Source organism: Desulfogranum marinum, assembly GCF_963675105.2.
Classification (GTDB): domain Bacteria; phylum Desulfobacterota; class Desulfobulbia; order Desulfobulbales; family Desulfobulbaceae; genus Desulfogranum; species Desulfogranum marinum.
Genome location: NZ_CAXXRO010000005.1, coordinates 1 through 57,671, shown reverse-complemented (window position 1 = coordinate 57,671; position 57,671 = coordinate 1). Strand labels below are relative to the sequence as shown.

The 57,671-nt window shown below is 48.2% G+C and carries 49 protein-coding genes, 1 pseudogene and 2 riboswitches (1 of these 52 running past the window's edge); of the genes and pseudogenes, 39 read left to right on the top strand and 11 right to left on the bottom strand.

The genetic code is table 11. The features are described from left to right. Both ACHZCY_RS20795 and ACHZCY_RS20790 read left to right on the top strand, forming a co-directional pair. Positions 1–1,659 carry the 3' portion of an efflux RND transporter permease subunit gene (locus ACHZCY_RS20795; RefSeq protein ID WP_319550626.1) on the top strand. 789 nt of this gene lie to the left of the window's left edge, so only the last 1,659 of its 2,448 coding nucleotides appear in the window; the start codon falls outside the window, past its left edge; it ends in the stop codon at positions 1,657–1,659. 58 nt (positions 1,660–1,717) lie between these two features. Beyond that, positions 1,718–3,217 (top strand): sensor domain-containing diguanylate cyclase, encoded by a 1,500-nt coding sequence (locus ACHZCY_RS20790; RefSeq protein ID WP_319550264.1) that lies wholly within the window; start codon positions 1,718–1,720, stop codon positions 3,215–3,217. 32 nt (positions 3,218–3,249) lie between these two features. Here the strand turns inward: ACHZCY_RS20790 and ACHZCY_RS20785 are convergent, their stop codons facing one another. Beyond that, entirely contained in the window at positions 3,250–5,709 is a 2,460-nt protein-coding gene (locus ACHZCY_RS20785; RefSeq protein WP_319550263.1) for a cache domain-containing protein, read from the bottom strand. A 365-nt stretch (positions 5,710–6,074) separates the two neighbouring features. On the opposite strand from ACHZCY_RS20785, the gene ACHZCY_RS20780 reads away from it, so the two are divergent. After that, entirely contained in the window at positions 6,075–7,499 is a 1,425-nt protein-coding gene (locus ACHZCY_RS20780) for an NAD-dependent succinate-semialdehyde dehydrogenase (protein WP_319550262.1), read from the top strand. 55 nt (positions 7,500–7,554) lie between these two features. On the opposite strand, the gene ACHZCY_RS20775 is transcribed toward ACHZCY_RS20780, so the two are convergent. From ACHZCY_RS20775 to ACHZCY_RS20760, 4 genes are read right to left on the bottom strand one after another with little or no spacing between them, the layout of a single operon-like run. Beyond that, the gene (locus tag ACHZCY_RS20775; protein WP_319550261.1) at positions 7,555–7,755 is read right to left on the bottom strand and encodes a hypothetical protein; all 201 of its coding nucleotides are present in this window, start codon (positions 7,753–7,755) and stop codon (positions 7,555–7,557) included. 30 nt (positions 7,756–7,785) lie between these two features. After that, positions 7,786–8,754, bottom strand: a complete 969-nt coding sequence (gene cbiB, locus ACHZCY_RS20770; protein ID WP_205223559.1) for an adenosylcobinamide-phosphate synthase CbiB — start codon at positions 8,752–8,754, stop codon at positions 7,786–7,788. 7 nt (positions 8,755–8,761) lie between these two features. Then, entirely contained in the window at positions 8,762–9,838 is a 1,077-nt protein-coding gene (locus tag ACHZCY_RS20765; protein WP_319550260.1) for a pyridoxal phosphate-dependent aminotransferase, read from the bottom strand. Continuing rightward, positions 9,835–11,349 (bottom strand): cobyric acid synthase, encoded by a 1,515-nt coding sequence (locus ACHZCY_RS20760; protein WP_319550259.1) that lies wholly within the window; start codon positions 11,347–11,349, stop codon positions 9,835–9,837. Before ACHZCY_RS20760 ends, ACHZCY_RS20765 begins: the two co-directional genes overlap by 4 nt. Before the next feature lie 357 nt (positions 11,350–11,706). Then, positions 11,707–11,891, top strand: a riboswitch (cobalamin riboswitch). A gap of 458 nt (positions 11,892–12,349) precedes the next feature. On the opposite strand from ACHZCY_RS20760, the gene ACHZCY_RS20755 reads away from it, so the two are divergent. The 32 genes and pseudogenes from ACHZCY_RS20755 to ACHZCY_RS20600 form a co-directional block, all read left to right on the top strand. Then, positions 12,350–13,252, top strand: a complete 903-nt coding sequence (locus ACHZCY_RS20755) for a sirohydrochlorin cobaltochelatase (protein ID WP_205223556.1) — start codon at positions 12,350–12,352, stop codon at positions 13,250–13,252. A gap of 1 nt (position 13,253) precedes the next feature. Then, on the top strand, positions 13,254–14,294 hold the full coding sequence (locus tag ACHZCY_RS20750) for a FecCD family ABC transporter permease (protein ID WP_205223555.1): 1,041 nt from the start codon (positions 13,254–13,256) through the stop codon (positions 14,292–14,294). Continuing rightward, the gene (locus ACHZCY_RS20745; RefSeq protein ID WP_205223554.1) at positions 14,275–15,105 is read left to right on the top strand and encodes an ABC transporter ATP-binding protein; all 831 of its coding nucleotides are present in this window, start codon (positions 14,275–14,277) and stop codon (positions 15,103–15,105) included. The genes ACHZCY_RS20750 and ACHZCY_RS20745 overlap by 20 nt, the downstream gene beginning before the upstream one ends. After that, positions 15,099–16,040, top strand: a complete 942-nt coding sequence (locus tag ACHZCY_RS20740; protein WP_319550258.1) for an ABC transporter substrate-binding protein — start codon at positions 15,099–15,101, stop codon at positions 16,038–16,040. Before ACHZCY_RS20745 ends, ACHZCY_RS20740 begins: the two co-directional genes overlap by 7 nt. After that, positions 16,037–17,407: a cobyrinate a,c-diamide synthase gene (locus ACHZCY_RS20735; protein WP_319550257.1), complete on the top strand. Its 1,371-nt coding sequence runs from the start codon at positions 16,037–16,039 to the stop codon at positions 17,405–17,407. Before ACHZCY_RS20740 ends, ACHZCY_RS20735 begins: the two co-directional genes overlap by 4 nt. Beyond that, positions 17,401–18,030 carry a precorrin-8X methylmutase gene (locus ACHZCY_RS20730; RefSeq protein ID WP_205223551.1) on the top strand — a complete coding sequence of 210 codons (630 nt, stop codon included), beginning with the start codon at positions 17,401–17,403 and terminating at the stop codon, positions 18,028–18,030. Before ACHZCY_RS20735 ends, ACHZCY_RS20730 begins: the two co-directional genes overlap by 7 nt. Before the next feature lie 5 nt (positions 18,031–18,035). Further along, the gene (locus ACHZCY_RS20725; protein ID WP_205223550.1) at positions 18,036–19,130 is read left to right on the top strand and encodes a cobalt-precorrin-5B (C(1))-methyltransferase; all 1,095 of its coding nucleotides are present in this window, start codon (positions 18,036–18,038) and stop codon (positions 19,128–19,130) included. Then, the gene (gene cbiE, locus ACHZCY_RS20720; RefSeq protein ID WP_319550256.1) at positions 19,117–20,328 is read left to right on the top strand and encodes a precorrin-6y C5,15-methyltransferase (decarboxylating) subunit CbiE; all 1,212 of its coding nucleotides are present in this window, start codon (positions 19,117–19,119) and stop codon (positions 20,326–20,328) included. The genes ACHZCY_RS20725 and cbiE overlap by 14 nt, the downstream gene beginning before the upstream one ends. Next, entirely contained in the window at positions 20,325–21,089 is a 765-nt protein-coding gene (gene cobI, locus ACHZCY_RS20715) for a precorrin-2 C(20)-methyltransferase (RefSeq protein WP_319550255.1), read from the top strand. The genes cbiE and cobI overlap by 4 nt, the downstream gene beginning before the upstream one ends. Further along, on the top strand, positions 21,086–21,868 hold the full coding sequence (gene cobM, locus ACHZCY_RS20710; RefSeq protein ID WP_205223547.1) for a precorrin-4 C(11)-methyltransferase: 783 nt from the start codon (positions 21,086–21,088) through the stop codon (positions 21,866–21,868). Before cobI ends, cobM begins: the two co-directional genes overlap by 4 nt. Positions 21,869–21,886: 18 nt before the next feature. Next, complete coding sequence (locus tag ACHZCY_RS20705) at positions 21,887–22,867, top strand: cobalt-precorrin 5A hydrolase (protein WP_205223546.1); 981 nt, start codon at positions 21,887–21,889, stop codon at positions 22,865–22,867. 20 nt (positions 22,868–22,887) lie between these two features. Beyond that, positions 22,888–23,658, top strand: a complete 771-nt coding sequence (gene cobJ, locus ACHZCY_RS20700; RefSeq protein ID WP_205223545.1) for a precorrin-3B C(17)-methyltransferase — start codon at positions 22,888–22,890, stop codon at positions 23,656–23,658. A 6-nt stretch (positions 23,659–23,664) separates the two neighbouring features. Then, positions 23,665–24,249 carry a class I SAM-dependent methyltransferase gene (locus ACHZCY_RS20695; RefSeq protein ID WP_205223544.1) on the top strand — a complete coding sequence of 195 codons (585 nt, stop codon included), beginning with the start codon at positions 23,665–23,667 and terminating at the stop codon, positions 24,247–24,249. Between the two features lie 173 nt (positions 24,250–24,422). Further along, positions 24,423–24,496: riboswitch (cyclic di-GMP riboswitch) on the top strand. A gap of 70 nt (positions 24,497–24,566) precedes the next feature. Continuing rightward, a complete protein-coding gene (locus tag ACHZCY_RS20690; protein ID WP_319550254.1) occupies positions 24,567–25,499 on the top strand; it encodes an MBL fold metallo-hydrolase in 933 nt (310 codons plus the stop codon). An 87-nt stretch (positions 25,500–25,586) separates the two neighbouring features. Beyond that, positions 25,587–26,036, top strand: a complete 450-nt coding sequence (locus ACHZCY_RS20685) for a NifB/NifX family molybdenum-iron cluster-binding protein (RefSeq protein ID WP_205223542.1) — start codon at positions 25,587–25,589, stop codon at positions 26,034–26,036. A 275-nt stretch (positions 26,037–26,311) separates the two neighbouring features. Next, positions 26,312–27,349 carry an Mrp/NBP35 family ATP-binding protein gene (locus ACHZCY_RS20680; protein ID WP_319550253.1) on the top strand — a complete coding sequence of 346 codons (1,038 nt, stop codon included), beginning with the start codon at positions 26,312–26,314 and terminating at the stop codon, positions 27,347–27,349. Between the two features lie 40 nt (positions 27,350–27,389). Then, positions 27,390–28,382: a putative manganese transporter gene (locus ACHZCY_RS20675; protein WP_269755870.1), complete on the top strand. Its 993-nt coding sequence runs from the start codon at positions 27,390–27,392 to the stop codon at positions 28,380–28,382. A 128-nt stretch (positions 28,383–28,510) separates the two neighbouring features. Then, complete coding sequence (locus ACHZCY_RS20670; protein ID WP_319550252.1) at positions 28,511–28,783, top strand: hypothetical protein; 273 nt, start codon at positions 28,511–28,513, stop codon at positions 28,781–28,783. 145 nt (positions 28,784–28,928) lie between these two features. Next, complete coding sequence (locus ACHZCY_RS20665) at positions 28,929–29,246, top strand: hypothetical protein (protein WP_319550251.1); 318 nt, start codon at positions 28,929–28,931, stop codon at positions 29,244–29,246. Positions 29,247–29,288: 42 nt separating this feature from the next. Next, positions 29,289–30,365 carry a V-type ATPase subunit gene (locus ACHZCY_RS20660; RefSeq protein WP_319550250.1) on the top strand — a complete coding sequence of 359 codons (1,077 nt, stop codon included), beginning with the start codon at positions 29,289–29,291 and terminating at the stop codon, positions 30,363–30,365. Further along, a complete protein-coding gene (locus ACHZCY_RS20655; RefSeq protein WP_319550249.1) occupies positions 30,349–32,355 on the top strand; it encodes a V-type ATP synthase subunit I in 2,007 nt (668 codons plus the stop codon). The genes ACHZCY_RS20660 and ACHZCY_RS20655 overlap by 17 nt, the downstream gene beginning before the upstream one ends. 114 nt (positions 32,356–32,469) lie before the next feature. Then, positions 32,470–32,790 carry an ATP synthase subunit C gene (locus tag ACHZCY_RS20650; RefSeq protein WP_205223535.1) on the top strand — a complete coding sequence of 107 codons (321 nt, stop codon included), beginning with the start codon at positions 32,470–32,472 and terminating at the stop codon, positions 32,788–32,790. Positions 32,791–32,803: 13 nt separating this feature from the next. Further along, entirely contained in the window at positions 32,804–33,112 is a 309-nt protein-coding gene (locus ACHZCY_RS20645) for a V-type ATP synthase subunit F (RefSeq protein WP_205223534.1), read from the top strand. 6 nt (positions 33,113–33,118) lie between these two features. Next, positions 33,119–33,736 (top strand): V-type ATP synthase subunit E, encoded by a 618-nt coding sequence (locus tag ACHZCY_RS20640; protein WP_319550248.1) that lies wholly within the window; start codon positions 33,119–33,121, stop codon positions 33,734–33,736. Then, positions 33,733–35,547 (top strand): V-type ATP synthase subunit A, encoded by a 1,815-nt coding sequence (locus ACHZCY_RS20635; protein ID WP_205223532.1) that lies wholly within the window; start codon positions 33,733–33,735, stop codon positions 35,545–35,547. Before ACHZCY_RS20640 ends, ACHZCY_RS20635 begins: the two co-directional genes overlap by 4 nt. Positions 35,548–35,600: 53 nt before the next feature. Continuing rightward, positions 35,601–37,040 carry a V-type ATP synthase subunit B gene (locus tag ACHZCY_RS20630; protein WP_319550247.1) on the top strand — a complete coding sequence of 480 codons (1,440 nt, stop codon included), beginning with the start codon at positions 35,601–35,603 and terminating at the stop codon, positions 37,038–37,040. A gap of 117 nt (positions 37,041–37,157) precedes the next feature. Next, positions 37,158–37,775: a V-type ATP synthase subunit D gene (locus ACHZCY_RS20625; RefSeq protein WP_205223531.1), complete on the top strand. Its 618-nt coding sequence runs from the start codon at positions 37,158–37,160 to the stop codon at positions 37,773–37,775. Positions 37,776–37,959: 184 nt separating this feature from the next. Next, a complete protein-coding gene (locus tag ACHZCY_RS20620; protein WP_205223530.1) occupies positions 37,960–38,421 on the top strand; it encodes a universal stress protein in 462 nt (153 codons plus the stop codon). A gap of 201 nt (positions 38,422–38,622) precedes the next feature. Next, the gene (locus ACHZCY_RS20615) at positions 38,623–40,626 is read left to right on the top strand and encodes an ABC transporter ATP-binding protein/permease (protein ID WP_319550246.1); all 2,004 of its coding nucleotides are present in this window, start codon (positions 38,623–38,625) and stop codon (positions 40,624–40,626) included. Between the two features lie 326 nt (positions 40,627–40,952). Beyond that, complete coding sequence (locus tag ACHZCY_RS20610) at positions 40,953–41,198, top strand: hypothetical protein (protein ID WP_319550245.1); 246 nt, start codon at positions 40,953–40,955, stop codon at positions 41,196–41,198. A 276-nt stretch (positions 41,199–41,474) separates the two neighbouring features. Continuing rightward, positions 41,475–41,654 (top strand): hypothetical protein, encoded by a 180-nt coding sequence (locus ACHZCY_RS20605; protein WP_205223528.1) that lies wholly within the window; start codon positions 41,475–41,477, stop codon positions 41,652–41,654. 624 nt (positions 41,655–42,278) lie between these two features. Beyond that, positions 42,279–42,551 (top strand): annotated as a pseudogene (locus ACHZCY_RS20600) (VOC family protein); the annotation flags it as partial. 160 nt (positions 42,552–42,711) lie between these two features. Here the strand turns inward: ACHZCY_RS20600 and ACHZCY_RS20595 are convergent. From ACHZCY_RS20595 to ACHZCY_RS20585, 3 genes are read right to left on the bottom strand one after another with little or no spacing between them, the layout of a single operon-like run. Next, entirely contained in the window at positions 42,712–43,887 is a 1,176-nt protein-coding gene (locus tag ACHZCY_RS20595) for a lipocalin-like domain-containing protein (protein ID WP_319550244.1), read from the bottom strand. 50 nt (positions 43,888–43,937) lie between these two features. Beyond that, complete coding sequence (locus ACHZCY_RS20590; protein ID WP_319550243.1) at positions 43,938–46,493, bottom strand: FtsX-like permease family protein; 2,556 nt, start codon at positions 46,491–46,493, stop codon at positions 43,938–43,940. 4 nt (positions 46,494–46,497) lie between these two features. Beyond that, positions 46,498–47,229 (bottom strand): ABC transporter ATP-binding protein, encoded by a 732-nt coding sequence (locus ACHZCY_RS20585; protein ID WP_319550242.1) that lies wholly within the window; start codon positions 47,227–47,229, stop codon positions 46,498–46,500. Positions 47,230–47,504: 275 nt separating this feature from the next. Here ACHZCY_RS20585 and ACHZCY_RS20580 point away from each other — a divergent pair, with 275 nt between their 5' ends. From ACHZCY_RS20580 to ACHZCY_RS20565, 4 genes are all read left to right on the top strand, one after another. Continuing rightward, complete coding sequence (locus tag ACHZCY_RS20580) at positions 47,505–47,825, top strand: hypothetical protein (RefSeq protein WP_319550241.1); 321 nt, start codon at positions 47,505–47,507, stop codon at positions 47,823–47,825. 83 nt (positions 47,826–47,908) lie between these two features. Continuing rightward, positions 47,909–48,754: a cytidylate kinase-like family protein gene (locus ACHZCY_RS20575; RefSeq protein WP_319550240.1), complete on the top strand. Its 846-nt coding sequence runs from the start codon at positions 47,909–47,911 to the stop codon at positions 48,752–48,754. A gap of 109 nt (positions 48,755–48,863) precedes the next feature. Next, positions 48,864–50,201 carry a Trk system potassium transporter TrkA gene (trkA, locus tag ACHZCY_RS20570; RefSeq protein WP_205224447.1) on the top strand — a complete coding sequence of 446 codons (1,338 nt, stop codon included), beginning with the start codon at positions 48,864–48,866 and terminating at the stop codon, positions 50,199–50,201. After that, positions 50,198–51,649: a TrkH family potassium uptake protein gene (locus ACHZCY_RS20565; protein ID WP_319550239.1), complete on the top strand. Its 1,452-nt coding sequence runs from the start codon at positions 50,198–50,200 to the stop codon at positions 51,647–51,649. The genes trkA and ACHZCY_RS20565 overlap by 4 nt, the downstream gene beginning before the upstream one ends. Before the next feature lie 250 nt (positions 51,650–51,899). Here ACHZCY_RS20565 and ACHZCY_RS20560 read toward each other — a convergent pair whose 3' ends face one another. The 3 genes from ACHZCY_RS20560 to ACHZCY_RS20550 form a co-directional block, all read right to left on the bottom strand. Beyond that, positions 51,900–52,775, bottom strand: coding sequence for a transglutaminase family protein (locus ACHZCY_RS20560; RefSeq protein ID WP_205224449.1), 876 nt, complete (start codon positions 52,773–52,775; stop codon positions 51,900–51,902). After that, positions 52,772–55,300 carry a circularly permuted type 2 ATP-grasp protein gene (locus ACHZCY_RS20555; RefSeq protein WP_319550238.1) on the bottom strand — a complete coding sequence of 843 codons (2,529 nt, stop codon included), beginning with the start codon at positions 55,298–55,300 and terminating at the stop codon, positions 52,772–52,774. Before ACHZCY_RS20555 ends, ACHZCY_RS20560 begins: the two co-directional genes overlap by 4 nt. 69 nt (positions 55,301–55,369) lie before the next feature. After that, a partial coding sequence (locus ACHZCY_RS20550) for a transglutaminase family protein (RefSeq protein ID WP_319550237.1) occupies positions 55,370–57,671 on the bottom strand: 2,302 nt, incomplete at its 5' end.

Genomic DNA, 57,671 nt, shown 5'->3' with positions numbered 1-57,671 from the left:
TATCGTAACAGGGGAGTGAGTCAAAAAAACAAACTACAGCGTTCCGTTGTTGGCCCATGGCTTGCGGCTTGGATCATGCGTTTTTCCAATCTGTGCATGAAAAATGTTTTTACCCGGATCACCTCGGTGGTGGCATTTACAGCGATGTCCATAGTGCTGATAATAAGCCTGCTGCCCAGTGCTGAATATCTTCCCCTGGGAAACAGAAATCTGATCCTTAACATTTTGATCCCGCCACCGGGCTATTCTGTAGCGAAACAAAAAGAACTGGGCCGTTATATATACAATGAAGCAGCCCCTTACTTTAAAGAGGACGGCAAAGACGGTGTTCCACAGATAAAACAGATGTTTTACGTAGGTGCTGACCGCATCAACCTTTTTGGCGGGATCAGCGAGCATGAGACCAGGGCCAGTGAAATGATGCCGCTTTTCAATCGAATTATGCAATCTATACCCGGCATCTTTGGCGTGAGTATCCAGGCAGGAATCTTTGAATCCGGCATAGGCAAAGGCCGTACAGTAGAGGTCAATATCGCGGGCAATGACATCGACGCTATTATTGACGCGGCTCGAACTGTCTACGGCATGACCAGCCAGAATATTAAAGGGGCACAAATCAGACCGGTTCCATCGCTTGAAACGAGTTATCCCGAGGTCAAAATCATACCCGACAAAGAAAAGTTACGCGCCAACGGTTTAACCGAATCAGATCTCGGCGTGTATGTGGATATCCTCATGGATGGTCGAAAAATAGACGAATATCGTCCTGAAGGTACCAAACAAGTCGACTTGGTTATCAAAGGGGACGAAGCACTCTTTCTCACTCCGGAAGACATTCTTAACGCAACCATTGTCTCGGGTTTGGGTGATCTGATTCGTATTGGAGACGTGGCGGAATTATTCTATACCCAGGGAATGCCGCAAATCAACCACCTGGAAAGAAATCGGACCATCACCCTCCAGGTCACGCCCCCTCCTGAGGTTGCCCTGCAGGCGGCCATGGAAATCATTGAAAAGGACATCGTGGGTTCCCTGGCAAAGGCAGGCAAACTGAACAATGTTACGGTTTCCATTGGCGGCAATGCCGACAAACTCACCGAGACCCGTAAGGCACTGCAATGGAACATGCTACTGGCTCTGGTTATCACCTACCTCTTGATGGCCGCGCTTTTTGAAAACTTTCTCTACCCCTTGATCATCCTCTTTACCGTCCCCCTTGCCGCGGCCGGAGGGCTCATAGGGCTCCGTGCTGTTAACGCTCTGGTTGCACCCCAGGCACTGGATGTGCTCAGCATGCTTGGATTCATTATCCTTATCGGCACCGTGGTTAACAATGCGATCCTCATTGTGCACCAGTCGTTGAACAATATACGTTACAAAAACATGGCTGGGACGACAGCCATCTCAGATGCAGTCAAAACCAGAATACGACCCATTTTCATGAGTGCCACCACCAGTGTACTCGCCATGTCGCCCCTGGTTATCGCCACAGGATCAGGGAGTGAACTGTATAGGGGATTGGGCTCTATCCTACTGGGGGGATTAGGTATATCAACCATGTTCACGTTATTTGTTATTCCTTCGCTGCTGAGTTTTTTTATTGTTTTTGAAAAGCCCAAAATCCAAACAGATTCTGCAAATGCAAAAGATGCCCTATAGAGCATGGATATTCCGGCAATTGCTCAACACGACTTTTTTCCTAAGGAAAGACTACTAGATGACGGATTTGCAAGAGTTTATAAACCAGACGACCCGATTACCTACACCCCCTGCAATTGCACTGAAAATTCTTGAGGCGGTTCGCAGTGATGAGATAAATTTTGAAGAACTGGCAGATATCGTCATGGCCGATCCGGTACTCACGGCTCAAGTCCTGAAAATTGCCAACTCTTCGCTTTACAGCTTGCCCAAGCAAGTCACCTCCCTGTCCCAGGCCACAGGACTGCTAGGCACCCAAACGCTCAAAAACATTGCCCTTTCGTTTGTCATTGTCGACAGCTTTAAAGACATCCCACAGGGGGGATTTGATCTCGACCTTTTCTGGAAAAGATCCATTTCGACAGCGGTTTCTGCAAAAACACTGGCAAAAAAAACAGGCATTGCCGACGAAGATATATTCATCACGGCTCTACTCCAGGATATAGGTATACTAATCTTCTTTCTGGTAGATGCACCCGCCTTCACAGAAATGCTTGATAAAAACCGCATCACCGGGAAACGCTTTTACGAGGCAGAAAAAGATCAATTCGGATTTGACCATACAGAACTTGGGTCCCACCTGCTCAAATCCTGGAACCTGCCGGAAACAATTTACAATCCTATTAGGTACCATCACACCAGCGAAACCTTTGACAACCAACATGGGCCTGCCCAGCTACTCAACATATCCGACAAGATCTCTTCAATATACCATAGTTCACAATCAAACAAAAAATTTGCAGAAGTCCATAACTCGCTGGCAAAAAATTTTGGGGTGGAGCATGAACAGATAGATGAGTTGATTGATTCCATTGGTGAAAAAGCAAGAGAAGTAATGGGTCTATTTGCCGTGGATCCAGGAGAGATGAAACCCTTTTCTCAGCTGATGCAGGAAGCCAACGATGAGCTACGACGACTTAATTTCTCTTATGAACAAGTTGTACTGGAGCTGAAACAGGCCAAGCAGACTGCAGAACAACTGGCTCTCAATCTGAAAGAAGCCAATGACAAATTGCGAAAACTCGCCTTTCGTGATGATCTAACCGGACTCTACAATCACAGATATTTTCAGGAAATCCTTGAAGCAGAAATTCAGAGGTCAATCCGATACAAACATTCTGTCTCTCTTTTACTACTGGATGTCGATTTTTTCAAACGAGTGAATGACACCTACGGCCATCCTGCCGGCGACCATGTACTCCGCCAGGTCAGTCTGAAAATGGCTAAATTGGTTCGCCACTGCGACATAGTTGCCAGATATGGCGGAGAAGAATTTGCCATTATACTCCCCGAGATAAAGAAAAGCGGTGCCAAGGTTCTTGCCCAGCGTATCCGCCGTGGCATAGAACAACTGGAGCTCACCATCAACAGCCAGCAACTTAAAATTACAGTCAGTGTCGGTGTTAGCAGCACCGATGATATAGAGGGAGTTAAAGACGCTAGACCAGCACTCATCAGCAACGCTGATCAAGCTCTGTATACTGCCAAAAGAAATGGTAGAAACAGAGTCGAAATTTAAATAAAATGGCAGGCCCTATGACCCACCAGTTGTCACCGCCTCGGCTCGGCTAAAACCCGCTTGATTGTCAAACCTATTTTTTCAACGGTATATGGCTTTTTCAGATACTGCCCCACGCCAAGCATCATGGCCGCTTTCACCCTTGCGGTTTCAGCATATCCGCTGGCTATAATCGCCTTTTGCCCCGGGTAGAGCTGCACAATTCTTTTGTAGGTCTCCAGTCCGTCCATATAGGGATCAGCCAAAATCATATCCAATACCACCAGGTCAACTCTCTGCCGCTGAAGATAGGCCAATGCCTCTTCGCCGCTGCTAACCGCATCGGCCTGATACCCGAGTTGGGTAAGAATAGCCACCGCCAGGTCACGCTGCTCCACTACATCATCAACGACCAGAAGCCGTTCCCCGTGACCGCGAACATCATTTTGGTTCTGCAATCGCACTTCCTGTGCAATATCTTCACGGGTTGCTCGAAAAAAGAGTTCAAAAGTAGTCCCTTTTCTCTCCTCGCTGGTAACATTAACAAACCCCTCGTGATCCTGAAGAGTTGCCCACACAACGGCGAGCCCGAGCCCGGTCCCACTCTTTCCCAACCGTTTTTTTGAAAAAAAAGGTTCAAAAACATGCCCGATATCCTCCTGGGCTATCCCATCGCCCTGATCGACGACCCTCAGCACCACATATTCCCCTTCCTTAACCTGCTGGAAGCCATCAAGAAAATGGTCAACATATTTATTTTCAGTGGTAATGAGAACATGCCCTCCTTGGGGCTGAACCTCGATGGCATTATTAACAAGATTGAGGATCGTTTTTTCCAGATGTAATGGCGCTCCCTTCATTTTCATCAACTCAGATTCCAGCTCTACATCCACCACTACTTCAGGATGCTGCTCCAACATTTTTGTATACTCGGAGGACCCAAGGTACTTTTCTATCAGGTTATTTAAATTAAGCACCATCCGCTGCTCAACTCCCCTCCGGGCAAGGGTCAGTAAATCTTCAACTACATTGGCAGCTTGCAGGCCGGCCTCCTTAATTATAGTAATAGGCTTACTTTGCGGACTATCAGGCGGCAGACTGTTCATAATAAGGTCAGGATAGCCGATCATTGATGAAAGAATGTTATTAAGATCATGGGCAACACCGCTTGCGAGGAGCCCCAGAGCCTCCATTTTTTGACTTTTTACAAGCTGCTCCTGCACATTTTTCAAATCTTCTGCAGCTTTTTCCTGCCTGTCCACCATCCTGTTAGCTGCTCGGACGAGCCCTTGAAACTCTTTGAAATGAACATCTTGGGCCTCTATTTTCCTTACATCTTGTAATGATTGTTCTAAAAAATCGGTAAACAGGACAATATTATTACCAATACCTCGGGTCAAATAACGAGATAACAAAATAATCGGCACCATGCTGACAAGTAATATAAACAAGAAAATAACAGCATGATTTTGTATCTTTTCTATCAGCGCCCTTCGTTTTAAAGCGAGGGTTTGGTTAATTGCATCCACATACAGCCCGGACCCAACCATCCACTGCCAGCCATCCACACCTCGCGAATACCCTACCTTTGGAGCAGGCAATCCGGTACTCGGTCTGATAGTCCCCACATATTCCAGAAACCCACTTCCCTCGTTACGGGCCATACGGATAAATTCCTGCAGCACCGCCGTTCCGTTAGAATCCATAAATGTCCAGCGATTCACTCCGATATTTTCAGGTTTATAGTGGGCCAGGGTCGTTCCCTCGTAATCATAGACAAAAATATACCCTTCCTCGCCATATCGAACCTGATTTATCCAGCCCAGTGTTCTCTGCTGAATTATTTGCGTATAATTTTCAAGATAAGTGCCTGTCCCAATGTACCATCCAAGAGGCTCAAAAGATTTGATGAAGCCTAGCTTTTCCTTCATCTTTGCCGACTTATCGGGTTCATACCAATACCAATTTAAAAATCCCTCCCCTTTGGTTTTGATCAACTCAATTCCTCGCCTGACCGTATACCCCCCTTTGCTGTCCTTTAAATCAATCATGTTGGTCCCTTCCAGCTCAGGTGAAAAGGGGAGCAGTATGTTATTGCCGTCCAGGTCATAAATAAAAAAATAACCGGCTCCACCATCAAAGCGAACATTGCGCAGTGCCTCGGTAATAAGCAGCTTTACCTCCTGCTCACTTTTTGAGCCTGCAAAGCCGGCATACAGAGTCTGCGCAATATTGATAGCCTCCTCAACCCTGGCTCGCAGAGTGACTTTCAACTCCCTTTCGGTTTGCCTTCGCTGGTAGTTGATAAAATCAACGATCCTGTCGACTTCCATACGGGCAACAGCTTTGTGTTCTTGGACATACGCCTCTTTCCGGGCTTTGGCTTCGGCATCAAACTTTATAAATTGATCGGCAACCCAGAGCGCGCCGACAGAAAAATAAACAAGCATTATGATCAAGATTATGCTGGCAGTTATTGTTCCCTGAAAGCTCAAGCGTCGCAGCCACTGCATAAATATCCCCGATTCTTTAAGAAAGGACTGATAATACAGCCCATATAATGCACACAAAAAGATATGAGTGTGTAGCTCACCTGTCCGGCCTAGCACAAACACTAACTAAAAAAGGGCTATGCGATTTCCACCCTTGACCGTTACACTATATGATAGGTATAAAATTGTTGTCAACAAGCCAGTCATCAGGCCCTTTGTACAAAGCCCTCTGCATAAAAAACATATATTTGCAGCCTAACCCGAATTTCTCATCAGTTCAGACGGTGCCGGGTTAAATGCTCATGAAAAATTCCGGCTGAACGTTTCGGCTGCCTGTGTAACAATCGAGTCTCATACCAAGGAATTCGACTCTCAAGGAGACGTACATGTTTATCAACGGACAATGGATACAAACAAAGGCAACCTTTGCGGTTATCAATCCAGCTACCGGGAATACCATTGCCAGGGTGGCCGATGGTGGGATTGAAGAGACCCGTTTGGCCATAGCAGCCGCCGAAAATGCGTATTCTTCCTGGTCAGCAACAACCGCCTACGAACGCTCAGCATACCTGTACCGTGCTCATCAAATAATGCTCCAGGAAAAACAAGCGCTTGCCGAAATGATGACCATGGAGCAAGGAAAACCTCTCAAAGCAGCCACCACTGAGGTGCAATATGGAGCCGATTTCCTCCTCTGGTTTGCAGAAGAAGCAAAACGGATTTACGGCGAGACCATCCCCTCATCGCGCAGTAACCAGCGTTTTCTGGTTCAGAGGCAACCGGTGGGTATTGTTGGTGCCATCACGCCGTGGAATTACCCTGTTTCCATGATTACCCGTAAAATTGCCCCGGCTCTTGCTGCAGGATGTACGGTGATACTTAAACCGGCAGAGGCAACACCGTTATGCGCCATAGCCTTGTTTAAAATTTTTGAAAAAGCAGGCATTCCCACAGGAGTAGTGAATCTGGTAACCGCAGCTGATCCCGTCCCTGTGGGGCATGAGCTGTGCACCAACCAATCTATACGCAAAATCACCTTTACCGGCTCCACCAGGGTAGGCAGACTACTTGCCACAGAGGCTGCGCCACAACTCAAGCGTGTTTCCATGGAACTGGGTGGGCATGCGCCCTTTATAGTCTTTGCTGATGCCAACCCTGTTCATGCTGCCAAAGGTGCTGCCCTGGTCAAGTTTCTCAATACCGGCCAGGCATGTATTTGTCCAAACCGCATTTATGTCCACCGGCGTATCCTCACTCCCTTTCTTGAGACCCTAAGTGAACGTATCACAGCTATGCAAGCTGGAAATGGGTTGAAAAAAGGCATTACCATCGGCCCCCTGGTCAACCAAACGGCACTGGACAAAGTGGCCAACCAAGTAGAAGATGCACGCGCAAAGGGTGCCGAACTCCTTGTTGGAGGCAGAAGAATATTGAAACAAGGACTGGAGAATGGATTTTTCTATGCCCCCACCCTGCTCAGTGAAGTAACGCCGGAGATGCTGATTTACCGTGAAGAGACCTTCGGCCCGGTAGCAGCGGTGATACCTTTTGACGATAACGATGACATTATCGGCATGGCTAACGACACTGATTACGGGTTGGCAGCATATATCTACACCAACGATATTAACCGGGCAATACGCACCTTTGAACAACTCAAATTCGGTATGGTCGGCATTAATGATATAAACCCTACCAGTGCGGCAGCGCCCTTTGGCGGTATCAAACAAAGCGGATTGGGGAGGGAAGGCGCCAGAGCAGGGCTTGAGGAATACCTTGATACAAAACTTGCGGGTATTGCGCTCTCCTGATCAGGTACTTTAAAAGAAATGTCACCTGATAGGTGTGGGTGTGGGAGGAGTTAACCTAGTCGGTTTTCTCCCATACCTCTCGTACCACCTGCTTTTTATCTTCCGGGCTCATGACCCGGCAGCCGATAACCCCTTCTTTAAAGGTTCCATAAAGAGAATAAGCAGGGATTCTCAGCGTTCCGTCATCTTCAAGTGGCACCATTGCCACGACGTCACCACCATTTCCCAGGGTCAGCTCACAGGGTATTTTTTTCATCCGTGTTTTCCTCAATATCGTTTTTCATCGTTACAAAACACTTTGCAAAAGCACGCCCAATCCCCATGCAAGCAGACATCCTATCTCCGAGGACCGTAACATGAGCCGGCAGGCTATCTTAATATGCTCCACACCAGGGGGATCAAAGCGCATACCAATAAATGGCTTTTCAACAAGCCGGCCACCGTAATAATTAGGTCCATTCAGTCTGATGCCCATAGCTCCGGCAAAAGCGGCCTCTGGGTGGCCTGCATTAGGACTGCTGTGATTTCGCCCTTCTTTTCGTGCTACAGCAAGTGCACGACAGCCACTTTTCAATACAGAAAATTGTGCGGCAAGCCCAATAACATAGATGGAAAGTCGGGCTGGAATAAAATTGGCGACATCATCTATCCTGGCAGCAGCCCTGCCAAAATAAAGATACCGTTCATTCTTATAACCAACCATGGAATCCAGGGTATTGACCATCTTATAAGTAAGGGCCAGGGGACCGCCTCCAATAACCGCAAACAAGAGGGGAGACAGGAAACCATCAACAAAATTCTCGGCCACTGTTTCCACAGTTGCCCTGGCAATATCGTCTGCCTGGTACGACTGGACATCCCTGCCAACAATCATTGCCACTGCGTTGCGAGCCTGGTCAACCTGACCACTCGCCAACAACTTGTGTATGTCCAACCCAGCCTGGGCAAGTGACTTGGACGAAAAACAATAAAAAACCATAACTACTTCAGTGACAAACCCAACAGCAGGATGGATCCACTGCATGGCCATGAGCAGAAGAAAACAAAGCAACCAGCAACCGCTGATCAGAATCAAAGCGAATAAGGTTCCTGCTATTTTTTCATTTTTAAAAAGGTTTCGAAAAAAAGGTTCACAGCTGGTGATGGCGTTGCCCATCCACCGGATAGGATGTGGCAGGGAGGGAGGGTCACCTATTAACCTGTCCAGAGCAAAGGCTGTCGGCAGTACCAGCAGGTGTAACCACAAAAAAGACATAGCAGCCTCACCTCCCGATAGCAGCAACAAAAAGCCGAGCTGCCATTCGGTTGATCTCTGCTTTTTTCAAGGATATCCGAACATATCCACTATCAAGCCCATGAAAATTACTGCAATTCCTGATCAAAAGCCGATCATCTACCAACCGTTCGCAAACCTCCTCAGCCGTATGGCCACGAGGTAACCCGATCAACTGATATGGGGTTACACTGGGATAGAGCGTGGCACCACACCCTGCCAGTTGGCTGCGAAAGGTCGCCATTTCTTCGGCCAAATACATTTTGGTCTTGCTGACAAAATCTTCAAGTATCTGCTTATTTGCTGCCAGGTAACCAATTGCCTCCTGGGCCAGACTGTTTGCGCACCAAGGCTGCATATAGCGCCTGAACTGCTCGACTACACCTGCACTGCCAATCAGAAAACCAGCCCGCAATCCGGGAATACCATAAATCTTGGAAAGTGACCAAAGAACAATCACATTCTCACATGCACAGCTGGTCATACTCTGGTCAACCTGCTGTGGTGCAAACGGCAGATATGACTCATCAATGATAAACTTCGTCTGCGGGAGACGTTTACAGAGTGCAAGCAACTCCTGATGGGGAATCAAGGCCCCTGTAGGGTTATTAGGGTTGCAGATGAAAACGGTATCAAACTCGCTAGCCTTTTCAGCCAGTTGTTCACAGTTTACCTGAAAATCTCCCCCTGGTTGTGCCAAAAAATAGTCAGGGACTATACCATGCATCCGGCAACTGGAGGTGTAATCAGCATAGGTCGGCCCAACGATTAACACCTTTTTTGCGCCAAGGGCAGGGCTAGCAGTATAGATAAATTGAGTTGAGCCTGTTCCCATCAGTACCCGTCCTGCATCAATCCCCAGAATATCGGCAATACCGGCAACCGCTGCTCCGGCATCAACCTCAGGCAGTGACATGACGGTGTCCAGTCGCTGGTGCAAATGCTCAAGCAAACCAGGCACAACCCCCAGCGGATTGATATTACTGCTCATGTCAACAATTTCATCAGGCTTGCACCCTAATCGGGCTGCCACTGAGGCAACATTTCCGCCATGTCCCTGGATCATGCTTGTTCTCCACTCGTGGTTGTGTCAATCAATTCAAGAATGGCCTCAATGTCGAGATGTTGCGCTGCATGTTCGGCAAGCTGGTCATATGCTTTGTCGCGGCCTGCAGGACCGTGCAACTGCTCCTCAGGCTGCAGCCAGTCAAGACCGATCAAGCGCAACCAATGACGGGTGACCGAAGGGCTATCAAAAAAGCCATGTACATAGGTACCAATGACATTTCCATTATCATTGACACAGCCATCTCTATCCTGACACTGCTCCTGATTTCTGGACAGCACATCCACCAGTGGTTGCCCACCGGCGAGATGGGTCTGTCCCATGTGAATCTCGTAGCCGCATCCTTGCTGCCCAGCCCAGGAAAAATCGGTAAGAGTGGTTGTTTTAGGGGCCTTTAAGGTCGTTTCCACCGGGAGCAAACCTATTCCCTCGGTGGACCCGGGCCTTCCTTCGATACCGTCTGGATCATGTACCCAGGTTCCCAGCATCTGATAGCCACCGCACACTCCCAACACATGACCACCGTTTTCGGCAAACACTGTGATATGATCCAGCCAGCCACTGGCCCGCAGCCAGTCAAGATCGCTACAAGTACTTTTTGATCCAGGCAAAATCACAGCCTTAAAGGCAGACAAATCCTGTGGCTGCTGCAAGTACGCTAAATGAAGCCCCGGTATATGCATCAGTGGATCAAAATCGTTAAAATTGGAGATATGAGGCAACTTGATGACAGCAACGGCAGTGTCTCCAGCGGCTGCAGGGACATACGAAGGCGCATTCTCAATAACCACCGCATCTTCTGCCTCAATATGAAAATGTTTGTACCAGGGCAGTACCCCATAGACACGTTTGCCGGTTTTTTGTTCTATCCAGTCAATACCGTCTTGAAACAACTTGATATCGCCGCGAAAACGGTTGACCACAAATCCTTTTATCTGTTCCTGCTGGGCTGCATCCAGGCAGGCTAGAGTACCGACAATCTGGGCAAACACCCCACCTCTATCAATATCAGCAACAAGGATAACCGGGGCGTCTGCATAAGCTGCGCAACGTAAATTAACGATATCATTGGCCATGAGGTTAACTTCTGCGCACGATCCGGCACCTTCCATAACAATCACATCGTATTGGTCGCGCAAACGATCAAGGGCGGCACAGCTCTCAGCAAACAGATAGTCTTTTTTTTCATAATAAGAGACCGAAGAAGCCTCCATCCAAGCCTTACCGTTAAGCACAACCTGGGAGCCGACATCGCTGGTGGGTTTTAGCAGCACCGGGTTCATATCCACATGTGGCGCTATCCTGGCTGCCTCTGCCTGTACAATCTGAGCCCGACCCATTTCCAGCCCGTCAGCAGTAACCCCTGAATTATTAGACATATTTTGCGCCTTAAAGGGTGCTACTCGATACCCCTTGTTCACCAAAATACGGCAAAGGGCGGAGGTAACAATGGATTTGCCCACGTCGGATCCCGTTCCCAATACAGCTATGCACACCGCTTTGTTAGCCATGTTTCCCCACTATATTTCATGTAATTGTTTATCCAGAACAATGTATATGCAGCACAACACCACTCGCCGGCAGAGTGGACACAAAGCTGACAACATAATACGAATCAACCACATGAGCCACCCCTTTCCATTCAACTCTGCAGGTCAGCCTGAAAAATGAGTTTTTTCTTTCAAGCGTGAGACATGCGAAAAAAAACAATTCTGCAGGGTAGCCTGGGACAGGAGCCCATTGATCAGCTCTCTATATCTTTTTGAAAAAACACGTTCAAGAGAGGAACCATAGACTCACTCGAAAGAGGGATTTCACTAGACTAGCGGGTATTACCTGCTTGACTATCCAGAGACCTGCAGGTAAGTTAGCTCAAAAATTTTGTAGGTTTCTACTGAAATAGAAAAAGGGAATCCGGTTACAATCCGGAACGGGCCCGCCGCTGTAACCGGGAACAAATCTCACAAAAAACCACTGTTTGTTTAGCAAATGGGAAGGTGTGAGAGGAGAATGATCCGGGAGTCAGAAAACCTGCCTGCAAAAAATGACCATACTTCCGGCAAAAAGTTGGTCCTCCGACTCAGGGATTAAAGGGATAACCTGAATCAACACTCTAGTTGATTCAGGTTTTTTTTTTGACAAATTGACAGTGAAGACCAGCCCGGATTTCTCATCAATAAAGTTTTTCGCAGGGCAAGGCACAAACCACGCAGTAGGTAAGCGAAGACTCCGGGTAAGCGAAGACTCCGGGTAAGCGAAGACTCCGATAGTAAACTACCGCAAGTGGTTTGTAACGTAGATCCTGCGGAAAAATCTATTGACCCGAAGGGAGAACTTTTTGATTTAAAACGAAAAACAGACTGTTAATTGTACAATTAGCCTTTAAGCAATAATATCAATTAATTGAGTTTGAAATCAAAAAGGTCATGAGAAATTCGGGCTAGGACCTTGTGCTCGTCTGACTCCCTATACCTTTTCCCATAAGCGCAGAGGTTACAAAGGCAAAATAGTATGGCCCCAAAAAATGCAATAGTACTTGCCATGTTCGGTACAACCGAGGAGTCGGCCCTGCCCGGCCTGCTGAAAGTTCACGAATGTTTCCGGCAAGCCTACCCCCTCACACAGGTTCGCCTGGCCTTTACGTCTAACATCATTCGCAATGTCTGGCGGAAACGTGCTCATGATACCGAGTACAGACTAAAAAATACGTTTATTCCCGAAGAAATTTTCACCGTGCAGGGCCAGCTGGCTGCCATTGCCAATCTCCAGGATCAGGGATACAGATCCATAGTAGTCCAGGCGATCCAAATGGCACCTGCCGAGGAATTCCATGACCTGGCGAGCTATGTCAAGTCACTGGCAGGAATTCGGACCATGAAACCCCGATGGCAGCCGTTTGAAAAACTTGTTATCGGGCGACCGATTCTTGGCACCTATAGCCCGACGCACCCCTACGGCAATGATATTCTGGAGCTTGCCAAAGCCCTGGAAGAGGATGTCAAACAAGCAGCAAAACACGGCGCTGCTCTGGTCTATATGGGACACGGCAACCCTTTTTTTCCATCCGGCGGTCTCTATCTTGAACTCGAATCGAGAATGCGGACCATGTATCCGCAAATACCAATACATATAGGCACCGTCGAAGGGTATCCGTCTCTGGATGAGGTCCTTGCCGGGCTTGCAACACAAGGTGCACAAAAGGTATTGCTCAAGCCGCTGCTGATTGTTGCAGGCAGCCATGCTCTTAAGGATATGGTCAGCCAACAACCTGCTTCGTGGCAATCACGGCTGGCCACAGCAGGACACCAGGTTATCCCCATGATCAAAGGGTTAGGAGAACAAACACCGGTCGCCCGATTATTTGTTCAACACGCTGCCCAGGCAGCAGAAAATGCCGGTATCGAGTTGCAGTAAAATGAATATCGTTACCAAAGAATTATATCCCATTCTTTTTCTGACCACGGCACTTTTTCTTTTAATTGCCGTTTCCGCCACCATGGGATTTTTATCGGTTTCGGTGATGGATGTGGTCCGAATCATAAGTGCAAAACTGTTACAGCAACCGCTGCCGGACATTGATCCGGTGGCAGTGACGGTGGTCACCGATGTCCGGATGCCACGCATTGTTGCGGCAGTGCTGGTGGGCGGCATGCTGGGGGTCAGCGGGACGGTTTTCCAAGCCATCCTTCTCAACCCACTGGCTGATTCCTACACCCTCGGCATCTCCACAGGTGCTGCTTTCGGAGCCTCCCTAGTCATCGTGCTGCAAATTTTCGGTCTAGCTCTGCCTCCCGCTGTATCGGTTCCTATTTTTGCCTTTGCCGGCGGCATTGGCACCCTGCTGTTGGTTCTCTTTCTGGCCTCCGGAGACCGTCGCCTGTCATCAACCAATCTCATTCTCGCCGGAGTTATAGTCGCGGCTATACTTTCTGCTGCCATCGGCTTTCTTAAATTTTTGGCTGATGAACAGGTGGGCATCATCATCTTCTGGCTCATGGGCAGCCTTTCCGGTGTATCCTGGTACAACATTCTTCTCCTTCTCCCCTTTGCCTTGATCGGCACAGGCCTGGCTTTTTTTTACGGCAGAGACCTTAATATCATGGCAACCGGCGACAGAACCTCTGTTTCGTTGGGTGTGAATACTGTCCGCCTCAGAATTTTCCTTTTAGTCTGCTGTACGCTCATGACGGCGCTTTCGGTTGCGGTTGCCGGCATCATTGGCTTTATAGGCCTTATAGTTCCCCACCTGCTGCGCCACCTCACAGGCCCCGATAACCGACGGTTGATCCCTTTTTCCTTTTTTGCAGGTGGAATGCTGCTGCTGGTTGCTGATACCATTACCCGTGCAGTGCTGCCGGCAGAGGTTCCTATTGGTGTCCTCACAGCTCTTCTCGGAGGGCCATTTTTCTGCATCATCTTCAAGAAGAGGCAACAGGATGGTAACGCGGGATTTTAAAACAGACACATCCTCTCCCCTGTGGTCACTTTCCGGTATCCGGTTCAGCTACGGCAAGACAGAAGTACTACAAGATATCAACCTCAAACTTTTCCCGGGTCATTGCTACGGTATTCTCGGCCCCAACGGCAGCGGCAAGACCACCTTGCTTGATATCCTGGCGGGTGTATTAAAGCCCATCGCCGGCACGGCAACTTTCCAGGGAAAACCACTCAACCAGTGGCCCAAAAAACAGTTGGCAAGAGTGCTTGGCCTCGTGCCCCAGGATTTTATGGTTCGTTTTGGTTTTACCGTCCGTGAAGCGGTGGAAATGGGACTCCACCCCCACATGCACCGTTTTGCAACGCCCAGCGAGCTGGACCTTGCCTTAATTGACAAAGCCCTGCAAGAAACCGGCATCAGTGCAATGGCTGATCGTCCAATCACGCAACTATCAGGCGGTGAAAAACAACGGGTGGCCCTTGCCAGAACTTTAGCGCAAAATCCGGATGTGCTCCTCCTTGACGAGGCCACATCCAATCTCGACATTCACCACAGCCTGGAAATTCTCCGCCTCATCAGGCAGCGCTATGAAAATAATGACATCCATGTGGTGGCGGTTATGCATGATCTCAACCTGGCCAGTTTTTTCTGCGACGAACTGATCTTCATTAAACATGGCAAGATCGTATACCAGGGAACGACCGACAGTATTCTGACACCCGATGTGATTGCCGATGTGTACGAAGTAGAATCCGAGGTTGTGTACAACCAGTTCACCAGCTGTCGCCAAGTGAGCTTCCGCCTGCCGTTGGAGGAAAAAAAATGCTAGCCGGACAACGTCTTTCTCTTCTTTTAATCGCCTGGTCCCTTGTTTTCATTTCGAGCTTTACGTCTCCTTCCATGGCCGAAGTTACAGTTATCACAGACAGCGATAAACGTACCCTGGTCTTTGAAAAACCATTTACACGCATCATATCGCTCTACCCTGCCCATACCAGAAACCTGATGGACCTGGGAGCAACAGACGCTATTATTGCCACCGGCAGAAGCGACGATCAGCTGCCGAATCTGGCAAAAGTACATTTCCGTGATGACCCGGAACGTCTTATCGCCCTCCGACCTGACCTGGTACTTATCCGCCCAATGATCAGCAGGAGCTATCCGCAGTTGATAAAACGGCTTCAACAGGTCAACATCCAGGTAGTTTCCCTGCAGCCTTCCGGGATTGATGAATTATTGAGCTACTGGACGACCCTGGGCAAGCTGACCGGCAAAGAGCAGGAAAGCATGGGACTGATCAGCCTGTTCAGTCAGCGACGACACGATCTTCAGCAGCAGCTTGCAGCGGTTCCTGAGACTCAGCGCAAGCGAGTCTATTTCGAAGCCATTCATAAACGCATGAAAACCTTTGCCCCCCAATCCATGGCCATGTTTGTTCTGGAGACGGCCGGAGGCATCAATATGGCAGCAGACGCACCACAGGTCCGCTCCACCAATATTGCGGCATACAGCAAAGAACGAATTTTGGCCAAGGCAGACCAGATCGATGTCTTTCTTGCCCAGCAAGGACGCATGAATCCAGTGACCATTGAAGAGATTCGTAATGAAGCCGGGTTTGCCATGATCAAAGCAGTTCGCGAAAACCAAATTTTTCTCATCGACGAAAAATTGGTTTCTCGGCCAACCATGAGCCTGTTGGATGCTGCCGCCATAATAATGGAAATACTGTATCCAGAGGCTACCGACCGAGGAGCATCGACATGAAAGACCACCCAGCCGTACTGATTGCCGGGACGCATTCCGGTTGCGGCAAGACCACTGTCACCTTAGGGGTTATGGCTGCCCTTCGAAAACGGGGCATGCAGGTTCAGCCATTTAAATGCGGACCTGACTTTATCGACCCCACCCTGCACCAAATGGTCACAGGGCGGATCTCCAGGAACCTTGATGCCCGCATGTGCGGTCCTGAGTTTACCCAAGCCACCTACCGCCGCCACGCTGCTGACGGAGACTGCTCGGTTGTTGAAGGTGTCATGGGACTCTTTGACGGCGGCGATGGTTCTGCTGCTGCGCTGGCTGCCCTGCTCAACTTGCCGGTTATCCTGGTGGTTGATGTTCGATCTGCTGCGGAATCGGTCGCTGCCATCATCAAAGGGTTTGCCACCCTGGATGAAAATGTCCGATTGGCAGGGGTTATCTGCAACCGGGTCGGCTCAGATAAACACCGCCAAATGATCAGCGACGCCGTAGAGCAATACTGCCAGGTACCGATTATCGGCTTTCTTCCCCGCAATGAGGAAATATCGATTCCTTCACGCCATCTCGGACTGCACATGGGGGAAGAGAACCCGCTGCAGCAGGGAGGTATGGAGCAGCTGATTGAACTTATTGAAACCCATATTGATCTGGATCACCTCCTCATGTTGGCCAAGCAGGAGGATTCAACGCCAACTGGCAAAAATCAGGCTCTCTTCAAGCCGCAGAATCCCACCGCCCCTGTCCGAATTGGAATAGCGCGTGACAGCGCCTTTTGTTTTTATTATGAAGACAATCTCGACATGCTCGCCGAGGCCGGCGCGGAACTGGTCGAGTTCAGCCCTCTTACAGACAACACCTTGCCGGAAAATCTCCAGGGCCTCTACCTGGGCGGCGGGTATCCTGAACTCTATGCAGAGCAGTTGAGCAACAATCACACCATGCGAGCAGCCGTGAAAGCATTTTGTTCGCGTGGTTACCCGGTCTATGCTGAGTGCGGTGGTTTTATGTATCTGACCCGCTCCATAACCGATAAGGAAGGCATCACTCTTCCAATGGCCGGTGTTTTTGAGTTTGACACAATCATGCAACCAAGATTGAGACGCTTGGGTTACAGGCAGCCCCGACTGGTGAAGGACTCTATCCTTGCCCTTCAAGATACGGTTCTTCATGGACATGAATTTCATTATTCAGCAATCACCAACAATACCACTACCGCCGGCGCCTACATCCTTGATGATGGCAGAGCGGAAGGTTACACCTATAAAAATACCTTGGCAGGCTACGTTCATCTGCACTGGGGGCGAACCCCTCAAGTGGCAGAGCACTTTGTACAAACCTGCCGGAACCTATTGACCACACATACATCATGGTAGAAATTCTTCAGATCGCCCCTCAGGATATTGAAGCCGAAAGCTTTCGCATTATCAGCAGCGAACTCGGCCCAACATCGTTTACAGCGGAAGAGTTTGCCGTTGTGCAACGTACCATCCACGCAACCGGTGATTTCAGTTTTGCCGACAATCTGCGTTTCCATAATAATGCCATTGAAGCAGGGCTTACGGCCATTCGTTCCGGGAAAAATATCCTGGTGGATGTGAATATGGCTGCAAGTGGCGTGTCCAAAGCAATGCTGGCACACTTCGGTGGCAAGGTTATCTGCCACATTAATGAACCCGAAACAGCAGCGATGGCAGCAGAAAACGGGACCACCAGATCAGATGCAGCCATTGTCAGAGCAGTAGAAGAAAATATAGGTATTGTTGCCGTAGGCAATGCACCCACTGCGTTGCTCAAAGCAATGGAGCTCGTCGAGGCAGGAACCTTTACTCCAGACTTGATCATTGGTGCACCGGTTGGATTCGTGAATGCTGCCGAGTCCAAGGAGCTGTTGGCGCAAAAGCCATATGCCCATATTGTTGCCCTGGGCAGGAAGGGTGGTACGCCGGTGGCGGTAGCTTCGGTCAATGCCCTTATTCGCCTTGCCAAAGCCTCCTAAGAGCTGTGAACAAAAAAAATAGAAAATTACGTTCGGGATACACCACCGGTGCCTGCGCAGCAGCCGCGGCCAAGGCAGCTGTGCTCAAGCTTATAACCGGCAGTGCGCCGGAAGAAGTTGAGATTCCCTTTCCCGATAAATCAAGACATCGCTTTTCTTTATGCCGATGCCTGGCTACAGGCAAAGGGGTTTTGGCCTCAGTGGTTAAGGATGCCGGCGATGACCCGGACGTGACCAATGGTGCGGAAATAGGGGCAGAAGTTGCGTTTACCGGGAAAGACAGCCCGCACAAGGAACAAATCCACCTGATAAACGGTGAAGGTGTCGGCGTCGTAACCAAACCTGGTTTAGCGGTTTCGGTCGGCGAACCCGCCATTAATCCTGTTCCACGAGAGATGATACACACAGCAGTGGCCGAATCTCTTGCAGAAACAGGACATCAAGAGCAGCGACTCACAGTCTCCATCTTTATCCGTGACGGAGAGGAGCTTGCTAAAAAGACGCTGAACCATCGACTAGGGGTCGTCGGAGGTCTCTCCATTTTAGGAACAACCGGCATTGTACGTCCTATTTCAGCAAAAGCATGGACCGATACCATTGAGGCATCAATGAGTGTCGGAAGAGCAGCGGGCCTGGAGACGGTCATACTCTCCACCGGCCGCACTTCGGAAAAAGCTGTACAGCAATTGCTGCATCTTCCGGAAGAATCGCAGGTAATGATGGGCGACTACCTGCTGTATGCGCTGGAAGCAGCGAAGCGCCAAGGGTTTTCAGCTATTATATTGTCAACCATGTGGGCCAAGCTGCTCAAAGCAGCGCTAGCGGTCCCCCATACTCATGTGCGCAATGGTGCCTTGGAACCTGTCCAGGCTGCAGAGCTACTGGAAAAATTAGGTCTGGAAAATGAAAAGGCGCAGGCCATGGCCAACGCCAATACCGCCCGGGAAATTTACGACCGACTCATGGCAGCCGGGCGTAAAGACATGGTAGACGCGGTCTGCAAAAAAGCGCAGCAACAGGCTGAAGAGTGGTCGGAGCTACCGGTTTCCATCTACCTGGTTACCTCGGAAAATGGAGTTGTACATCATGTCCCGCATTGAACTTATAGGCATAGCCGGTCCGGTTCTCGACCAGCAGCAACAAGTACTCATCTCCGGGTGCTGTGCTGTTGTAGCTTCAGCCCGGCATCAAAAAATGCTGAGTGAACTTACCCAGCCGATCATTCCCATCGCACCGATCCAGCAAATGGTGGACGAGGTCACGCAACAATTACACCTAGGTAGTGTCGCGATCCTAGCCAGTGGCGACCCCCTTTTTTACGGGATAGGAAAAACCCTGCTCAGCCATTTCGATCCCTCTCAGCTGCGTATTCACCCCGCACTTTCCGCTCTCCAGCTTGCCTGCGCGCGATTCAAGATCTCTTGGGATGACCTAACCCTGATCAGTCTCCACGGCCGAGCTGCGGGAGACATCGCGGGAAAGATTCTCGGCCATGCTAAGGCCATTCTTTTCACCGATAACACCAACACCCCGGCATTCATTGCACAACAACTGCTACTGGCATTGGAGGCAACACAGGACCAGAAACGGATTGATGGATTACGGATGCGAGTGGCGGAAAACCTTGGGCTTCCAGACGAGGCCCTCTACGAAGGGGACCTTGAGTCTATCAGCAGGAAAAAATTCAGCCCTTTGAATATGGTACTGGTTGAGCAAAAGAATATTCCATCGCAAACAAGCTGTTTTGGACTCAATGAAGGCGACATTCACCATTCGCGAGGGTTGATAACCAAAAATGAGGTCAGAGCAGCATCGTTGCATAAACTCTGCCTACCGCAGCAAGGCGTTTTTTGGGACATTGGCGGCGGTTCGGGCAGCATTTCCCTGGAAGCAGCCAGACTGAACCCGGATCTGACCGTCTATACCATTGAGAAAAAGCCGGAAGAACAGGAAAACATTCGGCGCAACATCAAGGAATTCAACACCTACAACATGCACCTTGTTTGCGGAGAAGCTCCGCAAGCCCTGCTAGAACTCCCCTCGCCTGACCGCATATTTATTGGCGGCAGTGGCAGTCATCTGGAGCCCATCATTGCTCATTCTGCACCAAAGCTAGCCAAGGGCGGAAAAATTGTTGTGAATGCAGTCCTTCAAAAAACAGCTGAACAAGCGCCTGACTGTCTCCAGCGACATGGGCTCCTGGTTGAAACAGCTACAATTGCGGTGACAAGAAAAGAAAAAAACGAACGACAACCAACCATTTTTAATCCTATCACTATAATCACAGGCAGCTCATGAGCACGGAAAACACAAAGCCGATTGGCCGACTCTACCTTGTCGGCATCGGTCCAGGCGACCCTGAATTGATCACCTATAAAGCAGGCCGTATCTTGGAAGATACTGCAATATGGGCCGTCCCTAAATCAAAGAACACCAACGGCTCTAGTGCTCTGCAGATTGCCGGCGGCCTCATAGATGCTTCGGGTAAAAAAATTCTTGACCTGGATTTTGCCATGAAGAAGGTTTTTATGGGAGAGACGCTCGACCCGCGCCTCCTTGATGCCTGGCGCGTCTCCGCTGCTGAAGTCATAAAGTATCTTGACCTGGGAGAAGATGTCGTTTTTCCCACCTTGGGCGATCCAACACTCTATTCCACCGCTTTTTATCTGCTGCCGATGATCCAGGAAAAGCGCCCTGACGTGCAGGTTACTGTCGTCCCGGGGATCACAGCCATGGCCGCCTGTGCCGCGGGCCTGTCGTCCCCGCTGGCACTTGGTAACGACGTACTCACTGTAGTCCCGGCAGCCTTTGACGATGACAGGCTCAGAGACATCCTGACCACCCTTGATGCCATAGTGCTCATGAAGGTGCATCGTAAAATGGATGCCCTGGTTGCCTTGCTCACCGAGCTGGACATGGTTGACAATGCAGTGCTGTTTGAACGCTTTGGTCTTCCCGGCCAAACAGTCTACACCGATATCCGCACCGCCGTGGGCAAAGATCTGCATTATTTTTCCACCATGGTTATAAGAAAAAAGCACATACAGGTAGAACAATGACAGTACAGGACTCTACAATATCCCAGCCCCCTTCTCACCCCGTTGTTTTCCTTGGTGCCGGTCCGGGAGATCCGGAGCTGATCACCCTTAAGGGACGTCGCCTGCTTGACCAGGCAGACCTGATTATTTACGCAGGCAGCCTGGTAAACAAGGAACTGCTGACCGGCGTACAAGGTGAATGTTTTGACAGTGCGGGTATGGATCTTGAGCAAATCCTGAAGCACATCATAGCAGGCTACCGCAAAGGACAAAAGGTTGTCCGCCTCCACACCGGCGATCCTGCCATTTACGGTGCTATTCGTGAACAGATGCAATGGCTTGACAAGGAAGAGATACCTTACGAGGTTGTCCCCGGGGTCAGCTCAGCCTTTGCCACCGCCGCCACCCTCAAAAAAGAACTGACCGTGCCTGAGGTAACCCAAACAGTCATTCTCACTCGGCAGGCAGGCCGTACCCCGGTACCGGAGAGGGAATCTCTCCGTAATCTTGCAGCCGCACAGGCTACCATGTGCATTTTCCTCAGTGTCTCCATGATGGACAAAGTTGCTGCCGACCTCATTGACGGAGGCTATACGCCGGAAACTCCGGTGGCTGTGGTTGAAAAGGCAAGCTGGCCCGAAGAAAAAAAGCTGACCGGCACCCTGGCAAACATTGATGAAAAAATTAAAGCATCCGGCATAAAAAAAACAGCCATGATCATTGTCGGCCCGGCCCTGGACATGGAGAGCACCATTGCCTCAAAGCTCTACGACACCAAGTTCAAACACGAATACCGATAGCATTCGCCAACCCTTGCTATGAAATATGCCATATTAGCCATTACCAAAGGTGCGACCCTGCTCGGCGAGCAGCTTGCAGGACAACTGGAAGCCGACTTTTTTCCATGCAAAGGCAAACTGCGCACCACACTGGAAACGGTCTGGACCAGGTACGAAGGCATTATCTGCATCATGGCTACCGGTATTGTCGTCCGTACCGTTGCCCCGCTGCTCAAGGATAAAAGCAAGGATCCGGCAGTGGTGGTCTGTGACGAGCAGGGCAAATTTGCGGTTTCGCTCCTTTCCGGTCACTTAGGCGGGGCAAATGCTCTGGCTGAGAGGGTAGCAGACGCGACAGGCGGTCAGGCAGTGATAACCACGGCTTCTGATGTCCTTGGCCAAACAGCCCTTGACCTCTGGTGCAGGGAGCTTGACCTGGTGATCGGCAACAAAACACGCTTTACCCAAAAAATGGGAAAACTTGTTGATACAGGCTCACTGCAGGTGTATAGCCGGTATCCATTACCCCCGCTCCCTCCGGATCTGATTCAAACAGAGACAGTGGAGTCAGCAGACCTCATCATAACCAGCCTTGCCGAAATACAGACTGACGCGGCGCTCCTTCATCCGAAAACATTAGTATTCGGTATCGGTTGTAAACGCGGAACCCCTGCGGCCCTCATTGAGCAATGTATAGAGGCTACCTGCAAAAAACACAATCTCGCCCCGCAATCCATTGCTCTCATCGCCTCCATCACCCTAAAGCAGGACGAACAAGGGCTTCTTACAGCTGCCGCCGGCAAACAGCTGAACCTTCGTTTTTTCACCAGCGAGGAACTCAACACCGTACCTGGAATCACAGCTTCGCCGACCGTCCTGCGCGTAACCGGTGCAAAAGCGGTTGCTGAACCAGCGGCAATGCTTGCAGCAGGTGCAACTTCGCTACTTGTCGGCAAGATGAAATGGCAAGGAGCAACCACGGCAGTGGCAGAAATACCCACCCCTTTTACAACACAATAACAAGGAAATAACGACACAACATGGCGCACTCAACACCAGAAAACCAACCAACTCTCTTTGTTGTCGGCATTGGCCCAGGAGCTCATGACCTGATGGCCCCCAGAGCTGAAAAGGCTATAACCACCGCTGATGTCGTCATCGGCTATCGTACCTACCTGGATCTGGTAAAAGATTGTATCCCAGCAAAAGCAGAAGTCATTTCCTCTTCGATGATGCAGGAAATCGACCGCTGCCGTAAGGCGTTGGAGCTTGCAGAAACAGGGAAAAATGTGGCGCTGGTCTGCGGTGGAGATCCTGGCATTTATGCTCTTGCTGGTCTGGCCTTTGAGCTAGCCAAGGCAGTAGATTCTCCAGTCAATATCGAGGTCATTCCTGGCATAGCAGCGCTCAACGGCTGCGCAGCCATTTTAGGTGCGCCGCTCATGCATGACTTTGCAGCCATCAGCCTCTCTGACCTGATGACGCCGTGGGAGGTCATTGAAAAACGCCTCCAGGCAGCGGCCTCTGCAGATTTTGTGGTGGCGATCTATAATCCTAAATCCAAAAAAAGGACCAATCAAATTGTGCGTGCCCAGGAAATTTTTATGGAATATCGAGATCCCAACACCCCGGTGGGGATTGTCCAGGGCGCTTCAAGGGATAACGAATCAGTGGTGCTGACCACCCTTGAAGATATGCTGAAAAAAGAAATCGGGATGCAGACCACGATTATCATCGGTAACTCGCAGACCTTTCTCTGGAATGACAAAATGATTACTCCTCGGGGATACAGCAAAAAATATGGCTTATAATGCATCATGAATACAGGAAAAAAATTCAACCCAAAAAAAATTCAGAAGCTGACTGATCCGGGCAGGAAGGTCTTCCAGAATCCTGACCTGATATGGGATACGCTGAACCTGAGCGCCCCTGAGATTTTAGTCGACATTGGTGCTGGTGCGGGTTTCTTTGCCATGCCGTTGAGCGACAAGGTTCCAAAAGCGACCGTCTATGCGTGTGACACCGCTCCGGAATTAATAGAATGGATGGAGACCAATATACCGACCCGCTATGCAGGACGAATTCGCGTTATCCGTTCAGAAGAAAACAGTATTCCCCTTGCCGACGGTATAGCCGACCTTGTCTACATGATTAACCTGCACCACGAGCTTGATTCACCCCTGACCATGCTCAAGGAAAGCCGGCGTCTCCTCAAGCCCGGGGGAGCTATCCTGGTTATTGACTGGAAAAAAGAGGAAACTCCCATGGGGCCACCTGTGTCGATACGGATCAGTCCCAAGACGGTAAGCGAACAACTGCAACAGGCAGATTTCCACCTGGTCACTGAACACGATCTCCTGGAATACCATTATTTTGTTACAGCTAAAAAACCTGGTGCCTGATCTCATCCTTTATTGACCATACCCTTTAATAAAGTCGGTCGACCAACCGACTTTATTCATCCATTGCATCTCTTTTCCCATCTCCCGGCTTTACAGTGGCTAATTTATTGTTTTTTCTCAAACAAATACCACTTTGTTCCCTTGAAAAGTACACATTGATTCATATGGTTGGAAGAAGATAAAGCCAAACCTGCCGGAAGACAGGGACGGAAAGCTACGGGTCTTCAGAGATAGCCGAGTTACCAGAACATTAGGTAGCTCGGCTTTTTTTATGCCCGGTTTTTTTCTCTTTAAATTGAGATGGGATCATACATTCAATGAATGAATCCATTGAAATTATCGGCACTGAATCTTTAGGGGTTCGAGGCCTAAGTTGTTTTATCACAACCAAAAACCGCAAGATTCTCATCGATCCCGGTGTGGCATTGGGCTATATCCGCCACGCTCTTCTTCCTCACCCCATCCAGGTAGCAGCAGGCGAACGGGTACGAAGACGCATTATTGAAAATCTGGTCGAAGCAACGGATGTTGTATTCAGTCATTTTCATGGCGACCATATCCCTTTCAAGGAGGCCAATTGCTATCAGTTGGCATTACAGGATCTTCCTGAAAATGTTCAGAAGCTCCGCTGCTGGAGTAAATCAATTGACTCACCCCCTGGAAAAATAGAACGGCGCGGTCAAGATCTGCAATTTTTTTTTGGCAAGAATTTTCATGTGGCCGAGTCACTTACAGATGGTCCCTTGACCTTTTCTCAAGCTGTTCCCCATGGTGTTGAAAAGAGCAAACAGGGGAGGGTTATGATGACACGGATTGATTTAGGTCACAGCGTTTTTGTCCATGGCTCAGATATTCAGTTGCTGGATCCCGACACTATTGATTGCATCATAGGCTGGCAAGCAGACGTAATTTTAGCTGCAGGGCCACCTCTCTACCTTGAAAAACTCTCTGGAGAGCTGCGCCAAATTGCCTGGAGAAATGCACTCCATTTAGCCAAAAATTCAAAAATGCTCATTCTTGACCATCACCTCATGCGTGATCAACAGGGGCCTCAATGGCTTGAAGCACTCTCTGCAAAAACAGGGAAGCATATTTATTGTGCTGCTGATTTTATGGGTAAAAAACCTCAACTGCTGGAAGCCGATAGGACTCAATTATACGAGACATTTCCAGTACGCCCCCACTGGCATGAAGAGTATGAACGGGGAAGAGCCTACACGAACTCGTATCTGGCTGAAGATGTTGAATAAAAAGCAAGGAAATGGATATGTAATATTGCAAAATCGCTTGTTGCACTATCCACCAATCCACTCTTTTAAGAATGAATGGAGGAAGATATGAAGCTTTGCATAACAGCAGCAGGAAAAGAACTTGAAGCAAGAGTAGACGCTAGATTTGGGCGTGCCCCCTGGTTTTTGATTGTTGATACAGACACCGGTACGTTTGAGGCAGTTGAAAACACTGCTGCCAACCAGGGACAAGGAGCAGGAATTAGCGCTGCTCAGCTGGTGACAGATAAAAGTGTTGACGCTGTACTTACCGGCCGTGTGGGCCCCAACTCCATGAGTGTGCTCCAAAAAACAAATATCAAATTATTCGAGGGCGTGTCTTCTCAAGATACAGTGAGTCAGGCTCTGGTCAAATTCAAAAATGGCACATACAGTGAAACTTCTTCAGCAGCAGGTGCTTCTCCCCGTATGCAGGGAGGAGGAGGAAGAGGTATGGGCCGTGGTATGGGCGGTGGAGGAGGACAAGGGATGGGAGGTGGCGGGAGAAGACGCCGTTAACATTTTGAAAATCCAAATTGAAAAGACATCGTAAACGGCAGAGTATCTTAAATTATCAGCAATTGAGTTCGCAGGCAGGTAAGCAATGACGCCGAGGCATGCGATAATTTTTGCCACAGGCATCTACTTACTATCGGCGTCAACGCTACTACCGAGCATAAAATCAGCATAGCGAGGTACGCCCAAGACTCCGGGTGATCAGTATAAATGGTAATTATTCAAGATAGCCGACTATTTCCATGGCCCCCTCCCTGGAAAAGAAAGGAGTGAAAGTGATGGATGAACAACACATTGTAGAATCCTTACGCCCTGTTCTACATCCAAAATTTAAAAAAAGCCTTGTTGACCTTGGCTTGATACGCAACGTTTCAATACAGGATGGGATCGTTAGTCTTACCCTGGCCCTAAAAAGTGATACTTCTCCTTTGAAAAATATACTCATGGGGGAAATTAAGAAGGTAGTAGGTGCATTGCCCGAGGTCTCTTCTGTCCTGGTAAAGGTCGTTGCTCTCAGCAAAGAAGAATCTGCCCGATTATTTCCCAAGGCCCCATTAAAAGGCATTGAAAAAGTAAAGCACTTCCTTGCTGTGGCAAGCGGCAAGGGTGGAGTCGGTAAAACCACCATTGCCGTCAACGTGGCGCTGGCACTTGTTGAGAAAGGGTACAAAGTCGGTTTATTGGATGCTGACGTCTATGGGCCAAGTGTCCCCTTGATGCTTGATATTAGAGAAGCGGTAGATCAGGAAAACAACATGATCATTCCCATAGACAAATATGGGATGCGTATCATGTCGCTGGGGATGACTGCCGGACAAAACGATGCATTCATCTGGCGAGGACCACTTGTAACAAAAATACTCCATCAGATGCTTGATCAAGTAAAATGGGGCGAACTTGATTACCTGGTCATAGACCTTCCCCCCGGAACCGGAGACCCATCAATCACCATTGCCAAGGCTCTTCCCAAATGTTCAATCTTAATGATAACCACACCCCAGGAAGTCGCCTTGGCTGATGTTCGCCGATCCATTTCTCTGTTTAACAAAACCGGTCATTCCATTGTCGGCCTGGTTGAGAACATGTCTTATTTTCTCTGCGGTCACACAGAACAGCCAATTGAAATTTTTGGAAAAGGAGGTGGGAAACGGCTGAGCGAGGAAGCCAATATCCCACTGATAGGTACAATTCCGCTTGATTTAGCCCTGGGACAAGGTGGTGATAGCGGGGTACCCTTGATGGTATCAGCACCACATTCCACAACAGGTGTTGTTTTCCAAAAAATTGCCAAAAATATTGCAGTTCATCAACAGTAACGTGATAACTTCGTTGCAACACATAACCACACACGCCCTTATGATAAGCGGTTTTGTGTTCATGATGATGTTGATCATTGAGTACCTGAACGTCTTATCACAGGGTGTCTGGCAGCAATGGCTGCGAGGCGGTCGCTGGCGCCAATACTTGCTTGCATCCTTGTTGGGAGCAACGCCGGGATGCCTGGGGGCCTTTACGGTTGTTTCGTTGTACCTGCATAAGGAGATAAGCCTGGGAGCACTGGTTGTGGCAATGGTTGCCACAAGTGGTGATGAATCATTTATTATGCTGTCCATGATTCCGCACCAGGCGCCTTTTGTTTTTATCCTCCTTTTTTTTATAGGTATTGCTGCCGGCTATGTAACAGATCTTTTTTTGGACGGAAAAATATCACAAAACGCCATCTGTCATACTGAATTTCACGTTCACGAGGAAGAAGCCTGCTGCTGTTTCCCTCGGGGTCACATCATAGAGCAATGGACCCGGTGTTCTTCTTCCCGAGGAATTCTGACAGGTACGTTACTGATGTTTCTTTTTGCGGTGGTGACGGGTCAATTGGGCCCTGCAAGCTGGAACTGGATACGAATCACCCTGCTCCTTCTTACTTCTATCGCGCTGTTCATTGTCTCAACCGTTCCTGATCATTTCCTTGAAGAGCACCTTTGGGACCATGTTGTGAAAGCCCATCTGCCAAAAGTGTTTATGTGGACTTTTGCGGCTCTGCTGCTCATGCATATTTTGGTGAACCATCTCCACCTTGAAGGCTGGATGCAGGAGCACCAGCTGGTAGTCTTGCTAATAGCCTGTCTTGTTGGGCTTATTCCGGAATCAGGCCCCCACCTCCTGTTTCTCACCCTTTTTGTTGAGGGTGCCATTCCATTTAGTATTTTTTTAGCAAGTTCCGTTGTCCAGGATGGTCATGGCATGTTGCCTTTACTTGCCGAATCACGTTGGGATTTCGGAAAAGTGAAGACAATCAACTTCGTGGTCGGACTTTTGTCTGGACTGGTGGGATATTTATCGGGATGGTGAACTATAAAAAAAAAATCAATGATCTTAATCATTATGATATAATTTAGAGTGAGTGAAGAAACTTTTATCTAACAGATAACATTCTGGACCTACATGTGCTGTTACACCTTTGACTTGAGGAGAAAACGATGAGCGCAAATACTACAGCAGCCGGTAAAAAGGTTTTCAAAGATTTTGAAAAAACAGGGAAGCAAATTCGTAAACAGGCGAAGAAACAAGGCATGCTCGTTATCAGTAATCGTGCTCGCTTGTTTATTGACGGCCGTCCAAAAAGACGATGGTGGTTTGCCGATGCTACATCCGGAATACTGGTTTCTGAAGAACACGGCCTGTGTGATGATGAGGCGCTGGCAAAACTTGCTCGTTGCAACAAGCAACCACAAGACAGCGAATTATCTTAGCCCGAATTTCTCATGAACTTTATTGATGAAAAATCTGGGTTAGGCCGCTCAGGCAAGGAAATGCAAATACGTTATTACTGCCATATCAATGGCAGGTACTTGGGTTCCACCCATGCCCATTGGTTGACCAGCAATCTAAGCTATTATGAATTTTGTGATTGAGCAGATACTTTCTGCCGATGAAGCGGCAAGAAGAAACGTTGAACGTGCTGAACAAAAAGCTACCAAGCGTATACATGAGGCCAAGCAGGAGGCACAAAATATACTCACTGAGCTTAAGGAGCACATTCGTGCAACGGAGGAGCGTGAAATTGTACCTATCATTACCACTGGGCATAATCAAGCACAACTCACAGTAGAGGATACACAGCGATATATCGAGACACTTCGGCAAACGATCGAAACGAAAAGGAAAAATATCATCGAAACTTTCATCAACAATATACTCAACACTGAGAAGTGATGTAATCAAGACCTTTATGATTCCTGAAAACAAGGAGGGAGCATGTTGCCGGCGGCAGCAAAATATGGGTATCTCAATGCGAAAGTAAGAGCTCTGCGCAGCAGAAAGCTTACTCAGGAAGATCACCATTTTCTCCTTGCCGCAAAAGACCTGCCGGCCTGTCTCTCCTACCTGGCAACAACCTCCTATAGCTCCTGCCTTCCTGAGTTTGAACAGGAGGCGCCGGAACTCCGCTTCCTTGAACGGCAGCTTGCCCGTCCGTTACTCACTGATTATGCCAAGGTTATCCGCTCATTGCGTGGAGCAAAGCAGCAAGAGGTAATACTAGCCCTGTTCAGACGTTTTGAAGCGGAAAACCTGAAAATTCTCCTCAGAGCTCAGTTCGCTCATTTAACCAGAGAGGCTGTCTCTCATTTATTGTATCCAATTGCTCATATAAGTCGGCTACCGTGGGACACACTCTGGGCATGTACATCCATTCAGCAGTGCATAGACCACCTTCCACCGGATATCTTTGGCCGATCATTGCAAAACGCCCTCCCCCAATTTGACGCGCAGGGAAGACTTTTTCCACTGGAAATGGCCCTTGATTTTTCCTGTTTTCATCTATTATGGGAAGCGATTTACGGCCTTGGCAAGAGCTATAATCGAACTGTTTCAAAAAACATTATCGCTCTCTACATTGATATTCTTAATACACTATGGGTGATACGGTTAAAAATCGAGTACCAGCTGCCTGCTGAAGAAATTGTCAACTACACTATCCCAGGGGGCAACATTATTTCCCTGACCTGCCTGAACAGTTTGGCAAGGGTTCAAGATATCACAACGTTTATCAACCTTCTTCCCCACTCTTTTCACCAACAACTCTCCGAAATCAAAGACTGGGGAAATATTGACCGGAGCCTTGAAGCATATTTTTTACACTACCTGGCCCGTGTATTTTCCGGTCAGCCATTTCATATAGGTATTGCCGTGGCGTATCTTTTGGAAAAAGAGATTGAACTTTCCAATCTGATCACCCTGCTGCAGATGAAGGCCCTTAACTTTACGATAAAAGAATCACGTGCCAGGCTGTCCTGGCAGCTACAGGAAAACGGTTATGTTCCGGCCAGTTAAACTCACTAGAGTTACTATCCAAACACCTGAAGAGCATATAGCAGAAGTGATGGCCATCATGGGGGACTTGCGCTTAATGCACTTAATTCGGGTGGAGGATACGCCTCTTGGCCATATGGGATATGTTGCCCATGTGAACACTGAGCTCCTGGGTCGTTATGACGCCTTACTCATCCGAGTCAACAATCTACTGGAAGCACTGCAGGTTTCGAGTCAGCCCCCTGTGATAAGCCAAACACCTCGCCCGGATAAACTCATTTTTCGCTTGGAAGAAGAATGCACCACCATTGAAAAAGATTCTCTCGAAACTCTTGAAAAAAAGCAACACCTGCACAGCATTTTGGGGGCACATCAAGCCCTGATTGCCCGCCTCCAGTTATTAGCACCCCTTGAAATAGAAATCGAACGATTATTTGCTTTACGCTACACCACCTTTCAGGTCGGCCTTATTCCTGAAGAAAACTTCCAACGTCTCCAGACCAGTCTTGACGGAATACAACATAGCCTGATCCCTGTGAACAACAAGGAGGGAAGGATTATTTTGTTGGCAATGGCACTCAAAGAAGATGAAGCGATATTACTGCGAGCCTTAAAAAGTGCTTTCTGGGATCCCTTGGAATTAAGCACATCGTTGCAGGGTACTATTCCCTCTATTCTTGCAAAGCTAAGCACCGAAAAACAAGAAGAAGAGAAGGGATTGGCAGACCTGGAGGCTCAATGCAAGAAGCTGGCTGTTCAATTTGGGGGAAAACTGCTGCTGTTGCGGGAAGAACTCCTGCTAGCTCGACAACTCCTCCTTGCACAGGAAAAATTTGGTCAGATTGATCACACATATCTTTTGTCAGGATGGCTGCCGAAAACGCTTTTTAAGGAGTTGCAGCAGCGAGTGATGGCTGCTTGTGCCGGAGAGGCAATTATAGAGCAAGTCGATCCGGAACATGTCAAAGAGGTCCGTTCCGGTATCCTTTCCATCCCCATCCTGTTCAATAATCCTGCTTTGATCAGACCCTTTGAACGGTTAACGACTCTTTACGGCACCCCAACCTATGAAGAAGTAGAGCCGACCGGTTTTCTGGCAATAACATTTCTGCTTCTGTTCGGCATGATGTTTGGTGACGTCGGTCACGGTGCGGTGCTCTGCGTACTTGGCTATATCATCTTCAAAAAAATCTATCGTTACATCGACTATGGCATCATCCTGATGGAGTGCGGTCTTTCGGCCTCGGTTTTTGGCCTACTGTATGGCAGTATCTTCGGCCTTGAAAACATTATTCCTGCCCTATGGATGCACCCCATGGAGAACATAAACTATTTTATGACAGTGGCTGCAGCAATTGGGGTGGCCATGATCAGCACTGGACTTATTCTCAATCTAATCAATATAGTCCGTCAGCATCGTTACCAAGAACTCTTCTCTGCTTCAGGACTCGCCGGTGCTCTTTTGTACTGGCTGCTGGCGGCCCTTGGCGTACGCTATTTCCTCGTCGGCCCGCCCACACCATTTGAAATAGCCGTTGCCAAAGTGAGCAGTGGCCTGCTCTTCACGCTGATGATTCTCCAACGCCCGGTCAGACTGCTCTTAACCAGGCGGAGCCAACACAAAAAAGGCCCCCTTTTGCTGCAGGGCATGGGGATCACATTTCTTGAATCGCTCATCGATGTCCTGGACGAGCTCCTGCGCTACCTTGCCAACACGGTCTCTTTTGTGAGGATTGCGGCATTTGCACTTGCCCATGCCGGCCTTTTTTTAGCTGTTTTTACACTTGCAGATATGATCCAACATGCCCATGGTCATGGCTTTTTTTACTGGCTGACTCTCTTGATCGGCAACGTGATTATTATCGGATTGGAAGGGTTGGTCGTTTCCATTCAAACCGTACGATTGGAGTACTATGAATTTTTCAGTAAATTTTTCAGGGGTGGCGGCAAACCTTTTCAGCCTCTGTTTGAAAAAAAAAGAACACCGGAAAGTACCCATAATCATAATTGATGGCGTCGTAAAAAGTCCGATCTACGATGTTGCACGTAGCCATCTTTAGTTTGTGATGGACTTTTTACGAGTCCATCATAATTAGGAGTCTGTTGGAAAAAAAGGAGAAAAACTATGCAATGGAAAAAGTACTGGATGTGGCTGATCAGCCTCTTCTATGTTCTCGTACCAACATTAAGCTTAGCCCAGGAAACCGTGACCGCTGCTCCCCTTTCACCGGAAGCGATCAAGTGGGGATTTATAGCAGCAGCCATAGCTGTCGGCGCGTCTTCTCTTGGCGCAGGAATCGCCGTTGCCCTGGTAGGATCATCTGCCATGGGAGCATTGAGCGAAAAACCGGAGTTGGCAGGTCGAGCTTTAATTTTCCTTGGTTTAGCTGAAGGAATTGCCATTTACGGCCTTATTGTTGCGATAATGATCTTAGGTAAAATCTAAATATCAACGAATAATGCAGATAATTGTTATTGGCGACCCAACCACATGCCTGGCCTTTTCCCTGGGTGGTATAACAACTCGCGCTGTAAAGGGAAGGGAAATGATCTTGGAAGCCCTGAAATTTGCAGTCGACAACCAGATGATCGGCCTTGTTTTAATAACTGAAAAAAATGCAGCTCTTGTTCGTTCAGAGGTGGATACAATTATCTATACAATGCATAGGCCCTTAATCGTTGAAATTCCAGACACTACGGGTTCTTCTCCGGAACGTCCTTCTGCCGGGGAATTAATACTTTCCCTTATGGGAACCATCAAGAGGTGAGCAAAAGTGACAATACCTGACCGGGATGCTCTTCTTTGCCGGGCAATCCGCCAAAAAGGGCAAACAGAAGCTCAAAAAATTCTCACTCAAGCTGAGAAACAGGCGCAGGGTATTGTTCAGGATGCACAACAGCAGGTTAACAGTGAATTTGAACAGCATCTTGCCAAGCTCAAACAAGATGCTTTTCAGCAAGCCAAAAAGCTTAAGGACGGAGCGACATTAAAAGCCCGCCAAATGCTGCTGCATGCAAAAGAAGATATAATGCAACAGCTTTTACAGGAAACCCGACAGCAGCTTGACCGGATAAGTAAAGAAAAACACTATCCGGAGCTTTTGCAATCGATCGTTTTACAGGCAATCAGGGAACTCCCTGGAAACGAGTTCTGGATTCAGGTAAGGCAATGTGATCAGCCCCTTATAAACGAATCATTTCGTCAGTATATCTCAGAGCAGAGCAATAAAAACGTCCACCTCCTCCCGGAGCCAAAATCGATTACCGGGGGCTGCCTGGCATATAGTTATGATAAAAGACTGCTTGTCGACTTCTCTTTTTCCGCCCTGCTCACCCGGTCACAACCTCACCTTAGAGAATTACTTGCCCGGGAAATGGTGAAGCAGCCATGAACAACTCACCTACCGCAACACAGCTTGCGCCCACAGAATCGCTGCCTGTTGTCACCATGATCAGTGGGCCGGTACTCAAAATATGCCCGGCCTCTGCACTGTCCATGAATGAACTGGTTGAAGTCGGCAAGGAGCGTTTGCTGGGAGAAGTCATAAGTCTTGACCATGATGTGGCAACTGTGCAGGTTTTTGAGAACACCTCCGGTATAAGGCCGGGTACCAAGGTACAGGGGCTGGGACTTCCTCTCTATGTTGAATTAGGTCCTGGGCTTATCGGTACTATTTTTGATGGCGTACAACGTCCCCTGCAATATCTCCAACATCAGTGGGGAGATTTTATTCAACGGGGAAAAATAGGTCATCCTCTTGACCGGGAACGTGTTTGGACCTTTTCTCCTTTGTTGTCTGCAGGTGATCAGGTTACCGCCGGCTCTATCCTTGGCGAGGTAGCAGAGTCATCAATCGTTACCCATCGAGTGCTGATTCCGCCGGGCAAAGAAGGAAAATTGGAACTGATAGTTCCCGCCGGAAAATATACCCTTGATGATGTGATCGCCAACGTGAAAACACCTGATGGGACCATTCACGGATTAAAACTCTTTCATCGCTGGCCGGTACGAAAAACTCGTCCCTATGCAAAACGGCTCATTCCCGCTGAACCTCTGATAACCGGTCAACGGGTTATCGACACGTTTTTCCCCCTTGTAAAAGGAGGCACTGCAGCAATTCCAGGAGGGTTTGGTACGGGAAAAACTATAACTCAGCACCAACTCACCAAATGGACTGATGCAGATATTATTGTCTACATCGGCTGCGGCGAACGAGGCAACGAAATGACAGGCGTGCTGGTAGACCTGCCGCAACTCCTTGACCCACGAAGTCAACACCCGCTCATCGAAAGAACTATTCTGATTGCCAACACCTCCGACATGCCGGTCGCCGCGCGCGAGGCAAGTATTTACACAGGAATTACTATTGCCGAATATTACCGTGATATGGGCTACGATGTCGCGTTGATGGCCGATTCAACCTCCAGATGGGCCGAAGCCTTGCGCGAGATATCCGGCCGGCTGGAAGAAATGCCTGCTGAAGAGGGGTTCCCTGCCTATCTTGCCAGTCGGCTTGCTGCTTTTTATGAACGAGCCGGTCAGGTGGAAACCTTGAGCAACAAAAAGGGATCAGTCACCCTCATCGGCGCAGTCTCTCCCCCGGGTGGAGATTTTTCCGAACCGGTGACCATGCACACCAAGCGTTTTGTGCAGTGTTTTTGGGCGTTGGACAAGGAAATGGCCAGTGCCCGTTATTTTCCCGCCATCAACTACCTGCAGAGTTATTCCGGCTACAGCCGCAAGGTCGAGCCATGGTGGAGCGAACAGGTTGCCTCTGGATGGCTTGAACTCACGGAAAAAGCCATGCAAATACTCCAGGAAGACGCCAAGCTGCAAAATACGGTCAAGCTTTTAGGCGAAGAGGCCCTTCCCGACGATCAAAAACGCATCATCGAAGGAGCAAAATTATTGAAAAACGATTTTCTTCAGCAAAGTGCCTTTGATGCTGTTGATACCTATGCCAGCCCTCAAAAACAATTCCTGCTTCTGGATATTATCCTGTATTTTTTTGATCGCCTGGCTGAAATCGTGGCCGTCCGGATTCCTTTGTTCAGGGCATTGGAGCTCCCGGTGGTGGTGGAGATTCATCGGCTTAAATTTACCCAAAAAGGTGATGAATCTGCCCCTTTTCTTGCCATTAGGCAACAGATTGATCAAGAAATAGAAACGCTTCTACAGCAGCATCATGAAAACTCATTTTAAAAGAGTGTTGTTTTTTCAGAAAACAAATAACTGCGGCTGACACGGAGGACTTTTTGAAAAATCCTGATCACATCACAGGTCCTGCAGGTCCGATTTTGGAGTATATAGGCCTTGAACGTATCAACGGTCCACTGCTGGTCGTACAAGGGGTCAAAGGAGCAGGTTTTGACGAACAGGTAGAGATCGTCACTCCTGATGACAAAGTTCGTCTAGGCAGGGTGCTCTCTATCAGTGAAGATGTAGCGGTCATTGAGGTATTCGAAGGAACAACAGGGCTCAACCAGCTTACCGCCAGAGTCCGCTTTCTTGGTCATCCTTTTGAAATAGCAGTGTCCCGTGAAGAATTGCTCGGCAGAGTCTTTGACGGCCTGGGAACCCCCCTTGACGGTGGTCCGACTTTCAGTGAAGGATCACCCCGCGATGTCAACGGACTGCCTATCAATCCTGTAGCCCGCGCTTATCCTGAAGAATTCATTCAAACCGGGATTTCCGCCATTGATGGTATGAACACATTGGTCCGCGGCCAAAAATTACCCATTTTTTCCGGAAGCGGTCTTAGTCACAATGATCTCGCGGCACAAATTGTTCGCCAGGCCAGGCTTCTAGCCGATGATGAAGGCTTTGCCGTTATCTTTGCCGCCATGGGAGTGCGTCACGACGAAGCTGAAGGATTTCGGCAGAGTTTTGAGGAAAGTGGTGTTCTCAAGAATGTAGCGATGTTCCTTAATCTTGCTGATGATCCCGCAGTCGAAAGGCTGATTACGCCGCGAATTGCACTCACGGCAGCAGAATATCTCGCTTTTGAGCAAGGAATGCATGTTCTGGTAATACTCACCGACATGACAAACTACTGTGAAGCGCTAAGAGAGGTGGCAACCTCCAAAGGAGAAATCCCCAGTAGAAAAGGCTATCCAGGCTACCTGTACAGTGACCTTGCTTCTCTCTATGAGCGTGCCGGTCGCCTGCAAAACCGGCCAGGTTCAGTTACCCAGATTCCAATTCTGACCATGCCGGATGATGACATCACCCACCCCATCCCAGACTTAACCGGCTATATCACAGAAGGACAAATTGTTCTTGACCGCACCCTGGCCCGCAAGGCTATCTACCCTCCTATTAATGTGCTGCCATCTCTTTCACGGCTCATGAGTGATGGTATCGGCCCGGGAAGAACACGGGAGGATCATCAAAATATTGCCAATCAATTGTACGCAGCCTATGCAAAAGCCAGGCAAATCGAGCGATTGGCATCTATCATTGGTGAAGAAGATATTTCTGCCACCGACAAACTCTATCTCAGCTTTGCCAAAGCATTTGAACAACAATTCCTGAAACAAAATGACGATGAAAACCGAACCATCAATGAGACGCTCGATCTAGCCTGGCAACTGGTGGCGCTTCTCCCGGAACACGAACTGACCAGGCTAAAGCCGAAAGAAATAAAGACGTACGGTACAAAAAAGGGATCTGCAAGTGAAGATGCTATTGATTAAAAGGCTAGGCATCGGATTCTGCGTGGATGCGCTGCGCTTATCCACCCTACGCACTATACGGTTCGCTGGCGAAAATGGGGTAGCGGTGAACGATTACAAATAAACGACTAAGCAACTATGGAACGTATCGAAATCCCGGCAACCAAAAGCAACCTTATTCGCCTAAAAGATGAATTGGTCTTTGCCGAGGATAGTCTCGATCTTCTCGACCAAAAAAAAGAGATCCTGGTTCGTCAAATTTCTTCTCTTGCGGTCCGGGCGGAAAAAGTTCGAGAAGAGATGAATCAGCGCCTGATTGTCGCCTATGAGCGGTTGCAGGAAGCCGTGATCCAGTATGGAGAAGCAACCGTGGCATCGGTCGGTTTAGGACTTCAGGCAGGAGAACAGCTTCGGGTGCGAGAAAAAAGCCTGATGGGGGTCGTCCTCCCTCAAGTACATATTGATATTCCACCGCTCAAACCAGGGTACGGTTTCTATGCGACCGGGAAAGGCATAGACTCCACAACCGTCGCCATTCATCGAGCAATGGAGCTGGCCGGAGAACTGGCCGAAGTGGAAGTCGGCATGGAACGGCTTATCGTAGAACTAAAAAAAACGTTGAAGCGCATCAATGTGCTTTCCCATATCTATATCCCAAAATACCAGGCAACAATAAAAGCAATAGATATAAGCCTTGAAGAAAAAGAAAGAGAAGATTCGTTCAGGCTCAGGCGAATCAGAAATAAGGGAATGTAACGAAATAATTGTATCAATATCGAGCTGATTTTTCCGTTATTTTCAAGGCGCGAGAAGATTCGCGGAGTATTGCCAATGTGGTTTTTTCGCGGCGCAGAAAAGAAGCGAAAAGACAAACAAGATGTCACAGTTATTTTGGCACAGCCCCCCCAGTGAAGCACAATCACAAAAGAGGACAAAAGAGATGAAGGAGACGCATACACTGTTCGCCAAAATTCTGGTCCCCGTTGATGGATCAAAATTCAGCCTCCATGCGGTCAACCTTGCCGGACGATTGGCACTTTACCATAATTCTTCTTTGCTTTTGATGCATGTCCTGGATGTAGCAATAGTCAAGCAATTGCAGCGTTTAGGCAACAAAAGTCATGACGAGGTAGTGGTCGAGATGGAGAAAAATGCCAGAGGATTTTTAAAAAGTATGGGCTTGGAAATTAAGGGACAACACACACCCGTTGCGATGACCATCAAGGAAGGCGTACCACACGAGGCCATTCTAGAGGAAGCTGAACGTTGGCAGGCAGATTTAATCGTTATGGGAAAACTTGGTAAACGTGGAATAGGGAGAATCCTACTCGGTTCCGTTGCTGAACGGGTCATAGAGTTTTCCAAGCTGCCGGTTATGCTGGCAACGGGAAATCAACCTTAGCGGTAACGATTCAGCGAAAATCTACAAACTGACAATCTACCCCGAACTGTAACCTTTTTTTGTTTATCTAATTGTTGTGTTCCAGCGGTCCGGAAGGGTATCCTGAAGAGATATTTTATCCATATGTAGTTACCAGCTTGCTTCTCTTTAGTTGGGGAAACAGCCGGCTATGAAAGTATTATTGAAGAGGTTACAGGCAGTATGACACATAACAATGATCACTCTGAAATGTCAGGGCTTTCACGGCTTGATTTTAAATTATGGAAGGAATACCTGGATATTGCACAGGAATTCTGGCTGCCACCCGGCCTGAAAAGCAAGACCCGTTTTCTGATCTTACTTTGTCTCTTGATGGCTTTTGTAGCCTCGTTGCTCTTTTTCTTCATTGCCGCGACGGTAATGGTTACCCATGCATTTGTACCGGATTTTGTCGCAGGAAATGCCCCGGGGTTATTGCCATGGATCAGCGGACTGTTGCATTCCTGGATTTTGTATCTGATGGTTGCCGGTTTTGTCGGGCCGGTGCTGGTGTTCGGCATATATTCGAAAAAACTGAGCGTTTTTCTCAAGCCTTGGGCCGTGCTGGGGATGCTGCTGCTCCTTTCTTTTACTGTCAGCGGCTTGAACGTAGTGATTAGTTATGTGGGCCGGTTTTTTCAGACTGCGCTGGCGCAAAAGGATGCCCCTACCTTCTGGCGCTTTCTCTATGTCTATGCCTCGGTTTTTGTGATCGGTACACCCATTGTGGTGATGTATTCCTATATCAGAAAAAAGCTGGGCCTTTTCTGGCGGGAATGGATAACAGAGACTTTTATTAGTAATTACCTGAAAAACAGAGCCTATTATGGACTAACTGCCAACAGGGACATTGATAACCCGGATCAGCGGCTTGCCGAGGATTTAAAGGAATTTACGGTCACGAGTTTAAGCTTTCTGCTGATTATTCTGGGAGCTGTTATCGACCTCTTTGCCTTTACCGGTATTCTCTGGTCTATCTCCAAACTACTTTCCGTTATCCTGCTGGTCTATGCCTTTTTTGGTACCCTGATAACGGTGCTGATCGGGAAACGGCTGGTCGGGTTGAATTATAATCAGCTCAGAAAAGAGGCCAACTTCCGTTACGGGCTTATTCATATCCGTGATAATGCCGAGTCTATTGCCTTTTACCAGGGGGAAACCGGAGAAAAAGAACAGATCCACAAGCGCTTTTCCCAGGTCCTGAAAAATTTTAATTTTCTGATCGGCTGGCAGCGGAACCTGGATTTCTTTACCACCGGTTATAATTACCTGGTCGTTATCCTGCCAGCACTGATTGTGGCGCCCATGTATTTTGCAGGTAAGGTTGAGTTCGGGCAGATTTCTCAGGCATCCTTTGCCTTTAGCCAGGTACTCGGCGCTTTTTCCATTATCGTCCAGTATTTTGACAGTATCAGTGCTTTTGCCGCCGGCATTAACCGTGTATCGACCTTCAAGGAAAAATTGTATGCTGCCTCAGGTGCCAAGATGGCGGAAGACAGTCCTTCTGCTGAGCATATTGAGCGGGTGCAACAGGACACTTTTCGCCTGCATCAGCTGACCCTGAAAACGCCTGATAATCGGCAAACCCTGATTCGTGACTTATCCTTTGATCTTGACGAAAGCAGAAGTGTTTTAATTATGGGACATTCGGGGGTTGGCAAAAGCTCGTTGCTCAGGGGAATTGCCGGACTGTGGATGACCGGCAGCGGCGTTATCGAGCATCCGCCCATGGACCAGGTGCTGTTTTTGCCACAAAAACCCTATATGGTACTGGGATCTTTGCGGGATCAACTGCAGTATCCTTCCGGGAAGTATTTGAGTGATGAACAGGCTGAAAAGGTGTTGGCCCAGGTGAACCTGAATGATTTCTATCGCAAGATGCAGGATGGTGCTGGGGGGCAACCTTTGTTGGATATGGAAATCAATTGGGAAGAGGTGCTTTCCCAAGGCGAGCAACAGCGGTTGGCCTTTGCCAGGTTACTGGTCAATAAACCAGGGTTTGCCATCCTTGATGAGGCGACCTCTGCTCTTGATATTGCCAATGAAAAGGCCTTGTATCAACTCCTGGCTGCGCTTGATATCCGCTATATCAGTGTTGGCCATCGGCCGTCGCTGGCAGCCTATCATAATCAGATTCTTACTCTGGAATCCGAAGGTGTCTGGTCGCTTCGGGATGAGATAGGTTGAAACAAATAGGGTCCAAAGCTGCTCATACATTATATTGCTGTATGACAACTGCTCACAGGCACCCCACGGAGTCTCCCGTTGGTCGCTTACCTTTTTGGACGCTCATGATCTCCCGCATCGATAGGCTACCGTAGTTTTCGTTTACTTGCGAAAAAACGAGCCAGTGCAGACATGAAGCACCTGTAACGGTTCATGATAACCGGCGACGACGAACTGCTTGCCAACCACCGCAATAATAGATTTTGCTTTTCTATTTAGCACAGACGTATTTTCCGTCCGGTTGATTATTTTGTTGGACGAAGCCGCTACGCGGCAGAAAGGCCGACATGCCGCCCAATGAAAAGGGGACAGATTTATTTTTTGTAGTGGTCAAGCAAAATCCTGAACGCGGAGTCGGTAATCATTTTCTTGTCACCGTGAGTGGACGTTTCTATAGCTCCAGGGCTGTGAGTTATTTCGGGGATACCCCACGAGTAATCCTACCACAGCCTGTACCTAGTCTGAATGCTGAGAAGATCTGTGTGGAAATAAGCGCTTCATCAGTTGCGTCTTTCACCCGTATCTTTTGGTAAAACTGCATGAAAAACGCCACCACGTTGCCACCAAATCTCCACTGCTGTTATCGTACTACCTCCCTGCCATATAACTCATAGTAGTTTTTACTGTTATTTTTTTACTATTCATCTCTTGTTGAATTATATATCAACAGCCTTACTTTGTAAGTTAATGAAGCGATGGAGCAGCAGAGTAGAAATAAAGATAAATTTCTCGCCGCTTAATGGCTGTACTTAGAAGGTATCAATAACACACAATATTAAATCTAATATTGAATATAGATGGAGGAAAGTATGCAAGGTCAAATTATCTCTCAACAATTTAGTAAGATGGTATGGGTAAGTGATAAAAATAGGGCACAATACTCCTGCTACATTGATCAAGATCGTAAGGTAAAAAATAAAGAAGATCTCTCTAAACATGAACAAGATAGTTGTATGAATCTCAACCTTGTTTTAGGTGACAGCTGGTAACATGGTTTCCCTATAATTCTCGCTCCCGCGCCCTCTGGTATTTTTTTACTGAGGGCGTTTTTGTTTATAGCTGTGGAGAGGGGGATGCTTCCAGTTTGGAAAATCTCGGCTGCTGAGCATCCATTCAGCGATTAACAGATTTTAACAAAAAAACATTTTGCCATGCTTGCTCCCAAGGCAGGATCAACCCGAATTTCTCATGAGTTTTTTGATTTTCAACTTAAGTTTCTGATATTTAAGGAAAATACGGTAGCGCTAAAAAAAACAGACTGTTTTTTCGTCGATAATCAAAAAACCCACCCTCCGGGTCAGCGGATTTTTCCGCAGACTCTTTGTTGCAGGCCATTTGCGGTAGCTTACTATCGGAGTTTACCTTACCTGCTTCGGAGTCTACGCTACCTGCCGAAGATGTGAGGCACCGGAGGCGCAGACGTATAAAAATACTTCAAGCCTTCGGTAACGTAGCAGATTTGGTGAAATTGCCGATCCCGAAGGGCGTTGAAGGTGAGAAAAAACAGGTTCGCTCAAACAGTGAATAGAACTTCAAATCAATTGTCTGCTCAATATGTTGTTTTTTAAAGTAGAATTTATTTTTTCTAACATTCGACGTGCAGAATTTAGGTTGAATTTAAAAATGCTGAACTCCGCGATGACAACTTCGAATTCTGGAAGAACGGGGTGTTCCACTTTGCTGTTCAAGATCCTGATATTGAAAGGCTTGCTGCCAAAATTGTCGAAAATGGTGGAAAGCAGAGGATGCCGATAAGAGAGTATTACCCCGGAGAAAAACCATACCGGATGGTATATTGCTAGAATCCTTTCGGAAATATACTTGAATTATACTCACATAGTTATGAGCTGACCTATTCAGCTGGAGCATATCAGGATAAGTTATAAATAGACCAACGCACCCTGCATTTTGCAGGGTGCGTCTCTCCTCCATAGACCATAGAAGAACATTTAAAATATGGGTGGCGCGTTCAAGACGGCCAGCCCAATCCTTTTTCCAATTTCCCGGACGTTTACATATGTCATCCGTGGTTTTCTTTAGCAAAAATTAGTTGAGATTAACCGGTTGGTCGCCACCATACCCGGTTAACTCAGCATAGCCTACCCCGTTCACAGAAGCATCACCAGAACGGCCAGTTACCCTCACCGCTCCCTCCCAGTAGCGGATTGCAGCGGTATCCAGTTCCTGATTGTTTAAAAAAGGTGCAATTTCAAGCTCCATATCTTCCCCTGGGATGGTTAAACGCCAGCTTGATGGATATAAGGAACCATCCAAAGGGCTTGGCCAATGATCCAGAACTTCAATCTTGACATCGGCCAGGGAAAGGGGCCGGCTCTCACCTGTTGGGGTAATCATAGTGCCTGAACTGTGAGGATCAATGCTGCCGTCTTTCCTGCGTAATTGAAAGAACATTATTTCCCGATTATCAGAGAGTTGCAAAGAAAACCAGTCCCAGCCTTGCTGTTCCTTTTCCAAAGCGCTGGTACTCCATTCCCTGTCCATCCAGCTTGTGCCGCTTACCTGGAAGGTTTTTCCGTCAATTTTCAAACTTCCTTGTGCCTGCAGTCGGGTCAAGGAGTAATAGTAGGAGGCGTTTCCCGGTTCACTCCCCTTCCGGCTGAACCCTCGGTCTCCATGCAGTATGATCGGTTTAGCGCTGCTGCATTCCAGGTCGAGGTGGAATCCATCTGTTTTGGCATGGAGGCGCATGGGTGTTCCATCCTCTCCCTGACCATGCACATACCAATCCTCCAGCCATACCCGAAATGGCCTGCTCGTTGAGCCGGCCAAGCCGATTGCTTCCCTGCTGAATCTCTCAAAGTAATGGAATTTTTTCTCTTTAACATCCGTCACGGCAAAGTGTGCCATGTACAATGTGTTTGTTCCCCAATTGGTCGTTCGGTGGGCAGGTTGTGCGCGCAGGCCAAGCCGAAAAAAGGTCAGTTGATACCCATAATGGTTATTGGCATCGGATTTGAGGTTGCCGGTGAAATACCACCATTCAATTCTATACTTTTGGTGGGGTCCATGATCCTCTGGAAATGATAAAGGCCGAGCCTGCATGGCTCTGGCAAATCCCTCTGTATCATCTGTATTCAGGGCGTCTGTCAGTGGTAGTTTGGCTTCGAGATCATATCCTTTATCTTGGAAAAAAGGCCAGACCAGAGCCCCAAGGACAATAGTTACAATCACCGCAATGACAATGAGTCGTAATTTAAACATCGCCTATTTAAAAATCCTCTGTGGATAAACTAATTTTAGCATAATACACTCTACTCATCGCGGAGGGCGGCAGATACAGGGCTGAGAGCTATCTTTATTGCAGGTACAACACCGGCAAGTATCGCTGCCAGAATTGCCAGCAAGACAGCATGCAGAAAAATTTCCGGACTGGCATCCAACTGCAACGTCCAGCCGAAGGAACGCCGGTTGATAACAAAAACCATAACCAGGGCAGTGATCAGTCCAACCGGTATGGCAAGCAGGCCTGCAACGACCCCCATGAGTCCTGTCTGGACCAGGATAAGGCCTGAAACTTGATAAGGAGTGAAACCGGTGGCCCGAAGGATACCAAATTCACGTTGCCGTTCAAGTTGGAGAGCCATCAAGGCAGTAATTACGCCGATAAAGGCCACAATCATGGCAAGCAAGCGCATCACCGCGGTGATGGCAAAGGTTCTATCAAATATCCGCAGGGTTTCCAGGCGGAGTAGTTTATTCGAACGAATCTCAACGGTCTGCCCTGGAGGTATCAGATTTCTCACTTTCTGTTCTATGGCACCACTGTCCGCTCCTTCTTCAGCGTAAAGCCAGAGGGCAGATACCCCCTTGCCATGCCAGAACTTTTTAAATAAAGTACGACTTATCATCACCACACCCTGGTCCGAGTTGTAACTGACAAACACACCGAGTACCGGAAAGTCCTTCATGCCCGACTCTGTACGCAGAGAGATATTGTTTCCGGCATTCAGGTTATGCCTGAAGGCATATGGTTCTGACAGCAACACTCCTTTCCCCTGTTGGAAAGTATCCCAAATGGTTTCTGGATTTCCCTGTTTGAAGATATAATTCTTGCGGCTGGGTGCAACTACTTCCATAACTCCAATCGGGGTGCGTCCTTGCTGGCCCACAATATCAAACCACTGGTATGACCCCACATGAGAAATGCCCTCTATTGCCCTGATCCTTGTTACCAGCTCCTCATCAAGACTCGCACTCCCTCTTGTTGCAACCAGCCGTGGCGCAGAGACGTAAAAATCAGCCTTGAGTAGAGTATCAAGCCAATGGATGACCGAGGTCCGGAAGCTTCCGATCATCACGCCAACGCCAATTGTGGATGCCAGGGCAATCATCAACGCTGCAATGGCTATTGATGTTCGACTCAAATTAGTGCTGATACTGCGCGCAGCGTAACTGCCGAGGATACCGGCTACTCTCAGAGCGATTGGCTGCAAAGCCCCCATGATAGAGGTAATCAGCCGCGGTGTCACCATGATGCAGCCAAGCATAATGATAAACAGGCCCAAATAACTGAGTATAATATTTTTACCCGACACGGAAAGCAGCACCACACCCAGCACACCCATGCCAATACCGGAGAGTGCAAGCTTGGGACTCATTTTCTGGACGCGTGACTCGATTGTCGATCGGGTCACGATTGTGCGCGGCGATGCAGCTGTTGCTTCAAGGGCCGGCCCCAGGGATGCAATGAGTGTGGCACAGAGCCCCAACCCCATCCCTTTGAAGATGGAATAAAAAGAAATCTCCAGGCTGTTGACTGAGAGGACGAAATACAGGTCATTAATGGCTCGACTGACAAGATGCACCAGGTTTTTGCCTAGTAGGATGCCGATAAGAAGACCGAGAAGTGTCCCAATGATGCCAACAATCATAGACTCAGTGAGGATCAGAGTGAATATCTGCGACCTGGTCACCCCTAGACAACGAAGAGTGCCTATCAGCTGTCGGCGTCGAACCACTGAAAAAGTGATGGCATTGTAAATAATAAACATGCCGACAATCAGGGCAAAAAGACTCAAGGCAGTGAGGTTGAGCTGAAATGCACGCATCATTGTCTCAATATGCTCTGCCCTGGTGCTGGAACGGATTATCTCAGTACCTTGTGGAAGAAATTCTTCTATGGCCTGAAGCTGTGCTGTGCCCTTTTTATCGTCTGCAATAATCAGATCAATCCGATGCAGACGATCTTCTGTATGGAAAATTTCCTGGGCTGTGGCTATGTCCGTGATACAAAAATTTGCCAGGGCCAGTTTGGTCAGGCGATCTTGCGGCTTCAATAAGCCGACTATTTCTGTTTTATGCGTAATACTTCCCACCCTGAGCAGGAGACTGTTTCCAACAGCCAGCCCCAGAGAAGTGGCCATATCTTCAGAGAGAATAATGGTGCCGGGGTCGCTTATCAAAGCCGTCAAATCAAGGAGTGGTAGATTCTCCATGCCGGTAAGGTGAGCCCTAAAAGGCCTGTCAACCACAAGATCAATTCCCAGGATACGAAAAGAATATCCTGGAAAATTTACAGCACTGGCGTACCCTTCGACAATTGGGGCAGACGGGCGGATTCCTTTCTCAATTCGCAATTGCCGGTAAAGATCTGCCGAGACAGTACCATCGGATCCTGTTATGTGATGGGTGGTACGCCCCACTGCACTTTCTGTGGAGAGTTTAAAAGAGAGCTTGGCACTGTCGTTGGCCAGGTCAATGGAAACAACTAAACCAACTCCCAGTGCGACACCGATTAATGAAAAAACAAGTTGCCAGGGGTGATGGAACAGGGAACGAAAAAAAGATTTCCATAGGATTGGTCCCATAGTTCTACCTTCCGGAATTTTCTATCAATTGGTTTCCTTTCACGGTGAGGATGCGATCTGCAAAGCCAATTGCTTCCCGGCTATGGGTGGCCATAACCAGTGTTTTTCCGTTGCACCGTGAGAGTTGTTCGAGAAGATCAAGAATCTGCAAACCTGTGTCAAAATCAAGATTTCCGGTGGGTTCATCGGCAAGCAGCAGAAAAGGGTCATGAATAAGCGCTCTGGCAATGGCAATGCGTTGCTGCTCTCCTCCGGAGAGTCGGTCTGGAAAACTTTTCAATCGATCCCCTAAGCCAACGCTGTCCAATAATTCCGTAGCCAGGCCATGATCTTCACGAGTCAGCCTGCCCTTTTTCAATTCCAGAGGCAGCAGAACATTTTCTTCAACAGAAAGCGTGGGCAACAGGTTGAAAAACTGAAAAACAAAACCTATATGGTTTCGACGAAACAGCGTGCGCTCCTGTTCTGAAAGAAGTGTCACATTCGTCTCTTGAATAAAAACCTGACCATCGGAAGGAAGATCAATGCCGCCAATGCAGTTAAGCAGGGTTGTTTTGCCCGTCCCGCTCTTGCCAAGAAGCACAACTATCTCACCTGGTTTGACAGTAAGGCTGACAGAATCCAGGATAATTCGTTCCCGGCTACCTTCCTGAAAGGATTTGGATACGTTTTGCAGCCGTAAAAGGGAAGGCGCTTTACTCATCTGCATGTCATTGACAGGATCTATTTTTGGCATGGGCTGGTTGTGATGTTTCTTCGATTTGAGGCTATCTTAAATGAGTGTAATTTAGCCAGATCTCAGCGGTTAGACTCACTTTTGTTTATGTCAGATTCAACTTTCATGAAAATAATATACGACAGGAAAGAAATTATGCTGCTATTGTTGCGATTTTGATATTAATTGCCGTCTTCCCAAGCATTGAGAATACGTCTTCTCTTCATTTACAGCCTGAAGGTAGATTTCAGTGGTCGTTGTACTGCCACGCCCCATTAATTGCGCTAGGATATGCAATGGCTAATGGCTTGGGCCAGGACAAGAGGGCGATAACAAAACCGTGCCGCAACCCTTTACCTGTGGCCCGCAGTCCTTTCATTACCAATGGCATCAGACATGCCATCACACCACCTGAGCCTGTTACCTTTGCTGCAATAAAACGTGTAGCCACAGCAACACTGTGGTATCTCTCACGAAACAACTCAAAGCTCACCAACACCCAAAAAAAAGTGATTGAAAAAAGGATAAGGCGGGTGTACAAGGAGGCCAAATTCGTTACTAAAGAAAATGAGTATCTCTTTTCTTTACTCTTTATAGACTTTTTGTCTATCGCTTGAGTTTTCTTTTCTCCTTTTCTAGCTATTTGGCTTTTTATTCATTAAATGGCTGTTGCCGTACGGCAATGCTAAAGGAGGCAGGAATGTCTATTATTACCATTTCGAGAGGATCATACAGTCACGGCAAAGAAGTTGCCGAGGCACTGGCAGATAAACTGCACTACGACTGTCTCTCAAGAGAAATTATGGTCGAGACCTCGGACCAATTCAAAATTCCGGAAAAGAAACTGTTACGAGCGATGCATGACGCTCCAACAGCCTTTGAGTGGTTCAACCATGATCAGGAACGGTTGGTTCATTTTTTCCGTTCCACCTTTCTTTCCCATATGGCCCAGGGCAATATCGTGTATCACGGGCTGGCTGGCCACTTTTTTCTGCAAAACATCTCGCACGTGCTCAAGGTCCGAATTATTGCCGACATGGAAGACAGGGTCAAAGAGGAGACAACACGTGAGAAGTGCTCGGCACACGATGCACTGAAGAAACTGCAGTTAGATGATAAAGAACGACGCAAGTGGAGCTTGCATCTCTATGGAAAAGACACCTGGGACTCACGCTTGTACGACATCATGCTTTGCGTGGACTCCCTCACGGTAGATGATGCGGTCGAGCTTCTAGCCCAAACAGCGCAGAAGAAACAGTTCCAGGCAACAGAAGCATCGCTGGCTGAGTTGAAGCAGAGGATGCTTTGTGCTAATATCCTGGCCGAAGTGTATCAAACATCTTCCTCGGCAAAGGTACGATTTGTCAACAACAACAGTATTGAGCTTACCGATACAGACGGTCCGCTGAAAACGGATAAAATCGCTCGCAAGGATTTTTCTTCACAAATGAAGGAGCTGTATCACATTGAAGATGTTTTGTACAAAGAGCCCCTTCATCCATTTAAAGGCCATATTAATACTTTTTACAATGTGGATGTACAGTAGACTTCCTCTTTTCAACTAATTGCATGGGGCTGGAAATACTCACCAGCCCCGACTTTTGCTGCAAAAAACAGAGAGCTCTCATCCACATTTTTTTTACGAGGACCTGATTGTGCGAATTCTCATCTGTGGAGCAACAGAAGTCGGCTACATGATTGCAGCCCAGCTCTCTCTGGATCACGATATAACAGTTATCGATGAAAGCCCTCATCTTCCGGAAAAATTTCGCAGCCTCGACATCAGACACATAGCTGGGAACGGCTCTGATATCGCTACTCTGGAAAAAGCGAACCAGCCCAAGGCCGATCTTTTTATTGCCTGCTCAACTATTGATGAAGCCAATATAGTTGCCTGCTGGACAATAAAAAAAATCACGTCCATAGAAACAGTCTGCTTTGTCAGTAAAGGTGAGATTCATCACAATCTCATCTCACCGGATCAGTACAGTTACCAAACCAAATATGACATAGATACGGTCATCTGGCCTGAGAAATTACTGACCGAAGATATTTTTCGTATAATTCTGGTACCGGAAGCCATCGATGTGGAATATTTTATCAATGGCCGGGCCAAATTATTTGAATATCGAATCAAAAAGGATTCCCCCCTTTGTGACACCAGAATTCTCGACAATGTCTTTCCCAAAGATATCCTTATTGTCGGTATCACTCGTGATGAGGTCTTGTTTATCCCCAAAGGCACCACCAAGATACAACTCGATGACAAAGTTATTTTTATGGGAACCGGGCGAGCACTTGACATGCTGGCCGCTGATCTTTTTCAAATCAAAAACAAAATAGCTACAGCTGCGGTGATTGGCGGGGGTAATGTCGGTTTTTTTCTCGCCCAGCAGATGGAGCAAGCCGGCATTCGGGTGAAAATAATAGAGCAGGATCAACAGCGTTGTATCTTTCTTGCCGACAACCTGAAAGGCAGCCTGGTCCTCCACGGAGACGGTACCGACCTGGAACTGCTCGAAGAAGAATCCGTCGGCGCCATGGATGTGGTGGTCTGTGTTACCAATAATGATGAAAAAAACCTGCTCTGCTCACTGCTGGTCAAACAGCTGGGTGCGCAGCGGGTGGTCACCAGGGTCAGCAATAGCCGTAAAGCACAACTCTTTGAACGAGTCGGGATTGATGTGGTGGTCTCTCCGCGTGAGTCAGCCATGAAAGAACTGCTCAATCATATGCAGGCCAAGGACGTTAATATTCTGGCCATGGTCGGTGGTGGCAAGGGAGAAGTCCTTCGTATAAAGGTAGCTGAAACCTTTCCTGATACAAAAATAATGGATATCGGCCTGCCTACAGGGGCTATCATCGGAGTTATTAAACGGGGTAAAGGCATTATCATTCCCAATGGCAGCACTGTGGTGCAGGCCCATGACCGATTAAAGATTTTCACTGTTCCTGAAAATACAGAACCAATCCAGAACATATTTTCCAGATGAAAACGAGTACATTTTCCCCTGCACTTGGGCTTATCCTCATTGGTTTTGGGGTGATAACACTGGTGCCGGTGATAGTAGCACTGCTTGATCACGACTACCCTTCTATTCTGCCTTTTTGTGTAGCTTCTTTGGTCAGCATCGCGCTTGGTCTTTTTGGCCAAAGGAAAAGTAATAACCGCCGGGATCTTGACCGGATCAAACGTTCGGAAGTGTTGTTTCTGGTTACCCTGACCTGGTTAAGTACCGCAGCAGTCGCTGCCATTCCCTATCTTTTTTATGGGTTAAACCCGCTTGACGCCTACTTTGAATCGATTTCCGGAATAACAACCACCGGCGCAACCATCCTTCAAGATTTTTCACTCTACCCCAAGGCGTTCTTCTTCTGGCGAAGTCTGACTCAATGGCTTGGCGGGATGGGGATAATTGTCTTGTTTGTGGCGATCCTGCCTCAGTTTGCAGTTGCCGGAAGGCAAATATTTTTTGCTGAGGCACCGGGGCCAACCGAAGAAAAAATAACCCCGCGCATTGCCCATACAGCCAAGGCTCTCTGGTTGGTGTATGTTTTTTTAACCATGTTCGAGATCGCGTTGCTCGACTTTACGGGTATGCCGATCTTTGATGCTGTCTGCAACGGATTGACCACCATGGCAGCAGGTGGATTCTCCCCCCATCCACTTTCGATTATGGGTTACGAGAACAGTACTGCAACGTGGATTATCTCCGCCTTCATGTTCCTTGCCGGCAGCAACTTTGCCCTCCAATATCGATTCATTGTCCAGCTGAAGCCGCAATCGCTGTTCAAAAGTGAGGAGTTCCGACTTTACGCCACCATTATTCTGCTACTTTCCATATCCCTTACAGGCATTTTATTCTTTGCCCAGCACATACCGGTTGCCGATAGCATCAGGGACAGTGTTTTTCAGATCATCTCGATCATTACCACCACCGGCTTTTCGTCGGCTGATTTTGCCCTATGGCTAGTTCCAGCCCAGGCACTCCTGTTAATAGTCATGTTTGCCGGTGGATGTGCGGGATCTGCCGGCGGCGGAATAAAAATAGTCCGCATCCTTTTTATGGGAAAATACCTCTGGCGAGAAATCGTCCAGGCTCTGCACCCAAAGGCGATTATCCCTATTAAAATAGATAAAAAATCAGTACCCAATACCATTCAGCATCAAATGCTGAGTTTTCTTCTTTTTTATATTCTCCTGCTCGCTATTTCCGCGATTATGGTCACAATGATAGAAGGGAACCTTGCCATTGGTTTTGTCGGAGCAGCTGCGACCATAGGCAATATTGGCCCGGGTTTTGGTGAGATTGGCCCAATGGGGACTTTTGGCAGCCTGGCAATACCAAGTAAAATCATTTTTATTGTGAATATGGTTGCCGGAAGACTTGAGCTTATTCCTTTTCTGGTTATGCTCCACCCGGACTTCTGGAAAGAATAACCCCGTGCATTACATGACCTCGGCTATACGACTATAAAACATAGAGAAATGTGCACTCAGAAAGGTGCGAAGGAAAAACAGGGAAAAACCTAAAAGCTCTGCACAAAACCACTCTTACAACCTATTTTTTTTTACGGATCTACCAGAGGAAGGTCACCATAAGCAACTGAGGATATCGAATAGGTATGTATATCTCACAGAAATCCCCTTTTTCGTGGGCCCTCCCTGAAAAAAAGAGGAACCAGGAAGATCAATTCTGCCTTGCCACATCCACCATTACAGACAGCTTATGCACACCTCCCCCCATGACAACCCCCTTTACAGGTGCGACATCACCGTAGTCTCGACCCCATGCGACGGTGACATAGGTTTCGTTTGCAAACAGATTATTTGTGGGGTCAAGATCAACCCACCCATGGTCTGGAACAAACAGTGAAATCCAGGCATGGGAGGCATCTGCCCCAACCAATTTTGGTTTACCCGGCGGCGGAATTGTTTCCAGATAACCGCTAACGTATCTTGCCGCGAGCCCGAGCGTCCGCAAGCAACTGATTGCAACGTGGGCAAAATCCTGACAAACACCTTTTCGACTTGCCAACGCCTGTTCAACAGTTGTTTCAACGTTGCTTGCTGTCTTATCGTATGAAAATTCCGTGTATATTCTGCGAACCAAATCACTTGCACCGGCAAGTACCGGCATACCAGGTGGAAATGACGAAGTAATATATACTAAAGAGGAATGACCTAGGGTTATCAGTGGACTTTCAAACGTAAACTGATACGCCTCGAGTTCATCATACTCTTTATGATCAATAAGTCGCTGAACCACAGCTTCCCACGGTTGGGTACTATTAGGCTCGGGTACGTACGGCTTTCCGGTCTCTACAAGGCTTGTTGCTGAAACAGTAAGTTCACAGTGAGGGTGGTGAACCATAAAAACATGCGCACTATTTCCGAAATAATCGGTCCTGCTGTGAAGATACTGTGGTACAGGGTCTATCTGTAAACTACTCTCAAGCACTTCTTGCGTTGCTGTTTTACGGGGAAATAAAAACAGTTCATTTTGTGAAAGAGAGGCCGGGGCCGAATATTTATAACCGGTATTATGGGTAACGCGGTATTTCATACTGAGCGATCACTTGAAAGGATAGAATAATGAGGAGTTGCCGGCACTCGAGTTAAATAATGTATGGTTACTTCCTGGGCAAATTCTTTCAGTTGCGATTCCATCTTTGTTAAAAAGACGCTCAAATATTGCATCGACGGATTATTCTCTCCACAGCGTATCCCTGTCAAGTCGAGTAGGCGGACCTCTGTAAGCATTTCCAGGGCTATACGTTCTTCTTTGCTGGAAAATCTCCTTTCATCCTGTCGCGGTAAAGTTTCCACATGCGTGGCAAGTTGACTGAATTGAAAAGCAACTGACTTGGGGTTGGACTCATCGGACAGTAAGAGATCGAGTACAGGAGCCAATTGAAAGGAGGAGCGATAACGCCCCCTATATGTCATGAGACTTTCGGAAACCTCAAGCAATGCCTGAAGTGTATTACGGGAATTAGCGCAAACCAGAGGAAGACTGACGCGGATCAATGCCGCCTGATTCATCGCCCGCTCCACCCGGCGCCCCATATCCATGAACGCCCACCCCATACCCCGGGTCATACTTTCCATGGCCAGGCCGCTAAAAGCACTCAAAGTGAACAATGTCTGGTCTAAGGTTTCCAGGGGGTCATGTTCAGGGGAATCCTTGAAATCTTCTAATCGGTTAATGACCCGGGTGGTATCCACAGAAAGCCGGTCACGGACATTTCGAGTCGTCTGCTGTACCCGCTGGAGGAGATTGATAACGCTCTCGGTACTCTCTTTCCGGTAGAGCGCGTTGCGCAGTTGCTGGAACAGCCCGGTGAATGATATTTTTTTGCTGCCATCAGTCACAGTAGGCAGCGAAATAACCTGCTTTGCCTGCAAGATGGTCAGTAGAAATTGCAACTCCGGGATATCCTCCGGCCGATCCTCCCCGGAAAGACGCTGGTAGATTGCCCGTAAAAGACGTATCATTCCCTCGGCACGCTCAAGGTAACGGCCCAGCCAGAGTAAATTGTCAGCAACCCTGTTTGGAAGATCGCTGGATCGTTTAAAAGCAGGAATGGTGGTCAGGCCATCCATCATGGTGAAAAGTTCCACCGGTTCGTCTGAAAGTACCCATATATCCTTACTCTGTTGCTGTTTCGGGAGGCCGGTCGCCAGCGTTTTTTTATCAGTAGACGTAATCGCCAATCCACCCGGCATGACGGCATATCCCTTTTGGGTGGCGCAAACAAAGACTCTCAGGACATTGTAACAACCGGTAACGCCACCGCTCCCCCAAGCCGGAGCCTGAGACGGCAAAATAGGACTGGAGGCCATATATCTAGCCGGAAAGGACGTAATAGCTTCCAAGATATCCGGCGTTTTTTCACAAACACCATTCTGATCCATGGCAGAGCAGATGCGTAGTTTGCTCAAGTTATTGACCACATGATTCAATCCTTGGCTATTCCCGCACCACCAACCAGGATGATTTGGCAAAAGGAGATCTTCCCCGAGCATTTCTCGACAAAGATGAGGAAGCAAGGTTTTCAAAGCAGGTGTATCTACAAATCCGCTCCCAACAGGATTAACCACCTCAATATTCTGGGCACGGCAAGCCTGGATAAGTCCTGCCACCCCGCCAATGGCCTTCTGTTTTAGTGCAAAAGGATCACTGCTATGGTCATCAATCTGCCGAAATATTGCCTCCACAGGCTCGAGCCCTGCAATTTTCTTAAGAAAAACCTTACCATTTCGAACAGTTAAATCCTGCCCTTCTACCAGTGGATATCCTAAGTAACGAGAGAGCAAGGCATGTTCGAAATACAAATCACTGTCCGGGCCCGGTGAAAACAAAACGATTCCCGGATCATCCTTACTCAGAGCAGCCCGCTGAATCAAAGCTTGATGGTAAGCATGAAAAAACGGAGCCAGTCTACGTATCTGGTTTTTGTGATAAAGCTCTGAAAAAAGGCGCGATATGACGATTCTGTTTTCCAGCGCATAGCCAAGGCCCGCCGGATTGGCTCCATAATCTCGTAGAACTCTAAATTGTCCCTGGGGATCTCTGTATAAATCGGCAGCATAGAAGGTGAGATAGCGATCGCCGGCAGGCCTGATACCATGGCAGGAATGGAGAAAATTTGGATTTGAAAAATAGAATTCCGCATCTATTTTTCTTTGTTTTAACAGTTCCTGCGGACCGTAGGTGTCTGCCAGAATTTTTTCCAGCAAACCGGCACGCTGTTTCAACCCACCCTCAATGCCGCTCCATTCCTGCGCAGAAATGGGGAACGGGATTATATCAAGAGCCCAAGCCGTTGTCTGTTCGGTCAGGTCATCAAAAGGATTTATGGTAGCCCCATCTTCATGGCGCATACGCTTTCCCCTTTCATGATCTGATTCCAGCATAGCTTTTCCTCTTGCCTCAAAGGCTTGTATGAGAAGTTGCCAATGGGGTCGCAGAGTAGCTGCGGAAGAAAACGGCTCACAATAGCTACCTGACGGACAAGAAATCCTATCAAAAAGGGAAGAGGTCGCGTCGGTTAAAACGGAGGAAATGCGAGAAGCTTTGTCGGTCATAAAATCACTTGCTACGTCCTGGATTAAGGCAAAGCCTTGTTTGACTTTGCCTCAGCTTATCTAATCCTTTCAAGTCCGCAAATCAAGTGTATACGGCAGATAGTCATTTGTTTCTACCGAGGGAATCGGGATCTGCTCACCCGGCGTATGCCCGCCGGGAATAAAGCGTGAATTGCGCCGTCCTTCAGCCTCGTATGAATTGACAGGAAATATGTCATAACTGCGACCGCCTGGATGGCCCACATGGTATGTACAGCCGCCGACAGCACGATTCGACCAGGTGTCGAACAGATCTATTGAAAGCGGTGCATGGATACCTATTGTCGGATGCAGGCAAGACGGTGGCTGCCAGGCCCGATAACGAACCCCTCCTACAAAAACGCCTCCCTCCAATGTCGGCTTCATCGGAATCCTTCTTCCGTTACAGATAAGAATGTATCGTTCACCCGTCATTCCGGAGACCTTTACCTGCAACCTTTCCACTGACGAGTCAACGTAGCGGGCAGTTCCTCCGCCGCCGGCTTCCTCGCCTAACACATGCCAGGGTTCGAGAGCCTGCCGTAGCTCGATCTCTATTCCCTGATAGGTAACCCTGCCATAGATGGGGAAGCGAAACTCGAAATGGGGATGAAAAAAATCCATGGACACAGGATAGCCTGCATCACATAAAATATCCAAGACGTCGGTGAAATCATCTCGTACCAGTTGGGGCAACATAAAGCGATCATGAAGACGAGTGCCCCAACGGACCAGTTTTTCCCTATACGGTTTTTGCCAAAACCAACTAACAAAAATACGGAGAAGCAACTGTTGAGCGAGGCTCATGCGCGCATGGGGCGGCATTTCGAAAGCTCGAAATTCAAGGAGACCAAGACGTCCGCCGGCACTATCCGGAGAATAGAGTTTATCGATACAGAATTCTGCACGATGGGTATTGCCGGAGACGTCTACAAGCAAATTGCGATAGAGCCTGTCTACGAGCCATGGTGGGCAGGGGTATTCTCCGCTTGTCTGCCGATCCTGTTCAGCAAAGGCAATTTCCAGTTCATAGAGGCTATCATGCCGTGCTTCGTCAATACGAGGCTGCTGACTGGTAGGTCCCATGAAGAGACCTGAAAAAAGGTACGACAAAGAGGGATGATTATTCCAGAAAGTGATAAAACTACGGAGCAGGTCGGGACGTCTTAAAAAAGGGCTGTCTGCCGGGGTAGCTCCGCCGATAACAATATGATTGCCGCCGCCGGTGCCGGTGTAACGACCGTCCACCATAAATTTTTCCGTGCCGAGTCGGGACTCTCTTGCCAATTCATACAGCCTGGTCGTACAGTCCACCATCTCCCGCCAGCTGTGCATCGGTTGTATGTTGACCTCTATGACCCCGGGATCCGGGGTTACTTTCAAGCTCTCCAGGCGATGGTCGCCAGGCGGAGCATACCCTTCAATAACTACTGGGAGTTTTGTTATTTTCGCAGCTTTTTCTATACATGCAATTAACTCTAAATAGCCTTCCAGAGAGTTGATGGGTGGTATAAAAAGGTAGATTTTCCCTTCACGTGGCTGTACGCAAAGCGCCGTACGAACCAGCCATGCGGCGGATTCTCCGACCACTGGTTCAGGATCATCGATGGGACCTGGTTGAGACCGATCAGCATCACCTGCTGTTTTTTTGGCAGCCCGTTTCAAGGCGGCCTTCTGCGCCTTCCTATCGGGCAACGGCTCTTTCTCTGCCATGGGATCGACCTCATGATCAGGCTCCAGGTCTTCATCTGCGACCCAGGGCAGAGAATCGAGCGGCAACCGCAAACCGGCCGGAGAATCCCCAGGCAAGAGATACATATGCTCACTTTTAAACGTCCAGGGGCCGCTTTTCCATGATCCATACTGCAACGGCAGGACATAGCCGACAACGGCTCCCAATCCGCGCCGAAAAGCACGCACCAGTCGCCGTCGCTCTTCAGGATCGTCAAGTTTTGGATCAGTCGGGGTAACATTAACAGGAAGTTGCTGCTCCTTTAAGAGGTAATGGGCGATATCCTCATAACTTTCCCTGATATACTCACTTTTTACCCCGAGAATTTTCGTAAGTTTTTTAATGAATTTTTCCGCTTCAGCAATGCCGAACCCGTAATCTACGGAAACGTCTGCCAGCCATTTGGGATCTTTCCAGATAGGTGTCCCGTCTTTTCGCCAGTAACAGCCCAGCGCCCATCTGGGAAGAGATTCGCCCGGGTACCATTTTCCCTGGCCATAATGCAGAAAGCCTCCCGGAGCCCATTCTTTCCAGAGCTTTTTCAGAAGAATTTCTGAAAGTACCAGCTTTTCCTCCCCCAGTGCTTCGGTATTCCACTGCGCTCCTTCCATATCATCGATT

What these genes read in the sequence shown, in the direction of transcription:
- ACHZCY_RS20790 (WP_319550264.1), top strand. Translation starts at nt 1,718, where the DNA reads ATGACGGATTTGCAAGAGTTTATAAACCAGACGACCCGATTACCTACA.
- ACHZCY_RS20785 (WP_319550263.1), bottom strand. Translation starts at nt 5,709, where the DNA reads ATGCAGTGGCTGCGACGCTTGAGCTTTCAGGGAACAATAACTGCCAGC.
- ACHZCY_RS20780 (WP_319550262.1), top strand. Translation starts at nt 6,075, where the DNA reads ATGTTTATCAACGGACAATGGATACAAACAAAGGCAACCTTTGCGGTT.
- ACHZCY_RS20775 (WP_319550261.1), bottom strand. Translation starts at nt 7,755, where the DNA reads ATGAAAAAAATACCCTGTGAGCTGACCCTGGGAAATGGTGGTGACGTC.
- cbiB (WP_205223559.1), bottom strand. Translation starts at nt 8,754, where the DNA reads ATGTCTTTTTTGTGGTTACACCTGCTGGTACTGCCGACAGCCTTTGCT.
- ACHZCY_RS20765 (WP_319550260.1), bottom strand. Translation starts at nt 9,838, where the DNA reads ATGATCCAGGGACATGGCGGAAATGTTGCCTCAGTGGCAGCCCGATTA.
- ACHZCY_RS20760 (WP_319550259.1), bottom strand. Translation starts at nt 11,349, where the DNA reads ATGGCTAACAAAGCGGTGTGCATAGCTGTATTGGGAACGGGATCCGAC.
- ACHZCY_RS20755 (WP_205223556.1), top strand. Translation starts at nt 12,350, where the DNA reads ATGGCCCCAAAAAATGCAATAGTACTTGCCATGTTCGGTACAACCGAG.
- ACHZCY_RS20750 (WP_205223555.1), top strand. Translation starts at nt 13,254, where the DNA reads ATGAATATCGTTACCAAAGAATTATATCCCATTCTTTTTCTGACCACG.
- ACHZCY_RS20745 (WP_205223554.1), top strand. Translation starts at nt 14,275, where the DNA reads ATGGTAACGCGGGATTTTAAAACAGACACATCCTCTCCCCTGTGGTCA.
- ACHZCY_RS20740 (WP_319550258.1), top strand. Translation starts at nt 15,099, where the DNA reads ATGCTAGCCGGACAACGTCTTTCTCTTCTTTTAATCGCCTGGTCCCTT.
- ACHZCY_RS20735 (WP_319550257.1), top strand. Translation starts at nt 16,037, where the DNA reads ATGAAAGACCACCCAGCCGTACTGATTGCCGGGACGCATTCCGGTTGC.
- ACHZCY_RS20730 (WP_205223551.1), top strand. Translation starts at nt 17,401, where the DNA reads ATGGTAGAAATTCTTCAGATCGCCCCTCAGGATATTGAAGCCGAAAGC.
- cbiE (WP_319550256.1), top strand. Translation starts at nt 19,117, where the DNA reads ATGTCCCGCATTGAACTTATAGGCATAGCCGGTCCGGTTCTCGACCAG.
- cobI (WP_319550255.1), top strand. Translation starts at nt 20,325, where the DNA reads ATGAGCACGGAAAACACAAAGCCGATTGGCCGACTCTACCTTGTCGGC.
- cobM (WP_205223547.1), top strand. Translation starts at nt 21,086, where the DNA reads ATGACAGTACAGGACTCTACAATATCCCAGCCCCCTTCTCACCCCGTT.
- ACHZCY_RS20705 (WP_205223546.1), top strand. Translation starts at nt 21,887, where the DNA reads ATGAAATATGCCATATTAGCCATTACCAAAGGTGCGACCCTGCTCGGC.
- cobJ (WP_205223545.1), top strand. Translation starts at nt 22,888, where the DNA reads ATGGCGCACTCAACACCAGAAAACCAACCAACTCTCTTTGTTGTCGGC.
- ACHZCY_RS20695 (WP_205223544.1), top strand. Translation starts at nt 23,665, where the DNA reads ATGAATACAGGAAAAAAATTCAACCCAAAAAAAATTCAGAAGCTGACT.
- ACHZCY_RS20690 (WP_319550254.1), top strand. Translation starts at nt 24,567, where the DNA reads ATGAATGAATCCATTGAAATTATCGGCACTGAATCTTTAGGGGTTCGA.
- ACHZCY_RS20685 (WP_205223542.1), top strand. Translation starts at nt 25,587, where the DNA reads ATGAAGCTTTGCATAACAGCAGCAGGAAAAGAACTTGAAGCAAGAGTA.
- ACHZCY_RS20680 (WP_319550253.1), top strand. Translation starts at nt 26,312, where the DNA reads ATGGATGAACAACACATTGTAGAATCCTTACGCCCTGTTCTACATCCA.
- ACHZCY_RS20675 (WP_269755870.1), top strand. Translation starts at nt 27,390, where the DNA reads ATGATAAGCGGTTTTGTGTTCATGATGATGTTGATCATTGAGTACCTG.
- ACHZCY_RS20670 (WP_319550252.1), top strand. Translation starts at nt 28,511, where the DNA reads ATGAGCGCAAATACTACAGCAGCCGGTAAAAAGGTTTTCAAAGATTTT.
- ACHZCY_RS20665 (WP_319550251.1), top strand. Translation starts at nt 28,929, where the DNA reads ATGAATTTTGTGATTGAGCAGATACTTTCTGCCGATGAAGCGGCAAGA.
- ACHZCY_RS20660 (WP_319550250.1), top strand. Translation starts at nt 29,289, where the DNA reads ATGTTGCCGGCGGCAGCAAAATATGGGTATCTCAATGCGAAAGTAAGA.
- ACHZCY_RS20655 (WP_319550249.1), top strand. Translation starts at nt 30,349, where the DNA reads ATGTTCCGGCCAGTTAAACTCACTAGAGTTACTATCCAAACACCTGAA.
- ACHZCY_RS20650 (WP_205223535.1), top strand. Translation starts at nt 32,470, where the DNA reads ATGCAATGGAAAAAGTACTGGATGTGGCTGATCAGCCTCTTCTATGTT.
- ACHZCY_RS20645 (WP_205223534.1), top strand. Translation starts at nt 32,804, where the DNA reads ATGCAGATAATTGTTATTGGCGACCCAACCACATGCCTGGCCTTTTCC.
- ACHZCY_RS20635 (WP_205223532.1), top strand. Translation starts at nt 33,733, where the DNA reads ATGAACAACTCACCTACCGCAACACAGCTTGCGCCCACAGAATCGCTG.
- ACHZCY_RS20625 (WP_205223531.1), top strand. Translation starts at nt 37,158, where the DNA reads ATGGAACGTATCGAAATCCCGGCAACCAAAAGCAACCTTATTCGCCTA.
- ACHZCY_RS20620 (WP_205223530.1), top strand. Translation starts at nt 37,960, where the DNA reads ATGAAGGAGACGCATACACTGTTCGCCAAAATTCTGGTCCCCGTTGAT.
- ACHZCY_RS20615 (WP_319550246.1), top strand. Translation starts at nt 38,623, where the DNA reads ATGACACATAACAATGATCACTCTGAAATGTCAGGGCTTTCACGGCTT.
- ACHZCY_RS20610 (WP_319550245.1), top strand. Translation starts at nt 40,953, where the DNA reads ATGCCGCCCAATGAAAAGGGGACAGATTTATTTTTTGTAGTGGTCAAG.
- ACHZCY_RS20605 (WP_205223528.1), top strand. Translation starts at nt 41,475, where the DNA reads ATGCAAGGTCAAATTATCTCTCAACAATTTAGTAAGATGGTATGGGTA.
- ACHZCY_RS20595 (WP_319550244.1), bottom strand. Translation starts at nt 43,887, where the DNA reads ATGTTTAAATTACGACTCATTGTCATTGCGGTGATTGTAACTATTGTC.
- ACHZCY_RS20590 (WP_319550243.1), bottom strand. Translation starts at nt 46,493, where the DNA reads ATGGGACCAATCCTATGGAAATCTTTTTTTCGTTCCCTGTTCCATCAC.
- ACHZCY_RS20585 (WP_319550242.1), bottom strand. Translation starts at nt 47,229, where the DNA reads ATGCCAAAAATAGATCCTGTCAATGACATGCAGATGAGTAAAGCGCCT.
- ACHZCY_RS20580 (WP_319550241.1), top strand. Translation starts at nt 47,505, where the DNA reads ATGGCTAATGGCTTGGGCCAGGACAAGAGGGCGATAACAAAACCGTGC.
- ACHZCY_RS20575 (WP_319550240.1), top strand. Translation starts at nt 47,909, where the DNA reads ATGTCTATTATTACCATTTCGAGAGGATCATACAGTCACGGCAAAGAA.
- ACHZCY_RS20565 (WP_319550239.1), top strand. Translation starts at nt 50,198, where the DNA reads ATGAAAACGAGTACATTTTCCCCTGCACTTGGGCTTATCCTCATTGGT.
- ACHZCY_RS20560 (WP_205224449.1), bottom strand. Translation starts at nt 52,775, where the DNA reads ATGAAATACCGCGTTACCCATAATACCGGTTATAAATATTCGGCCCCG.
- ACHZCY_RS20555 (WP_319550238.1), bottom strand. Translation starts at nt 55,300, where the DNA reads ATGACCGACAAAGCTTCTCGCATTTCCTCCGTTTTAACCGACGCGACC.